A 56189-nucleotide genomic window follows, 5' to 3' on the forward strand; every position below is an offset into this window, starting at 1 on the left:
TTCCGGCTTGAGGCTGGAAGCCTCGGCCAGTTGCGGGTAGAGGATGGCCGGGCGCAGGTTACCGAACAGACCCAGCTGCGAACGGATTTTCAACAGGCCGCGTTCCGGGCGGATGGCTGGATCAATGGCGTCCCACTTCGGCCCGCCGACGGCTCCGAGCAGTACCGCATCGGCAGCCTTGGCGCGTGCCAAGGTCTCGTCAGCCAGCGGCACGCCGTAACGGTCAATTGCCGCACCGCCGAGATCATCGAAACTCAGTTCGAAGCCCAGGTTGTACTTGTCGTTGGCCAGGTTCAGCACCTTGACCGCCTCGGCCATGATTTCCGGGCCAATACCGTCGCCGGGGAGAATCAGAATCTGTTTGGACATGTTTTTCTCAACTCATTAAATCGGCGAGTGACGGATGCACTCGCCCACTGATTATTTGATTGCGCCGAACAGCCAAGGGCTGCGCTGCTGATAGGTGGTTTCAAAGGCCTTGATCGCATCGCTGTCCTGCAAGGTCAGACCGATATCGTCCAGACCATTGAGCAGGCAATGCTTGCGGAAGGCATCAACCTCAAAGCTGTACTGCACACCATCGGGACGGGTCACGGTCTGCGCGGCTAGGTCGACGGTCAGCTGATAACCGACAGTGGCTTCTGCCTGCTGGAACAGCGCATCAACCTCTTCTTCCTTGAGGATGATCGGCAGCAGGCCGTTCTTGAAGCTGTTGTTGAAGAAGATATCGGCAAAGCTCGGAGCGATGATCGTACGGAAGCCGTACTCTTCCAGCGCCCAAGGCGCGTGTTCGCGGCTCGAACCACAACCAAAGTTCTCCCGCGCAAGCAGCACGCTGGCGCCCTGGTAGCGCGGGAAGTTCAGCACGAATTCCTGGTTAACCGGGCGTTTGGAATTGTCCTGATTCGGCTGACCGACATCGTGATAGCGCCACTCATCGAACAGGTTCGGGCCGAAGCCAGTGCGCTTGATCGACTTCAAGAACTGCTTGGGGATGATCTGGTCGGTGTCGACGTTGGCACGATCAAGCGGTGCAACCAGGCCGGTGTGTTGGGTAAAAGCTTTCATCGTCAGCTCCTTAGGCCTGGATCAATTCGCGCACATCGATAAAGCGGCCGGTCACCGCAGCAGCGGCAGCCATTGCCGGGCTGACCAGGTGGGTACGACCACCCGCGCCCTGACGGCCTTCGAAGTTGCGGTTGGAGGTCGATGCGCAATGCTCGCCACTGCCAAGTTTGTCCGGGTTCATCCCCAGGCACATGGAACAACCTGGCTCACGCCATTCAAAACCGGCCTCGATAAAGATGTGGTGCAAACCTTCTTGTTCCGCCTGCGCCTTGACCAGACCCGAACCAGGCACCACCAGCGCCTGCTTGATGGTGCTGGCAACCTTGCGCCCCTTGGCTACTTCAGCGGCAGCACGCAGGTCTTCGATGCGTGAGTTGGTGCACGAGCCGATAAACACGCGGTCCAGCTGGATATCGGTAATCGGCTGATTGGCCGACAGGCCCATGTACTTCAGGGCGCGGATGATCGAGTCCTTCTTCACCGGGTCGCTTTCAGCGGCCGGGTCCGGCACGTTCTGGTCCACAGCCAGAACCATTTCAGGGGAAGTACCCCAGCTGACTTGCGGCTTGATGTCTTCAGCTTTCAGTTCGACCACGGTATCGAACACTGCATCAGCATCGGAAACCAGGTCCTGCCACTGCGCCACAGCCTTGTCCCAATCCGAGCCCTTGGGCGCGAACGGACGATCCTTGACGTAGGCGATGGTCTTTTCATCCACCGCCACCAGACCGACGCGGGCACCCGCTTCGATGGACATGTTGCAGATGGTCATGCGCCCTTCCAGCGACAGGTCGCGGATTGCGCTGCCAGCGAACTCCAGGGCATGACCATTGCCACCAGCGGTGCCGATCTTGCCGATCACGGCCAGCACGATGTCCTTGGCGGTGACGCCGAACGGCAGCTTGCCTTCGACGCGCACCTGCATGTTCTTCATCTTCTTGGCAACCAGGCACTGGGTGGCGAGCACATGCTCGACCTCGGAGGTGCCGATGCCGTGGGCCAGCGCACCGAAGGCGCCATGGGTGGAGGTGTGCGAGTCGCCACAAACGACGGTCATGCCCGGCAAGGTCGCGCCCTGCTCCGGACCCACCACGTGAACGATGCCCTGACGCACGTCGTTCATCTTGAATTCGAGGATGCCGAAGTCATCGCAGTTCTCGTCCAGGGTCTGTACCTGGATACGCGACACTTCATCAGCGATGGCCTCAAGGCCGCCTTGACGTTCAGCCTTGGTGGTCGGCACGTTATGGTCCGGGGTGGCTATGTTGGCGTCGATGCGCCACGGTTTGCGGCTGGCCAGACGCAAGCCCTCAAAGGCCTGCGGCGAGGTCACTTCGTGGAGGATGTGGCGGTCGATGTAGATCAGCGACGAACCATCGTCGCGACGCTTCACCTCGTGCATGTCCCAGAGCTTGTCGTACAGCGTTTTGCCGGCCATCAGCGATTCCCTCATCAACTTGTTTCTATGCCTGGGCAAATAGCCCTTTGGCTTATGGGGCCATCCTATGGCTCCGAACGAAATTACTCAAATTCATATTTTTTATTCAAAGGATTCCAAATCGGAATACGAGTACGGCATGCTGATCGCAATCCACCCCACTCGCCGCCAGGACCTGCCACATGGATCTCGCCACCCTGAATGCCTTTATTGCCATTGCCGAGCTGGGCAGCTTCTCGGAAGCGGCAGAGCGCCTGTTTCTGACCCAGCCAGCGGTGAGCAAACGTATCGCCAGCCTGGAGCAACAGCTCAATGTACGCCTGTTCGACCGCCTGGGCCGCGAGGTGAGCCTGACCGAGGCCGGCCGCGCCCTGCTGCCACGGGCCTATCAGATTCTTAATGTGCTCGATGATACGCGCCGCGCTCTGACCAACCTGAACGGCGAGATCAGCGGTCGCCTGACCCTGGCCACCAGTCACCATATCGGCCTGCACCGCTTGCCTGCACTGCTGCGCGCCTTTACCCGTGCCTACCCGCAGGTGGCATTGGATATCCAGTTCCTTGATTCAGAAGTGGCCTATGAAGAAGTGCTACATGGCCGCGCCGAGCTGGCGGTGATCACCCTCGCCCCGGAAACCCGCGAGCCCGTGCATGCCGTAGCAGTGTGGGACGACCCACTGGATTTCGTCGCTGCCCCCGAGCATCCGCTGGCGCGCAATGGTGCCGTCAGCCTGGCGGATGTGGCCCATCACCCGGCGGTTTTCCCCGGCGGCAACACCTTTACCCACCACATTGTGCGGCGCCTGTTCGAGGCGCAGGGGCTGACGCCGAATATCGCCATGAGCACCAACTACCTGGAAACCATCAAGATGATGGTTTCCATCGGCCTGGCCTGGAGCGTACTGCCGCGCACCATGCTCGATGACCAGGTTGCGCGCCTGCCGTTGCCCGGCATCCAGCTGACGCGCCAGCTGGGCTATATCAGCCATACCGAACGCACCCTGTCGAATGCTGCGCGAGCCTTTATGAACCTGCTGGATGCCCAGCGTGACGGTCTTGCACAGGCAAGCGAGTAAAGGCTAACGTGGGCTCATAACGATAAGAAAGGTTTCTGCATGACTCAGCCCAGTTGCTCAGCCAACGGCCACGAAACCCGCGCACGTAAAGGAAGAGTGGATCGTGGCCAAATCCAGTGATCGCCGTCCGCCACTGCCGTTTATCCCGGCACTGGATCCTGCCGAATTCGAAAGCACCTGGAACGATGCCCCACGTCTGTTGCGTGCGCTCAATGGCGCCAAACTCGGCACCTGGTACTGGGACATTGAAAGCGGCCGGGTCAGTTGGTCACGCGGTGCCCAGGCACTTTTCGGCCTTGATCCCAAACAGCCGCTGCAAAAGCGCATCGACTATATCGAGCTGATCCCGGAAGAAGACCGTCCGGAAATCATTCGACTGTTCGAACAACTGCTCGCCGGCACCCCAAGCACCCGCGCCTTCCGCCACCGTATCCGCTGGCCAGATGGCAGCCTGCACTGGCTGGAAATCAGCGGCAGCCTGCAGCAGGACGCCGACGGCAAACATCGGGTCATCGGGGTCATCCGCGATATCAGCAACCAGCAGGCCCGCGAGCAGGCCCTGCGTAGCAGCGAAGAAAAATTCGCCCAGGCCTTCAATTACAGCCCCGATGCGGTGGTAATCACCGACAAAGCCAGCGGTCGCTTTATCGAAGTCAACGCCGGCTTCGAACGTCAGTTCGGCTGGACCGTTGAACAGACCCTGGGCCGCACCTCACTGGAAATGGGTGTCTGGGCCTGCCTGGAAGATCGCCAACGGATGATGACGGCGATCAGCAACAACAGCCTCAATGGCCTGGAAGTGCCGCTCTACCACCGCGATGGCAGCATCCGCCGAAACCAGTTGTTCGGCGGCGAAATCATGCTGGAGGGCAAGCTCTGCCTGGTTCTGTCGCTGCGTGACATTACCCAGCAACGCCAGCAGGAACAGGCGTTGCACGACAGCCAGGAGCGTCTGGACCTGGCATTGGACTCCGCCGACCTCGGCACCTGGGACTGGCACATCCCCAGCAATATGCTGTTCGGCTCGGCCCGCGCCTCCAAACTGCACGGTTTGAAAGAGGAACCCTTCCACGACGATTTCCGCAAGTTCTTCAGCTGTGTACCGCTGGCTGACCGCCACGCCATGCGTAAGCATTACCAGACCCTGGCGCAGGGCATCACCGAGGATTATCAGGTCACCTACCGGGCGATCTACGCCAATCAGGAAGTGCACTACCTGGAAAGCACCGCCAAGCTCTACCGCGACGCCCAGGGCCAGCCTGAACGCATGGCCGGCATCCTCATCGACATCAGCGAGCGGGTGCGCCGCGAGCAACGCCTGGCCGCCTCGGAAGCCAAATTCGCCAGCCTGTTCCAGGCCAGCCCAGACCCTGTCGCCCTGACTACCCTGCCCGACGGCTTTGCCCTGGAAATCAACTCCAGCTTCAGCCAGACCTTCGGCTGGCAACCAGAGGAAGTGGTCGGCCGCAAGATGACCGACCTCAACCTGTGGGCCGATCTGAGCCAGCGCACCGCGCTTTACCACAAGCTGCAGCACGACCAGAGCCTGGACAACGAGGTAGCCGACTTTCTCGACAAGCAGGGCCATGTCATCACCTGCGTGGTGTCCTCACGGCCGATCATGCTCAACAACCAGAGCTGCATCCTCACCACTTTCCGCGATATCAGCGAGCGGCAAAAAGCCCAGGCAGAGCTGCAGGCCAGCCAGGAGAAATTTGCCCTGGCATTCCACTCCAGCCCCGACGCCATCACCATTACCGAACGCGACACTGGCCGCTATATCGAAGTCAACGAAGGATTCAGCCGCCTGACGGGCTACAAACCCGAAGAAGTGATCGGCCGCAGCGCCATGGAGCTCAACGTCTGGGCTGACCTGGCCGAGCGCGATCTGATGGTGGAGAAGCTCAAACGCGACGGCCATGTCTACCACATGGAAATGCACGGCAAACACCGTGACGGCATGGTCAAACTGGTCGAAGTGTCGGTCGAGTCGATCGAGCTGAACAACACCGCCTGCCTGCTGCTGACCGCCCGCGACATCAGCGAGCTGAAAAGCGCTCAAGCCCAGGTGCAGCACCTGGCCTACCACGACTCACTGACTAACCTGCCCAATCGTGCCTTACTTCTCGACCGCCTGACCCAGCAGATTGCCTTGCTCAAGCGTCATGAACTGCGCGGCGCCCTGCTGTTTATCGACCTTGATCACTTCAAGCACATCAATGATTCCCTCGGCCACCCGGTCGGCGATGCAGTGCTCAAACTGGTGACCGCGCGCCTGGAGTCCAGCGTGCGCCAGGAGGACACCGTGGCGCGCCTGGGCGGCGACGAGTTCGTCGTGCTGATTTCCGGCCTGGAGGGCAAACGCTCGACGGTGGTCAGCCAGATACGCATGGTGGCGGAAAAACTGCGCCACCTGCTGGCCGAACCCATGCTGCTCGACGGTCACCAGCTGCAGGTCACCCCGAGCATCGGCATCGCCCTGATCCCCGATCATGGCGACACCCCGTCCGACCTGCTCAAGCGCGCCGATATCGCCCTGTATCGAGCCAAGGATTCGGGGCGCAACTGCATCCAGCTGTTTCGCAACACCATGCAAAAAGCCGCCAGTGAGCGTCTGCGCCTGGAAAACGACCTGCGCCTGGCCCAGGCCCGTGGCGAATTCGAACTGCATTTTCAGCCGCAGGTGGATGCACGTAACAATCAGGTCATCGGGGCTGAGGCGCTGCTGCGCTGGATGCACCCGACTCTGGGCGCACAGTCACCGGCGCTGTTTATTCATATACTCGAAGAAAGTGGGCTGATCCTCGAAGTCGGCGGCTGGGTGCTTGCTGAAGCCTGCCATGCCTGCGCCCAACTGCTGCGTCAGGGCCTGGTCGATGCGTCGCAATTCAGCCTGTGCGTAAACATCAGCCCGCGGCAGTTCCGTCAGCATGATTTTGTCGAGCGGGTGGAAAGCAGCCTGACCAGCAGCCAGCTGCCCGCCAATATGCTCAAGCTGGAAATCACCGAAGGCATCGTGATCCAGAACATCGACGACACGGTCGCCAAGATGAACCGCCTCAAACGCCTGGGCGTGAGCTTTGCCATGGACGACTTCGGCACCGGCTACAGTTCGCTGACCTACCTCAAACGCTTGCCGGTGGATGTGCTGAAGATTGATCAGTCATTCGTGCGCGACGCCACCCAGGACGCCAACGATGCCGAAATCATCCGTGCCATCGTCGCCATGGCGCGCAGCCTGGGGCTGGACATGATTGCCGAAGGGGTCGAACAACCGGATCAGCTGGAGTTTCTCCAACAACAAGGCTGCCACCACTACCAGGGCTACCTGTTCAGCAAACCGGTGCCGCTGGAACAGTTCAGCCAACTGCTCCTCGGTACGCCGAGCCCCCGTTGAAACAACAAGGGCACCCGAAGGTGCCCTTGTTGTTCACATACAGCGCACTTAGCTCTGCAATACGCGGCCGGCACCAATCGGGATGCGCTTGGCCTTGGCCTCTTCCGGCACGATGCGCACCAGGTCGATGTTCAGCAGGCCGTTGACCAGGCTGGCGGCCTTGACCTCGATATGATCAGCCAGACGGAACGACAGCTTGAAGGCACGCTGGGCGATGCCCTGGTACAGGTAAGTGACGTTCTCGGCGCTGGTATCACGTTTGCCACCAGTAACAGTCAGTACGCCGCGCTCGACCTGCAATTCAAGGTCGTCTTCCTGGAAGCCCGCCGCCGCGACTACGATGCGGTATTGGTCGTCGGCATATTTCTCGACGTTGTAGGGTGGGTAGCTGCTACCCGACTCATTGCGCATGGCCGACTCGAACAGGTCATTGAAACGGTCAAAGCCAACGGACTGACGGAACAGTGGGGTCATAGAAAATGCGGTGCTCATAATTTAAATCTCCTGAAATTCAGCGAGTGATACAGGACCCGACTTCGGCATCCTGCATGACTGAAAATGTGGTTACTCAACTGGATTTCAAGCCTCTGCAAAAATTTCTTACAGGGAGCAATTCGATGAGCAAGGTCATGCTGATCACCGGTGCCAGCCGCGGCATTGGCGCTGCCACCGCCAAGCTGGCGGCGGCTCAGGGCTATGCACTGTGCCTGAACTATCACCGGCAACAGGCAGCGGCTGAGGCGCTGGCGAACGAGATCACCCAGGCCGGCGGCCAAGCCATCGCCGTGCAGGCTGATGTCGCCGACGAAGGCCAGGTGCTGCAACTGTTCGCCCAGCTTGACCGGCACTTTGGCCGCCTCGATGTACTGGTCAACAACGCCGGCATACTGGAGCCACAGATGCGCCTGGAACAGATGGAGCTGGCGCGTTGGCAGCGGGTATTTGCCGCCAATGTGTTTGGCAGCTTTCTCTGCTGTCGCGAGGCGATCACGCGCATGTCGACACGCCAGGGCGGTAGCGGCGGTGCCATCGTCAACCTGTCCTCGGTGGCTGCCAAACTCGGCGCACCAGGTGAATACATCGACTATGCGGCGGCCAAGGGCGCCATCGATAGCATGACCCTGGGTCTGGCCAAGGAAGTGGCGGCCGATGGCATTCGCGTCAATGCGGTACGTCCCGGGGTGATCGAAACCGAGATTCACGCCAGCGGTGGTGAGCCGGATCGGGTCGCGCGGGTCAGCCAGAGTGTACCCATGGGGCGCGGCGGCCTGGCTAGCGAAGTGGCCGAAGCCGTACTCTGGCTGGCCAGCGAGCAGGCGTCATACACCAGTGGCGCGCTGCTGGATGTGAGCGGCGGGCGCTGAGAACCTATTTACAATCTGCTGCGCGTCGGCCCTGCTGCGTTAAAAACAGGCTCGGAATGTCATGTACAACAGTACATTCCGCTTCCTCACCGTTTTGACCAGCCGAAGGCTGTTACTACGTAGCGCCTTGCATGACTCTCGCTCGCGAGATCGTAAATAGGTTCTGGGGGAAACGCTCAGGCGCTGGCCTGTTCGACGCGCCCGGAGTCGGCAAACTCGATACCGAGCAGAGCATCGATACGCAGACAGTCGCTTTCTCGGCGCAGCAGGTTGAACAGCTCGGTCGCTTCCGGGTAGCTGCGCGTCAGCATCGCCAGCCACTGCTTGAACCGACCCGGCGCGTAGCGTGGCGACATCTTGCGCCGCGCCTGCAGCCAGAAATCCGCCAGCAGCGGCTGTAGCTCAGCCCAACTCATGGCCACCACCTCCTGCCCGGCCCTGGCCGCCGCAATCTGCCGGGCCAGGTCCGGGCGCGCCACCAGGCCACGGCCGAGCATGATGTCCTCCACCCCGCTGACCTCGCGACAGCGCCGCCAGTCATCCAGGGTCCAGATCTCACCATTGGCAAATACCGGCACCTTGACCGCGTCCTGCACCCGCGCCACCCACTCCCAATGCGCCGGCGGCTTGTAACCTTCGACCTTGGTTCGCGCGTGCACCACGATCTGCGCCGCGCCGCCCTCGGCCAGTGCCTCGGCGCATTCCAGGGCGTAATCCTTGTGATCAAAACCCAGGCGCATTTTCGCCGTCACCGGAATACTTGCCGGCACCGCACCGCGCACTTCACGGACAATCGCATGCAGCAACTCGGGCTCTTTGAGCAATACCGCACCGCCACGGGACTTGTTCACCGTCTTGGCCGGGCAGCCGAAGTTGAGGTCAATCACCGGTGCGCCGAGGGTGCAGGCAAAGGCGGCGTTATCCGCCAGGCAGGCCGGATCGGAGCCGAGAAACTGCACGCGCAGCGGCGTGCCGGTGGCTGTTTGCGCGCCGCTGAACAACTCAGGCGCGAGCTTCTCGTAGCTGCTGACGGGCAAGACCCGCTCGGTGACCCGGATAAACTCCGTCACGCACCAATCGATGCCGCCCACCTGAGTGAGCAAATCGCGAAGGATTTCGTCGACCAACCCCTCCATCGGGGCCAGGGCGATTTGCATAGGCAGTCTCTTGAAAATGCGGTACTGAACTTCGGCTAAAAGTCGCAGGTAGAAAAACGCCGCGTAGTGTACGCGGCGTGAGGGTGAAACGCTCAGGCATTAGCCCAACGGCGCGTCACAGTTCCATGGGAAAAGGCGGCTGCAAAGCAGCGCCATACCCCTCAACAAACTCCGGCGGCATGCGCTTGGGCTTGCCGCTGGACAGCTCGATGCAGACAAAAGTGGTTTTCGCCCGCAACAGGGTCACGCCGTCTTCCGGGCGAATCAGCTGGAAGCGCCGGTCCATCTTCAGGCGCTGATCGGACTCGACGATCCAGGTGGCCATCTGCAACTGCTGGTCTTCATAAGCACTGGCCAGGTAGTCGATCTCATGGCGCAGCACCGCCATGGCGCGGTCGAGGCGGCGATACTCGGCCAGATCCAGGCCGAGAAACTGCGAATGGCGCCAGGCGCAGCGCTCCAGCCAACTGACGTAGACCGCGTTGTTGGCGTGGCCAAGACCGTCGATGTCCTCGGCCGTCACCTGAATATCGATGACAAAGGGATTGCTCAGCTCCCAACTCATGCCGGTTGCTCCAGGCTACCGGCCAGGGCGCGGGCTTCGGCCGCCAGTTGGGTGATCTGATCCCAGGCGCGGGCGCGCACCAGGTTGCTTGGCGCGATCCAGGTGCCGCCCACGCAGGCCACGTTGGGCAGGCGCAAAAAGCTCAGCAGGTTATCCGGGGTTACCCCACCGGTCGGGCAGAAGCGAATACCGGTGAATGGCCCCTTGAAGCTCTTGAGCATCTTGATGCTGGTCGCACCGTTGGCCGGGAACAACTTGAGCGAGCGATAGCCGTACTCCAGCGCCAGCAGCACTTCCGAGGGCGTCATCACCCCCGGCAAATACGGCAAGCCGGAGTCTTCTGCCGCCGCCGCCAGGCGTTCGGTGCAGCCAGGGCTGACAGCGAACTGCGCGCCAGCATCGCGGGCCTCCAGAAACTGCTCGGCATGGATCAGCGTACCGGCGCCAATCAGCAGGTCCGGTAACTCCTTGCGCATTGCGGCCAGCGCATCCAGCGCGCGTGGCGTACGCAGGGTGACTTCCAGCACGCTGATGCCGCCGGCGTGCAGGGCACGGGCCAGGTCCAGCGCCAGGCTGATGTCTTCGATCACCAGCACCGGCAACACCGGGCGGGCCTGTTGCAGCACCATATCCATCGTCAGGCTCATGCCTTGCTCCCCGCTCTCAAGATTCAATCATCGCGTTCAGTCTTCAAACAGACTGCTGGCGCCCTGCTCTGCCGAGCCCACCAGGCGGCGCTGGGCGGCGAACAGTTCCAGACCATACCCCAATTCCAGCTCAGCACTGGCAGATGCCAATGGCCGTGCGGCCAGTTGCTGCTCACTCAGTTCCACCTGCAGCAGACCATTTTGCGCATCCAGCAACAGCCAGTCGCCATCCTGTAAACGCGCAAGGGGGCCGCCGGCAGCGGCTTCTGGAACCACATGCAAGGCACTGAGAACCTGACCGGAAGCACCGGACATGCGCCCATCCGTGATCAGTGCCACCCGTTGACCGGCCTGCTGCAAATTGGCCAGCAAGGGCATCAGTTTATGCAGCTCGGGCATGCCATTGGCTTGTGGGCCTTGGAAGCGCACCACCAGCACCAGGTCACCTTGCAACTCACCAGCGCTATAGGCAGCCTGCACGGCCGCTTCCGAATCGAAGATGCGCGCCTGGGCGCGGATGCGCCAGAAAGCCGGATCCACCGCTGAGGTTTTCACAATCGCGCGCCCCAGGTTGCCCGCCAGCAGCACCAGCCCACCTTCTGCGGCAAACGGCTCACCTACGTGCCGGACAATATCAGGTGCCGGGCTCTGCACCGGCAGGTCGCGCCAGACCAGGCGCTCGCCCTCCAGCCAGGGTTCGCGGGTGTAGGCCTGCAGGCCATGCCCGGCAGCCGTGGCCACATCGTCATGCAGCAAACCAGCGCCGAGCAGTTCACGCAGCAGCCAGGCTGGCCCGCCTGCGGCCTGAAACTGGTTCACGTCTGCTGCGCCATTCGGATAAACCCGCGCCAGCAGCGGCACCACCTTGGACAACGCGGCGAAATCATCCCAACTCAGTTCATAGCCCGCCGCTCGAGCGATGGCCGGCAGGTGCAAGGTGTGATTGGTCGAGCCGCCACTGGCGAGCAAGGCCACTACCGCGTTGATCAGCGCCCGCGCATCAATCTGCTTACCGACCGGCAGATAACGCTCGCCCTGGCGGCTGTTGTGCGCCACCAGGCGCGCCGCCTCATCAGTCATGGCATCGCGCAGCGGCGTATAGGGGTGGATAAAGGCGCTGCCCGGCACGTGCAGGCCCATCGCCTCCATCAGCAATTGATTGGTGTTGGCAGTGCCGTAAAAGGTGCAGGTGCCGGCCTGGTGATAAGCAGCCAACTCGGCGGCCAGCAGCTCATCACGGCTGGCTTCGCCACGGGCGTAACGCTGGCGGACGGCGGCTTTTTCCTTGTTCGGCAGGCCCGACTGCATGGGCCCGGCCGGCACGAACACCGCCGGCAGGTGGCCGAAATGCAACGCGCCGATCAACAGGCCGGGGACGATCTTGTCGCACACGCCCAGGTACAGCGCGCCATCAAAAATACCGTGGGTCAGGCCGATTGCTGCGGCCTGGGCAATCAGATCACGAGAGAACAGCGACAGCTGCATGCCCGCCTCGCCCTGGGTGATGCCATCGCACATGGCCGGCACCCCGGCGGCAAACTGCGAGGTCGCGCCGGCCTTGGCCAGAGCCACTTTCAGGCGCTCGGGATAGTCCCTGAGCGGCGCGTGGGCCGAGAGCAGATCGTTGTAACTGGAAATGATCGCCACATGCGGTGAGCCACCCTGCTTGATGATCAGCCGCGCATCCTCAGGCTGCGCCGCCAGGGCATGGGCCAGGTTGGAGCAGCCCAGCGCCTGATGCGCGGTGCGCGCGGCCGCCTGTGCCAAGCGTTGCAGATAGCGTTCGCGGCGTTTGGCCGAACGCTGCTCCAGCGCGGCGGTCACCTGCTCAACAACTGGGTGCAACATGACGGGGTCCTTTCTCGGCGAGGTACTGGCTTGCAGTGTAACGGCTTAACGCCCGCTTTCGCCCATGCACGTAGCAACCCGGACGTTCAGGGCGCCCAATAGATGTTCACGGGTAATGGGCTGCGCTGCAGCCAGGCATACAGCGGTAACTCACGAGCCGCTGGCTGGTCGCTCAGCACCGACTCAATCAATTCTCGCTTGCGCGCCCCAAAAGCCAACAGCCCCAGCCATTGGCCGCGCTGCAACATGGCCAGATTCAGTGACAGTCGCCGGCGGGGCTCTTGCGGCGCCAGGGCCGGCAAGGCAGCGGGCAGCGCCTGCGGATCGAGCGCATCCGCTAGGCCAGGCATACCGGGAAACAGCGAAGCGATATGACCGTCCTCCCCCATACCCAGCAACACTGCGCTAAACGGCGGCCATTGCGCCAACCGCTCGCCCCAACTTAATGCTGATTGATCCAGGGTCGCACCCTGACGCGGATCCAGGCAGTTGGCCTGCGGCAAGCCCTGATGCAGCAACTGCCAATTGCTCTCGGCGGCCTGCGCCGGTACCCAGCGCTCGTCGCTGGGGCTAAGGTCAAGGCGCGCACTCTCCAACTGCTGCGCCAGTAACGGCAACAAGGCTTGCGGGCTGCTACCGCCCGGCAAAATCAAGGCGGCACGCGCCTGCTGCGTCAACGTGGCTTGAATCTGAACCACGAGATCAGCAGCCAGCGCCTTCAGACAGTCGTCACGCTGGGCATGGTCATGCAGCAAATTCTGGTTCATGTGCAACCCCGGCTACGCTATCGGTATGTCATCAGGCCGCGCAATAATGCACCTTTGTCGCGACTGCCAACATACTTGCCATGGAATGCCTGTTTTGACTGCGATACTGCGCCTCTTTCTTCTGCTGTTGCTGCCGGCACTCGGACAAGCCGCCAGCCTGCCTCTACAGGCCAGCGATGCGCCGCTACTGCCCGGACCGGTCATGTACGTCTGGGCAGACCCTGAAGGACAGGCCGACATCCATCACGTGCGCCAACTTCCTGAGTCCGCCTGGCAACCCGTGACCCGCCGCGACGCCAGCTTCGGCTACAGCAAGCATGCGTACTGGCTGCGCTTCAGCCTGCACAACCCGGCTGACGCACCCATCAGCTGGATTCTGCTGATCGGCAACCCACTGCTCGACAGCCTGGAAGCTTATGGCCTGGATAACGAGCGGATCTATCAGGCCGGCGATCAACACCCCTTCAATCAGCGCTGGGTCGAGCATCGTCAATTGGTGCTGCCCGTGAACCTGGCGGGCGGCGAAGCGCGGGAGCTGATCCTGCGCATGCAGACCGACGGCTCGGCCAACCTCAGCGCCAGCCTGATGAGCGCCGAGGCCTTCAACCATCACGAACAGCGCATGTTGCTGTTGCAAGGACTGTTCTTTGGCGCGCTGTTGGTGATGATGATCTACAACCTGTCGATCTTCATCATCACCCGCGACCGTAACTACCTGTGGTACAGCCTGTTTGTCGCCAGTTTCAGCCTGTATCAGTTCATTCAGTTGGGGTTTGCCCTGCAGTGGTTGTGGCCGAACTCATTGAACTGGCACCAGTTGAGTTTCCCGTTCAGCTCGGCGCTGGCAACCCTGTTCGGCATTCTGTTCACCTACGGCGTACTTGATCTCAAGGCCAAGCACCCCGCCTACACCTGGATCAGCCGCCTGCTGATCGGTTGCAGCCTGCTGGTGATGCTGCTGGCTCTGGCCGCGCCTTACCTCGTGGCACTGCTCGGCAGCTTTATCCTGCTGCTGGCCTGTGCAATCTTCGGCTGCATCTTCACCATTCTGCGTTGGCGCGATGGCTATCCACCGGCCAAGCTGTTTGCCCTTGGCTGGTCGACATTGATCATCGCCAGCCTGTTCAGCGTGCTCAGCGGCACCGGCCTGATCGCCAACTCCCTGCTCACCCTGCACGCCCAGCAGATCGGCAGCCTGCTGGAACTGGTGATTTTCTCGATAGCCCTCGGCACGCGCATTCGCCTGGCGCAGATCGAACAGCAGATTGCTCAGGCCCGTTTGTTTGCCAACGAGCATCAACTGCGCATGGAGCAAGCCAAGAGTCTTGAGCTGCAACGGCAGATCAACGAGGGGCTGGAAAACCGCGTGCAGGAACGCACCGCCTCCCTGCAACAAGCCCTGGAGGAGCTGTCCAGCGCCAACCAGCGCCTGGCCGAACTGAGCCGGCACGACAACCTGACCGGCCTGTTCAACCGCCAGGTACTCAACGAGGAACTGGAGCGCATGCTCGCGCAAGCACGCCGCAGCCAGCAGCCGATTGCCATGCTGATGATGGATCTGGATCACTTCAAAAAGGTCAACGACGCCTACGGTCACCTGGTCGGTGATGCCTGCCTGCAGCACGCGGCCCAGCGCATGCGGCAGCGCATGCGCAGTAACGACCTGCTGGTACGCTTCGGCGGCGAGGAATTTGCTGCCGTACTCTGCGACACCGATCAAGCCGGCGCCATGGACCTCGCCGAGCAGCTGCGCACAGACCTGGCAGAACATCCCTGCCTGCACCGGGACTTGCGCATCGAGCTAAGCCTGAGCATTGGCGTCTATGCGCTGATTCCGGATGCCAGCAGCAACCGCGAGCAATTGCTGCGGCATGCCGATCAGGCACTGTATCGAGCCAAAGCCGCTGGTCGTAACCGGGTGGAGGCTTACGACGCCAACGCTCTGGACGGCTGCTGAGGCAAGGATTCCAGCAGTTCCAGCACGGCCTGCAACAGGCGGGGATCAGCCAACAAACGCTGATGCCCACCGTTGTCCAGGCGCAGTAAACGGCTGTCGAACCAGTTCTGATGCAGCGCTTCAGCCTCGCTGAATGGCACCATCGGGTCGTCCGTGGCATGCACCACCAGCCCGGGAATATCTAACTGGTAGCAGGCGCTATCTAGCTGCCCAGCGGGGATACCGGCATTCTCTTCGACCAGCCTCACGAAATGTTCGCGCGCCTGACGTGGCAAGCCCATATAGCGTGAGAACCGCCCCAGCATGCTGAGAATCCGACTCGGCGCGGAAATGCTGATCAACGCCTCAGTCCGCAGGCCCAGTTGCGTAGCCAGCAAGGCACTCGCGCCGCCCATCGAATGGCCAATCACCGCCTTCAGCGGCGGCAACTCACTGGCTGCCTCAAGCAAAGCCCTGGCGAACATCACCACATTGGCTTCACGCCCCGGTGAGCGGCCATGGGCTGGCGCATCCAGCGCCACCACACCATAACCGGCCTTGACCAGCACTTTGATCAACTCGGCAAATTGCGTCGGCCGACCTTCCCAGCCATGCATCAGCAACACCGCCGGGCCACTGCCCCAACGCAGCGCCGACAAACCGAAGCGCAGGGTGATGCGCTCGGCATGCTCCAGCAGCGGCAACTCCCAGGCCCGCGGTGGCAGACGGCGCGGCGTCATAAAGGCTCGACGCCAGGTGCTCGCCAGGGCATGAGGTGCCAGCAAACCAACGGACGCATTGAAACCACGCACCCAACTCATGTTGTTCATTGCCTTGCTCCTCAGACGATGGCCGATTTGGCAGCACGTAGAACGCGATCAGACAACTCCCCCGGCCCCAGCGCCCGTGCCAGCGCCAGCCCTCCTACCATCAAAGCAATATCGGCCAACGCCTTGTTGGCATCCTCGGGACCGCCTGCCAGCTGTGCACTCATCAGTTCCAGGTGCTCGGCCAGTGCCGTGCGAAAACTCTCCGGCAGGCGCGTCAACTCACCCAACGAGCTGGGTAATGGGCAGCCCTGGTCGCTGGCGTCGCGATGCTTGCGCGATAAGTAGAAGGCTGCCAGCAACGCGCGGCGTTCCTCGGCCGGCAACTGGCTGTCCATCTGTTTGATCAGCTCGCGACGCTGGCAGAGCATCTGCTGGAACACCTCCAGCATCAGCGCGTCCTTGCTATCGAAGTGCGCGTAGAACCCTCCCACCGTCAGCCCGGCAGCACCCATCACGTCCCCGACACTGGGTTCCGCTGGGCCGCGCTGCAACAAGGCGGCACCGGCCGCAGCAAGAATCCGTTCACGGGTCTGAGCTTTCTTGTCGTTCATCTTCACCCCCTAATATTACGATTGAAATATTATGCTCGTAATAATTCTCTGCAAGCGCCAATCACGACCACCGGTCGGCTGCATTCGGAGCAGGAAGAAATTTCGGACTGAAAAACAAAAGGGCCATTCCATAGGAATGACCCTCCAAAATCCCGCAGAGCGGGTAAAAATGGCGTCCCCTAGGGGACTCGAACCCCTGTTACCGCCGTGAAAGGGCGGTGTCCTAGGCCACTAGACGAAGGGGACGAAACCTTCGAAGAACAAGGCCAGCACTAAGCTGGCCTGTCGTGGAATTGGTGGAGCTAGACGGGATCGAACCGTCGACCTCTTGCATGCCATGCAAGCGCTCTCCCAGCTGAGCTATAGCCCCGGATTTAACGTCTCTCGACACACAATGCCGAAGCACTGTGGCTGGAAATAGTGGCGTCCCCTAGGGGACTCGAACCCCTGTTACCGCCGTGAAAGGGCGGTGTCCTAGGCCACTAGACGAAGGGGACGCAGATACCCTTCAAAACTCAGCCAGCTCAGTGAGCCAACTGTGGCAAGCCTTTCGGCTTTGAGATTGGTGGAGCTAGACGGGATCGAACCGTCGACCTCTTGCATGCCATGCAAGCGCTCTCCCAGCTGAGCTATAGCCCCATCTCAAGGACGGGGCGCATGTTAAGAGCGCGCCCCCTACCTGTCAACAAGATTTTTCCGTATTTCTGCATTCTTTATGCTGACAGAACAATCACTTACCCAATTTAGACCCGGCACATCAGTGCCGGGCCGGGCGCGTGAACCGCTTAGCCGATGCTCGCCAGCAGCTTTTCCCACTCTTTGTTTTCTTTCTTCGACACACCCCCGAGCAGTTCGATGGCCTGACGCAGACGGAAACGGGTCAGGTCCGGGCCGAGGATTTCCATGGCATCCAATACCGATACCGAACTCGCTTGACCAGTTACCGCGGCAAACATCAGCGGCATGGCATCGCGCAGTTTCAGTTCAAGGTGCTCGACCACGGCCTGGATGCAGGCGGTGATCTTGTCTTTCTCCCACTGACGCAGCGCCTCGAGCTTCCACAGGATCAACTGCATCACCTGACGCACCTGATCGGCAGAGAGCTTCTTGTGCTCGAACAGCTTGGCATCCAGAACCAGGCCACCGGCAAAGAAAAAGCTGGCCAACGGCGCGATCTGGCTGAAGGTTTCCACCCGCCCCTGCACATGCGGAGCAATCTGCATCAGGTAGTTGCTGTTGAACGCCCACTTCTGCGCGCCAGCGGCAAACTCTTCGACACTCAACTCACGCATCCACTGGCCGTTGAGCCAGGACAACTTCTCCAGGTCGAAGATCGGCCCGCCGAGGGAAACCCGGTTGATATCGAAATGCTCGACCATCTCATCGAGGCTGAACTTCTCGCGCTCGTCCGGCATCGACCAGCCCATGCGACCGAGGTAGTTGAGCATCGCCTGCGGCAGGAAGCCCATGCGCTCGTAGAAGGTGATCGAGGTCGGGTTCTTACGCTTAGAGAGCTTGCTCTTGTCCGGATTACGCAGCAGCGGCATATAGCACAGCTGCGGTTTTTCCCAGCCGAAATACTCGTACAGCAGGATCAGCTTGGGCGCCGACGGCAGCCATTCTTCGCCGCGCAGCACGTGGGTGATGCCCATCAGGTGATCGTCAACCACGTTGGCCAGGAAGTAGGTCGGCAGGCCATCGGTCTTCATCAGCACCTGCATGTCCATACGATCCCAGGGGATCTCGACCTCACCACGTAGCATGTCCGGCACCACGCAGACGCCTTCGCTCGGCACCTTCATGCGCACGACATTCGGCTCGCCAGCGGCCAGGCGCTGTTGCACCTCATCAGCAGATAGGTGCATGCAGTGGCCGTCGTAACGTGGCGTCTGCTTGGCTTCCATCTGCTCGGCGCGCACCTTATCCAGGCGCTCGGCGCTGCAGAAACAGTGGAAGGCATGGCCTTTCTCCACCAGCTCGGCACTGTATTTCTGGTAGATGTGGCCGCGCTCGCTCTGCCGGTACGGGCCATGCGGGCCGCCGACATCCGGCCCTTCGCTCCACTCGATGCCGAGCCAACGCAGGGCGTCATAGATCTGCTGTTCCGACTCACGGGTGGAGCGCAGCTGATCCGTGTCTTCGATACGCAGGATGAACTCGCCACCGTGCTGACGGGCAAAACACAGGTTGAACAGGGCGATATAGGCAGTGCCTACGTGCGGATCACCAGTGGGCGACGGCGCAATACGGGTGCGAACGGTGGTCATGGAAAGTCTCGAAGAGTTGCAGTGAACGCGGATTAAGGCGGCGATGTTAACAGGCCTGCCAGGGGCGGCTCCAGCAGCCGACCCGCGGATAGCGGCAGACTGCGAATCAGAAAATCGAGAAAGGTTTTCACCTTCATGGCCTGAAAGCGTCGAGACGGGTAGACCGCATACAGCTCGCCAGCCAACAGCCGGGCCTCGGGGAGCAGTGCCACCAACTGCCCGGCCTGCACCGCCGCTTCGCAGATCATGATCGGCAGGCCGGCAATCCCGGCACCCGCCATGGCCACTTCGCGGGCAAAGGTGATGTTGTTGCACGACAGCACACCCTGGCAGGCAATGTGCTCGCCCTCCAGCGGCCAGTAACGCGTCGAATCATTCGGCAGCAACACCGCGCGGTGCCCGGCCAGCTCGGCAACTGTCTGCGGCGTGCCGTGCCGGGCCAGATAGTCCGGGCTGGCATACAAGCGCCGACTGGTTTCATAGACCTTGCGCGCAATCAGGGTGGAGTCCTGCGGCTGGCCGACCAGAATGGCGATGTCCACGCCCTCCTCGACCGGATCGACGCGCCGCGAGGTCAGCTCCACCTCCGCCGTGATCTGCGGGTACTGACGCATAAAGTCGCCCAGCACCCGACCGAGAAACAGCTGGCCAAATTCAATTGGCGCCGTGATGCGCAACAGGCCCGCAGGCGCCAACTGCAATTGCATCACCGCCTGCTCGGCCTCGGCGAAGTCGAGCATGATCTGTCGGCAACGCTCGTAATAAGCCTGCCCCACTTCGGTCAAGCGCAACTTGCGCGTGGTGCGATTGATCAGGCGCACACCCAGGCGCTCTTCAAGCAGGGCAATGCGTCGACTGACTGTCGACTTCTGCATGCCCAGCCCCTGAGCCGCCTGGGTAAAACTGTGGCACTCGACCACGCGAGTGAAGATCAGCGCATCATCCAGCCCCATTATTGTTCCCTATAAGCAACAAAGTTTCTGAAGTCTAGCGACTACAGGCGAGAAAGGAACACTGTTAAATTCACTTACAATTTTTGCCCGACCTTCGAGCACCTGCCATGCCTGCCCAACTGCAACGCCGCCTGTTTATCTTTCTGGCCCTCCTCGCCCTGATCGTCGCCAGCCTGTTCGGCCACTGGTGGCTGGTCGGCCGCCACCTCGAAAGCACCGACAATGCCTACGTGCAGGGTGAAATCACCCGTGTTTCGAGCCAGCTCGGCGCGCGCATCGAGCAGGTTTTGGTGCAGGACAACCAGCACGTCGAACAGGGTGAACTGCTGCTGGTGCTGGAAAGCGCCGACTTCCAACTGGCCAAGCAGCGTGCCGAAGCGACCCTGGCCACCCGTGAAGCCGAACTCAGCCAAGCACGCAGCACTCTGGATCAGCAGGCCAGCCTGATTGCCGCTAGCCAGGCCGACGTTTCAGCCAGCCAGGCCACCCTGGGGCGTACGCAGATCGACCTCTCGCGCGCACAAACCCTGCGCAAACCCGGCTTCGTCTCCGAAGAACGCGTCACCACCCTGGCCGCCGACAGCCGCATCGCCCGCTCGCAAGTGAGCAAAGCGCAAGCCGACCTGCAGGCACAGCGCCAGCAGGTCAACACCTTGCACGCCGAAATCAAACGCCTGGAAGCACAGATCAGCAGCGCACGCACCGACCTCGCTCAGGCTGAGCTGAATATCGCCCGCACCGAAATCCGCGCGCCGATCAGCGGCTTTGTCGGCCAGCGCGCAGCGCGCCACGGTCAGTACGTGCAGACCGGTGCCTACCTGCTGTCGCTGGTGCCGGATCAGGACATCTGGATCCAGGCCAACTTCAAGGAAACCCAGATCGGTCAGATGCGCCCTGGGCAGACAGCAGAGTTGACCTTCGACAGCTTCCCCGACACGCCGATCGAAGGCCGGGTCGACAGCCTGTTTGCCGCCTCCGGCGCGCAGTTCAGCCTGCTACCGCCAGACAACGCCACAGGCAACTTCACCAAGGTGGTGCAACGCATCCCGGTGAAGCTCACCTTTGCCGCCGACAACCCACTCAAAGGCCTGATCCGTCCGGGCATGTCGGTCGAGGTCAAGGTCGACCTGCAGTCCGAGCCGCACCATGGCAGCTGATGCCCTGATCCGCCCGACCGGCGAGCCGAGCCGGCGCGACTGGATCGCGGTGATGAGTGTGATGCTCGGCGCCTTTATGGCCGTGCTGGACATCCAGATCACCAACTCATCGCTGAAAGACATCCAGGGCGCGTTGTCGGCCACCCTGGAAGAAGGTTCGTGGATTTCCACCTCCTACCTGGTGGCGGAAATCATCATGATTCCGCTCACCGCCTGGCTGGTCCAGCTGCTCTCGGCACGTCGCCTGGCGGTGTGGGTATCACTGGGGTTTCTCGCCTCCTCGCTGCTGTGCTCCATGGCCTGGAGTCTGGAGAGCATGATTGTGTTTCGCGCCATGCAGGGCTTCACCGGCGGCGCGCTGATTCCCCTGGCGTTCACCCTGACCCTGATCAAGCTGCCGGAACACCACCGCGCCAAGGGCATGGCGCTGTTCGCCCTGACCGCTACCTTCGCCCCGTCGATTGGCCCGACCCTGGGCGGTTGGCTGACGGAAAACTTTGGCTGGGAATACATCTTCTATATCAACGTGCCGCCCGGTCTGCTGATGATCGCCGGGCTGATGTATGGCCTGGAGAAAAAGCCCGCTGACTGGCAGCTGCTGAAAAACACCGATTACGCCGGCATCGTCACCCTCGGCATGGGCCTGGGCTGCCTGCAAGTGTTTCTCGAAGAAGGCCACCGCAAGGACTGGCTGGAATCCAGCCTGATCAGCGGGCTGGGTACCGTGGCCGCGATCAGCCTGGTGCTGTTCGTCATCCTGCAAATCTCGCGACCCAACCCGCTGATCAACCTCGGCGTGCTGCGCGAACGCAACTTCGGCCTGTCGAGTATTTCCAGCATCGGCCTGGGCATGGGGCTGTATGGCTCGATCTATGTGCTACCGCTGTACCTGGCGCAGATCCAGGGCTACAACGCCCTGCAAATCGGCGAAGTGATCATGTGGATGGGCGTGCCGCAGCTGTTTCTGATTCCGCTGGTGCCGCTGCTGATGAAGAAAATCTCGCCGAAGTGGCTGTGCGCCCTGGGCTTTGGCCTGTTCGGCGGCGCCAGCTTTCTCTCCGGGGTGCTCAATCCGGACTTCGCTGGCGAGCAGTTCAACCACATCCAGATTCTGCGTGCACTCGGCCAGCCATTGGTGATGGTGACCATCTCACTGATCGCCACCGCCTACACCCTGCCGCAGGATGCCGGTTCGGCGTCGAGCCTGTTCAACATCCTGCGCAACCTTGGCGGAGCCATCGGCATCGCCCTGCTTGCCACCCTCCTCGACAGCCGCGCCAAGGTGTATTTCGACTACCTGCGCGAGTCGCTGGTGCCGAGCAACCCGCAGGTCGCCGAACGCCTGGCGCTGCTGACGGAGAAGCTCGGCAGTGAACAGGCAGCCCTGGCCAAGCTCAGCGAAATCACCCATCAACAGGCGGCGATCATGGCCTACAATGACGCCTTCCACTGCATCGGCATCGCCCTTGGCATCAGCATGCTGGCGGTGCTACTGACGCGCAAACTGCCTGCCGGCGCCACCGGCGGCGCGGCGCATTAAAGCCTGCGACCGCACCCCAAGCCTAACTATTTGCGCCGCCTGGCGGCGCATCCTGTATTCAGGTTGTTCATGCCCACGAGTTCTTCCCCCGCCCGCAGCCTGCTGCTGATCATCGCCTTTGCCACTATCTATATCGGCTGGGGCACCACCTACCTGGCCAACCACTTTCTCTTGCTGGAAGTACCGCCGTTCGTCATCGGCAGCCTGCGCTTCTCGATTGCCGGTCTGCTGGCGCTGGCCTGGGTGCTGCTCAGCGGGCAACTGCGCATACAGCGCAGCGACTGGGGCGGCGTGCTGATCGGCAGCCTGGCGTTGATTGCAGTCGGCCAGGGCGCATTGATTTACGCCAACCAGTACCTGCCCACCGGCATGCTGGCGATGCTCTACACCACCCTGCCGCTGTGGAGCGTGGCGCTGGAATGGCTGCTTGGTGAGCGCCCGCCACTGTGGGTGATGTGCGGTCTGGCCCTGGCCTGCGGCGGCATCGTGCTGCTGATGAACAACGGCCTGGACCACAGCGCCTCCATCGAACAGTGGTTCGCCGGTTTGCTGGTGGTATTCGCCACGCTACTTTGGGCGGGCGGCGCCTGGCTGATGCGTCAGCGCCCAGCCTTTCGCTCCAGCTGGCTGGGGCTGAGCCTGCAAATGCTGATCGGTGCGTTGCTGCTGGCGCTGTTCGGCCTGTGGCACGGCGATTGGCAGGCACTCGACTTACGCGCGATGAGCGCTAATGCCTGGCTATGGCTGGCGTATCTGGTACTGCCGGTCAGCCTCGGCGTATACCCGGCGTATTTCTGGCTGCTGCGCGAGGTCAGGCCGAGCCTGGTATCGACCTTCGCCTTCGTCAATCCGGTGGTGGCGCTGCTGCTGGGCTATCTGCTGCTGGATGAACGCCTCAGTCTGCTGGCGATGCTGGCCTGCGGCATTACTCTGAGCGGCGTGGTGTTGATCATCTTTGGCCGCCGCTGATAAACCGTAGGAGCCAGCTTGCTGGCGATCATTGGATCAAGAGCATCGCCAGCAAGTTGGCTCCTACAAGTTGTTCACTTCGTCATCCGACGACACTCAATCAAACCTGCAACAGCCGCTCACGCAGCTTCTGGATTTCATCACGCAGCTGCGCCGCCGCCTCGAACTCCAGGTCGCGAGCCAAGGCGTACATCTTCTCTTCCAGCTGACGAATACGTTTGGTGATCTCGCTCGGCGAGCGCAGCTCGTTCTCGTAGCGCGCACTTTCTTCGGCGGCCTGGGCCATGCCTTTGCGCTTCTTGCTGCGCGCGCCGGGCACGACTGCGCCTTCGAGAATGTCCTGAACATCCTTGAATACACCTTTGGGCACGATGCCATTGGCTTCGTTAAAGGCGATCTGCTTGTTGCGCCGCCGCTCGGTTTCACCGATGGCGCGCTCCATCGAGCCGGTCATGCGGTCGGCATACAGAATCGCCTTACCGTTGAGGTTGCGCGCCGCACGGCCAATGGTCTGGATCAGCGAACGCTCGCTGCGCAGGAAGCCTTCCTTGTCCGCATCGAGAATCGCCACCAGCGACACTTCCGGCATATCCAGGCCTTCGCGCAGCAGGTTGATGCCGACCAGCACGTCGAATGCACCGATGCGCAGGTCGCGAATGATCTCGACCCGTTCCACTGTGTCGATATCCGAGTGCAGGTAGCGCACCTTGACGCCATGATCGCCCAGGTAATCGGTGAGGTCCTCAGCCATGCGCTTGGTCAGCGTGGTGACCAGCACGCGCTCTTCGATGGCCACGCGTTTGTGGATTTCCGAAAGCAGGTCATCGACTTGGGTCAGCGCCGGACGCACCTCAATCTGCGGGTCAACCAGACCCGTCGGCCGCACCACCTGCTCGATCACCCGCCCAGCATGCTCGGCCTCGTAAGGCCCGGGTGTGGCAGACACAAAGATGGTCTGCGGGCTGGCCGCTTCCCATTCCTCGAAACGCATCGGCCGGTTGTCCAACGCCGATGGCAGGCGGAAGCCATACTCGACCAGGGTTTCCTTGCGCGAACGGTCACCTTTGTACATCGCGCCAACCTGCGGTACCGAGACGTGGGACTCGTCGATCACCAGCAGCGCTTCGTCCGGCAGGTAGTCGTACAGGGTGGGTGGCGGCGCGCCGGCCGGACGGCCGGAGAGGTAGCGCGAGTAGTTCTCGATGCCGTTGCAATAGCCCAGCTCGAGGATCATCTCCAGGTCAAAGCGCGTGCGCTGCTCCAGGCGCTGCGCTTCCACCAGCTTGTTCGCCCCGCGCAGGTAGTCCAGACGCTGTTGCAACTCGACCTTGATGTGCTCAACCGCCTCCAGCAGGGTTTCGCGCGGGGTGACGTAGTGACTCTTGGGGTAGAAGGTGAAGCGCGGCAGCTTCTGGATCACCTCACCGGTCAACGGATCAAAGGCGCTGATGCTCTCCACCTCGTCGTCGAACAGCTCGATGCGAATGGCTTCGAGGTCCGACTCCGCCGGAAAAACGTCGATCACATCACCACGCACACGGAAGGTGGCGCGGGCGAAGTCCATATCGTTGCGCGTGTACTGCAACTCGGCCAGCCGGCGCAGCAGTGCGCGTTGATCCATCTTGTCGCCCCGGTCGAGGTGCAGGACCATTTTCAGGTACTCCTCGGGGCTGCCCAAGCCGTAAATCGAGGACACGGTGCAGACCACGATGACGTCCTTGCGCTCGATCAGCGCCTTGGTCGCCGACAGGCGCATCTGCTCGATATGGTCGTTGATCGAGGCATCCTTCTCGATAAAGGTGTCCGACGACGGTACGTAGGCTTCCGGCTGGTAGTAGTCGTAGTAGGAGACGAAATACTCCACCGCGTTGTTCGGGAAGAAGCTCTTGAATTCGCCATACAGCTGCGCGGCGAGGGTCTTGTTCGGCGCCAGCACCAGCGTCGGGCGCTGCACCTTGGCAATCACGTTGGCGATGGAAAAGGTCTTGCCCGAGCCAGTCACGCCCAGCAGGGTCTGGTGCGAGAGACCGGCTTCCAGCCCCTCGACCATCTGCCGAATCGCCTCGGGTTGATCGCCGGCCGGCTGGAAACGGGTGACCAATTGAAACTCGGACATGACAAACCTCGACAAGCGGGTGTGACGCGGCCTGAAAGCCTACGTCAAAACCGGTGAAAAGCGTGTGCCTGCTGTCGCAGCACAGGTTATGCGCCGGTATACTACCGGCCCACTTACGCAACCCCTAGCAGGGTGTTGCCTGATACTCAACTTCTCCTCTGCGAGCTGCCGCATCCATGAGTCTGTTCTCCGCCGTCGAAATGGCTCCGCGCGACCCCATCCTGGGCCTCAATGAAGCATTCAACGCCGACACCCGCGCGACCAAGGTCAACCTGGGCGTTGGCGTTTACTACAACGAGGAAGGCCGCATTCCCCTGCTGCGCGCCGTAGCCGAAGCCGAGAAAGCCCGGATTGAAGCCCACGCTCCGCGTGGTTACCTGCCCATTGAAGGCATTGCCGCCTATGACAGCGCTGTGCAGAAACTGTTGCTGGGTGCCGACTCCGAGCTGGTTGCCGCTGGCCGAGTGATCACCACTCAAGCCGTCGGTGGCACCGGCGCACTGAAAACCGGCGCGGACTTCCTCAAGCGCCTGCTGCCCGACACCGTGGTCGCCATCAGCGACCCAAGCTGGGAAAACCACCGCGCGCTGTTCGAGTCCGCCGGTTTCCCGGTACAGAACTACCGCTATTACGACGCAGCCAGCCACGGGGTTAACCGTGCCGGCATGCTCGAAGACCTGAAAAATCTGCCTGCACGCTCGGTTGTCGTGCTGCACGCCTGCTGCCATAACCCGACCGGTGTCGACCTGTCGCTGGACGACTGGAAAGCCGTGTTGGAGGTATTGCGCGAGCGTGAGCACGTGCCGTTCCTCGACATCGCCTACCAGGGCTTTGGCGACGGTATCGAGCAGGATGCCTTTGCCGTGCGCCTGTTCGCTCAAGCGGGCATCCCGTTCTTCGTTTCCAGCTCGTTCTCCAAGTCCTTCTCGCTGTACGGCGAGCGCGTCGGCGCGCTGTCCATCGTCACCGGCAGCCAGGAAGAAGCCGGTCGCGTGCTGTCGCAAGCCAAGCGCGTGATCCGCACCAACTACTCCAACCCACCGACCCACGGTGCCACTGTGGTCGCCAGCGTGCTTAACAGCCCTGAACTGCGCGCCCTGTGGGAAGAAGAGCTGGCCGGCATGCGCGAGCGTATTCGCGGCATGCGCATGGCCATGGTCGAGCAGCTGGCGGCACTGAACTGCAAACGCGATTTCGGCTTTGTCGCCCAGCAGCGCGGCATGTTCTCCTACTCGGGCCTTACCGCCGAGCAGGTTGAGCGACTGAAAACCGAGTTCGGCATCTACGCCGTCAGCACCGGCCGCATCTGCGTGGCCGCGCTGAACCAGCGCAACCTGCCCGCTGTTACCCAGGCCATCGCTGCGGTTCTATGACTCACTGGGGAAGTCGATCAGGTATTGACTTCCCCTTTCTAATCAGTAGGATACGCGCCGTTGTTCCGCGATAGCTCAGTCGGTAGAGCAAATGACTGTTAATCATTGGGTCCCTGGTTCGAGTCCAGGTCGCGGAGCCAAATTCAAAAGCCTCGGTTAATACCGGGGCTTTTTTGTATCTGCGGACTCTCACCAGGGACTGCGTCCCAGGTTATTCGCTTCGCTCTCCCCTGCGGGGCCGCGCTAAAGCGCGTTCAGCTGCGCTGTCGAGTCCAGGTCGCGGAGCCAAATTCAAAAGCCTCGGTTAATACCGGGGCTTTTTTGTATCTGCGGACTCTCACCAGGGACTGCGTCCCAGGTTACTCGCTTCGCTCTCCCCCTGCGGGGCCGCGCTAAAGCGCGTTCAGCTGCGCTGTCGAGTCCAGGTCGCGGAGCCAAATTCAAAAGCCCAGCCTAGTGCTGGGCTTTTTATTACCCGCACCAGGTAAATCGATAAAAACTATCAAAGCAATTCAAATGCAACATTTTCCCAATAGATATTGAGCCACTACGCTGCATCTCAATGAAGAACAATTCTCACTCGAGGTGGGCCATGCTCAAGACACTGACATTTACCCTGATGCACTTCTGCATCGCCTTCGGTGTGACCTACGCACTGACCGGCAGCGTTGCCGCCAGCGGGCTGGTGGCCGCCATTGAGCCGCTGTGCAATTCGGTGGGTTTCTACTTTCACGAGAAAGTCTGGCAGCGGTTCGAGGGACACTCCGCACAAGCCCCCAAGCAGCCCAAACACGCCTGGTTGCATCACCAGGCATAAGCGCCGCAGATGGATGCCAATGGCATTGTCTGAACGATAAAAACAGCCAGCCGGGAAACCGTGCAATCCGCTACTATGCGCGCCTCCGTCACCATACGCGCACGTATCATGCCCGCCACTTCCCGCTTTCCCGCTGCTCCCTATGCACTGGCCTTTCTACTCGGTCTGCTGGCCCTCTGTGGGCTCTGGTTCGGCATTGGCCAACCGGTTGAACTGGCGGACGCCGCCACGCCAACGCACAAGCTGCAATGTGCCTCTTACACGCCGTTCGACAAGGACCAATCACCCTTCGATCAGCCCATGCAGTTGCGTCCCGAGCGCATGGAAGCGGATCTGGCTCTGCTGGCCGAGCGCTTCGAGTGTCTGCGCACCTACTCGGTGACGGGCCTTGAGGAACTGCCGAATATCGCTCGCAAACACGGCCTGAAGTTGATTGCCGGTGCCTGGGTCAGCCGTAGTCCGGCCGACACTGCCGTTGAAATTGCCGGGCTGGTAAAGATGGCCAACGCCCATCCTGATGTCATCCAGTCAGTCATCGTCGGCAACGAGGCCCTGCTGCGCAAGGAAGTCACGGCCGCGCAACTGGTAGCGCTGATCGAGCAGGTCAAGGCGCAGATCCAGCAGCCGGTGACCTATGCCGATGTCTGGGAGTTCTGGCTCAAGCACCCCGAAGTTGCGCCCGCAGTGGACTTCATCACCATCCACCTGCTGCCCTACTGGGAAGACAACCCGGCCGGTATTGAAACGGCATTGCATGAAGTCGCCGAGGTGCGCCAGACCTTCGGCAATGCCTATGCACCCAAGGACATCCTGATCGGTGAAACCGGCTGGCCCAGCGAAGGGCGTCAACGCGAGACCGCCGTACCCAGCCTGGTCAACCAGGCCAAATTCATCCGTGGTTTTGTCGCCATGGCCGAGCAGAATGGTTGGCACTACAACCTGATCGAAGCCTTCGATCAGCCCTGGAAGCGCATCAGCGAAGGTGCCGTAGGCGGTTATTGGGGGCTGTATGACACCGACCGCCAGGACAAGTCGATCCTCGCAGGAGCAGTTTCCAACCTGCCGCATTGGCCGGTCTGGCTGGCCGCCAGCCTGATCCTCTTTGTTGCCACGCTGCTGTTTGCCGGCCGCCCGCAATCGGCCCGCGCCGCCCTGCTGCTGCCCCTGCTGGCCGCCCTAGGGGCTGGCTGTATCGGCTTGTTTGCAGAGCTGACGCTGGTGACCAGCCGCTATCTGGGTGAGTGGCTGTGGGGCGCGGCGCTGATCACGCTCAACCTGCTGGTACTGGCCCATGCGGCCTTGCAACTCAGCCAGACAAGCGGCTGGCGCCTGCAGTTGCGCCAGTGGCTAAGCAGCAAGGCAGCGCTGTGGCTGGTGCTGAGCGGCTTTGCCGGAGCCGTGATGATGCTGGCGCTGGTGATGGACGCGCGCTACCGCAGTTTCCCCAGCGCCGCGCTGCTGCTGCCGGCAGTGGTGTACCTGTGCCAGCCCGTCAGCGGCTACCGCCGCGAAGTAGCGTTGCTGGCCCTGCTGATCGGTGCAGGTATCGCCCCGCAGTTGTATCAGGAAACCCTCAGCAACCTGCAAGCCCTGGGCTGGGCCCTGACCAGCGCCTTGTTGGTCGCTGCACTGTGGCGCAGCCTGCGGGCCAAGGCGCAAACCGCCTGATCAAGCGGTTTTAGGCGCACGCACCAAACGCAACAACGCCAGCACCACGGCAAAAACCGCGAGGCTGGCGCTGTACAGCACCAATGCTGGCAGGCCCAGCAGCAAGGCTGGCACCGCCAGACGCTGCCCCCACACGCCAGGCAGGACAAAGGCCAACAGCGCGCAGCCCAATGCCCCCAGCGACAGTACACGGAAGTGGATCAGCCAGCCGAACAGCGCCCGCACCTCACAGCTCAGGCGCTGCGGCTCTGCCACGCACACCCCTACCCACAACTCGTTCTCCATCAATTGGTAACGCAGCAGCAGACTGGCAGTCAGACTCAGGGCAGCTGCGATCAACACGAGGGCCAGGGGCAGGTAACGCGGCATATAAAAGCTCGGGGCAAGAAAATGGCTGCGTAGGATAAGCCGCCGCGCTGCGGATAACACCCCCCTGCATCTCAGGCAAACGTGCTTGTCGCAGTAACACAGCTACCTTGCCGCAAGTCATTCACACGCGCAGGGCTGTGAATACAATGCCAATAGGCCCTAGACTCTGCCCATGCCTATCCGTCGTCTAATCCTGATCACTGCCGGCCTGCTTGCCCTGTGGATGCTCTGGGTGATCCTGCTCCCCAGCCCCGGCAACCTGCCGCCTCGCACTGCGCAGCAGAACGGCAGCTGGCGCGTGGCCGAGCACACCCTCAGCCACCTGCAAGACTTCCAGCTGGAGGCGCGGATTCTCGGCCGTGAAGACTATTACTTCGACCGCGGTGCCAAGCTCTCGCCCACCGACCTGGCACTCGGCTGGGGGCCGATGGCCAACCCCGAGGTGCTGCGTCATATCAGCATCAGCCAGCGCAACCGCTGGTACTTCTGGCGCGCCGAACAACTGCCGATCGAGCGGAGGCAGATCGAGATCAACAGCGCCAACATGCATATGATCCCGGCCACAGCAGAGGTGGCGAAAACCCTGAGCAAACTCAAACCGGGCCAACAGATTCGATTGGCCGGGCAACTGGTGCGGGTTGACGGCGACGATGGCTATCGCTGGATCAGCTCACTCAGCCGCGAAGACACCGGGGATGGTGCCTGCGAGCTGATCTGGGTCGAAAACTTACAGGTAGTGCCCTGAGCGCCAGCCATTAAACAGTGACACTTTCGCCTGAAAAACTTCAGCGCTATAACTCAACGGCACTTAACCTGGCTTGTGTGGTCAAATCGAGCCGCGTAGCCCGCAGCACTACCTAGCTCTCAAGAGATTTCGCCATGTCGCCTGTCCCTCGTCTGCTTGCCCTGCTCAGTTGCCTGGCCCTGACTGCCTCAGTCAGCGCGGCCGATATCGACGTTAATAGCTATGGCTACCCGCTGAGCAACCCGTTCGAGGCCACTCTGGCCACCACCCCGCCCGAACTGCGTCCAACACTGCCCGCCGATGCCGATATCAACCAGGCGGACTACCAGGCCAAACTGCGCCCGGAGCGCGAATTCGAGGTACCGGAGAACTTCTGGCCCGTCACCAAGATGCGCTATCGCCTGGCCAAGCAGTCAGGCGAAGCGCCGCTGATCTTTATCATTGCCGGCACCGGTGCACATTACGCCAGCGGTACCCCGGAATACCTGAAGAAGCTGTTCTACGGCGCCGGCTACCATGTGGTGCAGCTGTCATCACCCACCAGCTATGACTTCATGACAGCCGCCTCGCGCTTTGCCACCCCCGGCATTACCCGCGATGACGCTGACGATCTGTACCGCGCCATGCAGGCCGTGCGGGCACAGCATCCACGCCTGAAAGTCAGTGAATTCCACCTCACCGGCTACAGCCTGGGCGCGCTGCAGGCAGCCTTTGTCAGCGAGCTGGACGAAACCCGGCGCAGCTTCAATTTCAAGCGCGTGCTGCTGCTCAACCCGCCGGTCAATCTCTACACCTCGGTCAGCAATCTTGACCGTCTGGTACAAACCAAGGTCAAGGGCATCGACAGTAGCACCACCTTCTATGAACTGGTGCTGGGCAAGCTCACTCGCTACTTCCAGGACAAGGGCTATGTCGATATCAACGACGCCTTGCTCTATGACTTCCAGAATTCCAAGGAAAAACTCAGCGACGAGCAGATGGCCATGCTGATCGGCGCAGCGTTCCGCTTCTCCTCCGCCGATATCGCTTTCACCTCGGACCTGATCAACCGACGCGGGCTGATCACCCCGGTCAGTTACCCGATCAAGGAAGGCACCAGCCTGACGCCCTTCTTCAAGCGCGCGCTGCAATGCGACTTTGACTGCTACCTGACCGAGCAGCTCATCCCCATGTGGCGAGCCCGCTATGACGGCGGCAGCCTGGCGCAACTGATTGACCAGGTCAGCCTGTATGCCCTGACCGATTACCTGAAAAACAGCAGCAAGATTGCCGTCATGCACAACGCCGATGACGTGATTCTCGGCCCTGGCGACCTGGGCTACCTGCGCAGCACCTTTGGTGAACGGCTGACGGTCTACCCGCTGGGTGGCCATTGCGGCAACCTCAACTACCGCGTCAACAGCGACGCCATGCTGGAGTTCTTCCGTGGCTAAGCCTCTTTCCCTTGCCCTGTTCATTGGCCTGCTGCTGGGCAGCAACCTGGCCAACGCCGAACACAGCGCCGATGCCGATGGCTTCAAGCGGCCGCTGCAGCACCTGCAGTTCAACCCGGGGCTGGATCAGCGCGAATTCGAGCGCTCCACCCTCTCCGCTCTGAACGTTTATGACCCACTGGAGTCATGGAACCGCCGCGTGTATCACTTCAACTACCGCTTCGATGAGTGGGTGTTCCTGCCGATTGTCGATGGCTATCGCTATGTCACCCCCACTCTGGTGCAAAACGGCATCAGCAACTTTTTCAGCAACCTGAGTGATGTACCCAACCTGCTCAACAGCGCACTGCAGCTCAAGGGCAAGCGCACCATGCAGACCACCGCCCGCCTGCTGCTCAATACAACGATCGGCGTGGCCGGCCTGTGGGACCCGGCCACGCGCATGGGCCTGCCCAAACAGAAGGAAGACTTCGGTCAGACCCTCGGCTACTACGGCACACCGGCTGGGCCGTACCTGATCCTGCCATTGCTGGGGCCCTCGAACCTGCGTGATACCGGCGGCCTGGTGGCGGACTTTGCCGCGAAAAGCCAGATCAACTGGCTGAACGTGGCCGAGGCCAGCACCAGCCATCCGGAAATCACCCTGCTGGAAGTGGTCGATCAGCGCTCCACGGTGAACTTCCGCTACGGCCAGCTCAACTCGCCCTTCGAATACGAGAAGATTCGCTTCTTCTATCACGAGTCACGCAAGCTGCAGATTGCCGAGTAACGCCACACATAGAAAGGCCGCCGACAGTGCGAACTGCGGCGGCCTTTTATTTTGCCTGGTGCGTGACTAGTGCGCGTAACGACGATACAACCCAGGCGGCACGCCGCTGCTGTCGGTAGGCAACCAGGGCCCCTGCGGGGTGCTCGCCCAGCTCCAGCCGTCATTCCAGCGATAATAGGTGCGCTCGCGGTAATACAGGTCAGCGCTGCCAGCCACCACGTACACACCCAGTGCTGCATCCCAACGGCTCTGCACCCCAGGTGGTGGAGCAAAGCGCGGGTGATTGCTGCTGCCGCTCGGCGTGTTGACGGGCACAGTGGCCAGCGGCAGCTGCACGCAACCCGTCAGCCCAAGCAGACCGGCGAGTACGACACCCCGCAGCAACGCCCTCATGGCGCTTTGCTGTCGGCGCTGTCGATCAGCAACTGCTGCAACTCAGTGCTCTTGCTGGCCAGCGGCTGGCTGCTGCCAATCCACTCGCCGGCGGTGGCATTGCCACTGCGCGAGATCCGCGCGACCAGCTGCACCTGCTCGAAACCGGAGATTTTCAGCTGCGGCATCATCGCATCGCTGTCCGACAGACTGACTTCAGCCGGCAGGTCAGCCACGCTCAAGCGCTTGACCGCCAGCGGCATGGGCGGGCCGGAAACCGCACGGGCAAACACGAACACCGCATCGCCTGGTTGCACTTTGGCCTGCAGCGCTGGCGCCAACTCGACTCGCACCGTCAGGCCCTGGCTGGTCGCTGGCGCGGCGGCAGCGGGCTCGCCCAACTGTTCACGCGCACGCTCAATGCCGCCCTGAATGGCCTGGCGAGACGGGTCTTCAGCTGGCAACACGGCCACCAGTTGCTGCCAGTGACCGATGGCTTTCTGGAACTTGCCGCTTTCATAGGCGGCAATCCCCAGCAGCCCCAGGCTGGTGACTTCGGCCGGGTCGGCTTTCAGGGCCTCGTCGGTCAACGCCTGTAGCTGTGCAGTCCATTGCTTGTCACTGGCGAAATACAGCGCCTGAGCCCATTGCCCGAGCAGCTCCGGCTCGCGCCCGGCCACACCGACAGCGTGCTCGAAGGCCAGCGCCGCATCAGCCGCCCGCTCTTGGGCCATGTAGGTGCGCCCCAGGAAGTACCAGCTCTCGGCTGATTCGGGGTTGCTCTTGACCGCTGCTTCCAGGCGCGCGGTCATTTCCTCGATGGTCTTCGGCTGCGCGGCAAAGGTCTGCGCCCGTTCAACGTCGTCGATGGCCCCCCAGTGCAAGTACAGGCCATAACCCAACAAGGGCATCAGCAAGGCGGCGATCAAGGGAATCTTGCCACCCAGCGTACGCTGGGTCGGTTTGGCCAACGCCCCTTCGGTGTCGGCCAACAGCTCACGGGCCGCCTCATCACGGCCGCTGGCCAGTTGCTGATCATTCAACGCACCTGCTGCGTGTTGCGCCTGCAACTCTTGCAAACGCTCCTGATACAGGGTCACGTTGAGGGCCGTACGGTCTTCTTCAGCCTGCGCCTTGCGGCCACGTAGCACCGGAATCAGCAGAAACGCCAGGGCCGTAAGTAACAGCAGACCGGCGCACAACCAGAATTCAATCATCAGTCTTTCTTATCCACAGGCGTTTGATTAAGCAGAGCAGTCAGGCGCTGCTGTTCATCGGCAGACAGGCCGCTGGCGACAACACCCGGCTTGCTACGACGACGCAACAGGATGACCCCAAGCAGGACGAAACCGCCGGCCAGCAAACCCGCCGGGCCATACCACAGCAGCAAGGTGCGCGCGGTGACTGGCGGCTTGTAGAGCACGAAATCGCCATAACGGCTGACCAGAAAATCAATGATCTGCTCATTGCTCTGGCCTTCCTCCAGCATGCGATAGATTTGCGCACGCAGGTCCATGGCAATCGGCGCATCGGAGTCGGCGATGTTCTGGTTCTGACACTTGGGGCAACGCAGCTCTTCCACCAAGTTGCGGTAACGCTCGCGCTCGGCCTCAGTGGCAAATTCGTAGGTGTCGATAGCGGCCTGGGCAGTGCCCAGCAAAGCCAGGCCCAGCACCGCAGCACTCAGCAGACGCTTCATGGCTGGGCCTCATCGACAAGGGCCTGATACAGCGGGGCCAGTTGTTCGCGCCAGACACGTTCATCGATCACACCGACAAATTTGTGACGGATAATGCCGTCCTTGTCGATCAGGAAGGTCTCGGGTGCACCGTACACGCCCAGGTCCAGGCCCAGGGTGCCACGCGCATCGTTGATGTTCAGCTGATAGGGGTCGTGAAACTCCACCAGCCACTTCTGCGCGGCGGCGTTGTCATCCTTGTAGTTGACCCCGTAGATGGTCACGCCCAGTTTGGCCAGCTTGTTCAGCACCGGGTGCTCAACGCGACACGCCACGCACCAGGTGGCCCAGACGTTGACCAGCGCCGGCTTGCCCTTGAGATCAGCCTCGGTAAGCAGCTTGCCATCCTGCACCGCCGGCAGGGAGAAGGCCGGCAGTGGTTTGCCGATCAGCGCCGAGGGCAGCTCGGAAGGATCGAGAAACAGCCCACGGTAGAGAAACACCGCCACACCAAGAAAGATCAGCAGCGGTAACAGCAGCAATAAACGCTTCATGCCTGCGCCCCCGCCATGCCCAGTGCGTCACGCACGCGGGTACGTACCTTCATCCGGTAGCGCTTGTCAGCCGCCGCCAGGAAGCCACCAAAGCCCATCAGCAGCGCACCGAACCAGATCCAGCGGACGAACGGCTTGATGTGCACACGTACCGCCCAGGCACCCTCCCCCAGCGGCTCGCCCAGGGCAACGAACAGGTCACGGGTGATCCCGGCGTCGATACCGGCCTCTGTCATCACCGACTGCTGCACGGTGTACAGGCGCTTCTCAGGGTGGAGCACAGCGATCTGCTTGCCATCTTCGAAAATACGCACGGTGCCTTTGTCCGAGGTGAAGTTCGGCCCCTCGAAGTGCTCGGCACCCTCAAAGGTGAACTGATAACCACCGATCTCCACCGACTCGCCCGGCGCCATGCGCATATCGCGCTCGAAGCTGCCCATGCTGGTCAGCACGACGCCCAGGGCACACACCGCCATGCCCAGGTGGGCCATCTGCATACCCCAGTAGCTGCGGGTCAGGCTTGGCAGACCTTTGAGCAGACCTTTATGGCGGGTCTTTTCGAGAATATCGCGTACACCGGCCAGCACCACCCAGGCCGCCAACAGGCAGACACCTAGCACTGCCCAGTTGAAATCACCGACCAGGAAGGTGGCGATTAGCGCCAGCACCACGCTGCCGATCAGTACTGGGGCGAGCATGCCAAGCAGCCACTGCAGCGGCGTATCCTTCCAGCGCACGATCACCCCAACCGCAATCATCGCCATCAGCAGGCCCATCAGCGGTACGAACAAGGCATTGAAGTACGGCGGGCCCACCGACAACTTGGCGCCGGTGGTGGCATCCAGCACCAACGGGTAAAGGGTGCCGAGCAGGATCATCGCAGCGGACACCACCAGAATCAGGTTGTTGACCAGCAGCAGGGTCTCCCGCGACCACAGGGCAAAACCAACCTGGCTCTTCACCACCGGTGCACGGATGGCAAACAGCGCCAAGGAGCTGCCCACCACGATCAGCAGAAACACCAGAATAAACACGCCGCGCTCAGGATCACTGGCGAAGGCATGCACCGAGGTCAGCACCCCGGAACGGACCAGGAAGGTGCCCAGCAGACTCAAGGAGAACGCGGCAATCGCCAGCAGCACAGTCCAGCTTTTGAACACGCCGCGCTTTTCCGTCACCGCCAGGGAGTGGATCAACGCAGTGCCGACCAACCAGGGCATAAAGGAGGCGTTTTCCACCGGGTCCCAGAACCACCAGCCACCCCAGCCCAGTTCGTAGTAGGCCCACCACGAGCCCAACGCGATACCGATGCCGAGGAAGGCCCAGGCAACGATAGTCCACGGCCGCGACCAGCGCGCCCAGGCCGCATCGAGCTTGCCGCCGAGCAAGGCGGCAATGGCGAAAGCGAAGGCCACGGAGAAGCCGACATAACCCATGTAGAGCATCGGTGGGTGGATGATCAGGCCAAAGTCCTGCAACAGTGGGTTGAGGTCGCGGCCATCAGCCGGGGTATTGAACAGCAAGCGTTCAAACGGATTGGAGGTGATGATCAGAAACAGCAGAAAACCGATGCTGATGATGCCCATCACGGCCAACACGCGGGCGAGCATCTCTTCCGGCAACTGCCGCGAGAAGATCGACACGGCAAAGGTCCAACCGGCGAGGATCAGCCCCCAGAGCAGCAGCGACCCTTCGTGGGCGCCCCACACGGCACTGAACTTGTAGTACCAGGGCAGTGCGCTGTTGGAGTTGTTAGCCACATAGGCGACGGTGAAATCGTCAACCATAAAGGCGTAGGTCAGGCAGATAAAGGCGAACAGCATAAAGGCGAACTGCCCCCAGGCAGCCGGCTGCGCCAGGCTCATCCACTGACGATCACCGCGCCAGGCACCGATCAGCGGCAGCGTCGCCTGCACCAGCGCCATGCACAGCGCCAGGATCATCGCCAGATGGCCAAGTTCGGGGATCATTGTGCGTACTCCGCTGGGGACGCCTGCTTGGCCGCTTTGGCCGCGTCGTGCTGCTGTTTCATGCCGCTTTTTTCCAGCGCCTGCATGACTTCAGGTGGCATGTAATTCTCATCGTGCTTGGCCAGCACTTCATCGGCAATCAGCACGCCATTAGCGTCGAGCTTGCCCATGGCGACAATGCCCTGCCCTTCACGAAACAGGTCCGGGAGGATGCCGCTGTAGCGGATGGTCACGCTCTTGGCACCATCGGTAACGACGAAATCGGTGTCCAGGGAGTCGCTGGAGCGCTTTACCGAACCCTCCTCGACCAAGCCACCGGCACGGATGCGGGTATCTTGCGGGGCTTCGCCGTTGGCGATCTGAGTCGGCGTGTAGAACAGGTTGATGTTCTGCTGCAACGCACTCAGGGCCAGGGCCACAGCGATGCCGACACCGGCGATGATGGCCAGGACGATATACAGGCGTTTTTTACGCACGGGGTTCACTTCGACTCCTCCCGGCGCAAACGACGCGCCTCGTCTTGCAGATAACGGCGACGTGCCAGGATTGGCAGCGCCACATTCAGCGCCAGCACAGCCAGGCTGATGGCATAACAGGACCAGACATAAGGCCCATGGGTGCCCATGGCGATAAAGTCGCTAAAACTGGCAAAACTCATTGGCCTTTCTCCACCAGCGCCTTGACCTCGGCTTTGGCCCAACTGCTGCGCGCCTCGCGCTTAAGCACTTCCAGACGCATGCGCATCAGCAGCACGGCACCAAAGAAGCAGTAGAAGCCCAGCACCATGATCAGCAGCGGCATCCACATCTCGAACGGCATGGCCGGCTTGGCCACCACACTGAAGGTCGCCGGCTGGTGCAAGGTGTTCCACCACTCCACCGAGTATTTGATGATCGGGATGTTCACCACACCGACGATGGCCAATACCGCACAGGCCTTGGCCGCGCTGTCACGGTTGGTGATGGCATTGCCCAGGGCGATCACCCCGAAGTACAGGAACAGCAGAATCAGCATCGAAGTCAGGCGGGCATCCCAGACCCAGTAGGTGCCCCAGGTTGGTTTGCCCCACACCGCGCCGGTTACCAGGGCGATCACCGTCATCCAGGCACCAATCGGTGCAGCCTGCTGCAGGGCGACATCGGCCAGCTTCATCTTCCACACCAGGCCGACAATGCCGGCCACCGCCAGCATCACGTAGATCGACTGAGCAAGAAACGCCGCGGGCACATGGATGTAAATGATGCGAAAGCTGTTGCCCTGCTGGTAATCCGGCGGCGCAAAAGCCAGCCCCCAGACCAAGCCGACCACCAGCAGCACAGCGGCGGCCAGGGCCAACCAGGGCAACCAGCGGCTGCTGATTTCATAAAACCATTTGGGCGAGCCGAGTTTGTGAAACCACGTCCAGTTCATCAGGTTACTCATCAATGCTAGGGCTGGTCAGGGCGCAGGCAGGCACCCAGCTCAACCGGCCATTCAGGCTTATTGTCTACTCAGCGACACTGATCGTCAGACCAGCGGCGATGGCAAAAGGTGTCAAGGTCACCGCCAATGCGGTGAGGCTGGCCAACCACAACAGGTGGCCGACCGCCGGCAATCCTTGCAGGCTGGCTTGTAACGCACCGCTGCCGAGAATCAGCACCGGGATGTACAACGGCAAAATCAGCAACGCGAGCAACAGGCCACCGCGTTTGAGACCCACGGTCAGCGCAGCCCCAACCGCACCGAGCAGGCTCAGCACTGGTGTACCGAGCAGCAGCGAGATCAGCAGCACCGGCAGGCAGCGCCCCGGCAAACCCAGCATCAATGCCAGAACTGGTGCCAACAGCACCAGCGCCAGCCCCGAGAAAAGCCAGTGTGCCAGCACCTTGGCCAGAACCAGAAGAGCCAGGGGGTGCGGCGAAAGGACCCACTGCTCCAGCGAGCCGTCTTCGAAATCACTGCGAAACAGCCCGTCCAGCGAGAGCAGCACGGCCAATAGCGCTGCCACCCACACCAGGCCAGGCGAAAGGCTTTGTAACAACTGCGTCTGTGGGCCCACAGCCAATGGAAACAACGCAATCACAATGGCAAAGAACACTAATGGATTGGCCAACTCGGCCGGGCGGCGAAACAACAGGCGCGCCTCACGGGCCAGCAGCAGGGTAAAAACATTGCTCATGGCGTGCGTTGTCCCAGGTCAAGCTCACGGTAGCCGGCCGGTTTGACCGTCAGTTCGTGGTGCGTGGTCAACACCACCAGACCGCCCTGCTGACAATGGGTAGCCAGGTGGCTTTCCAGCTGCGCCACCGCAGCTTTATCCAGCGCAGTAAACGGCTCATCCAGCACCCAAAGTGACGGGCCCGGCAGATACAGACGGGCCAGCGCCACGCGGCGTTGCTGCCCGGCGGACAGGGTATGACAGGGCACATCCTCGAAACCGCGTAGCCCCACCGCCGCCAGCGCCTGCCAGATGGCCTCACGTTCGACCGGCTGATGCAGGGCGCAGAGCCAGGTCAAGTTTTCCTCGGCAGTGAGCAAGCCCTTGATGCCGGCGGCATGGCCAATCCACAACAGGTTACGTGCCAGCTCGGCACGCTGCGCCGCCAACAGCTGGCCATTCAGGCGAATCTCACCGGCAGTCGGCTGCATCAGCCCAGCCAACAGGCGCAACAGACTGGTCTTGCCGCTGCCGTTGGGACCAACCACCTGCAGCATCTCACCGGGAACCAGACGCAGCTCCAGGCGCTCGAAGAGCATGCGCCAATCCCGCTCACAAGCGAGCGCAACGGCTTCAAGAAGAGGGCTGGTCAAGGCATTGGCACCTAAGATGGATGGCAAAAGCTGTTCAAGTCAGCAGAGTCTTGGCCGCTATACTGACGCAAGTGGAATGCGCAGCCGAACCAGACGGGGCGCGATTATACATGCCCAGCTCCGCCTGCCGCAGCGGGCATTTTCGACAGGGTGTAACCCGCCAATGAGCGAAATCAGCAGCCCGCGGCCCCTGCCGCCAGCGCCCCCCAGCAGCCGCCCCAATGCCGTAGCGGCCGATCTGGCGGTAAAACTGCTGCAACCCATGCAAGGCTTGCTGGCCAGCGGTGAAACCGCCAAGGCCGAGGTGATCGCCCTCAAGGAAGTGGCGCAGAGCTTTCAGATGCTGCTCAAACTGACCCTGGAAAATGGTCGCCAAAACACCCTGGAAGCCAGTAGCCCACGACCGATTGCCCAGGGCACATCACTGGCGGTGACGGCCCTGTCGGAAACTCGCCTGGCTCTGTCCGTCCTGATGGGCACCGACAAGCCCCTGACCAGCCTGGACCTGGAGCAGCTGCCAGTTGGCACCCTGCTGCAGGGCAAGGTGATAGCACGCGAGCAGTTATTGCAAAGCCGCTCGCAGCAGGTGGTTTACAAAGTGCTGGTCAACCTGCTCAACACACCTCTGGCCGGCAGCAAACTGTCCCTGGAAACCCCACTGGCCCTACCCCTAGGCAGCCTGCTCAGCGCCCAGGTACAGGGCAGCCAGGCGTTGAACTTTCTACCGCTGAGCGGACGCCTCGATCAGCTCGCCCTGAGCCAGCAACTGGGCATGCAAGGTAGTCGTCAGGGCTCTCTGGAAGGCCTGTTCAACGCTCTGCAGAGCCTGCGCGGCAATGCCGAGATGAGTGAAGGCCTGCGTACCAGCATTGATAAGCTCTTCGGCGCACTGCCCGACGCCACCCAGCTGAGTACCGCCAAGGGCCTGGCGGCTGCCCTGGAGAACAGTGGCATCCTGCTGGAAAGCAAATTACTCGGTGGCCAGGGCCAGGCATTGCCGACCGACCTCAAGGCCAATCTGCTGCGCCTGATTACCCAGTTGCTGCCCAATCTGCCTGCGGGCACTCCGCTGACCGCTGCCAATGCCAGCCTGGCACAGGCAATGCCGGCATTGGCTCGCGATCTGCTGGGTAGCCTGGGCAAAGCCAGTAACCGTCAACAGGCACTGAGCTTTCCCCTGCCCTCACGTCTGCTCCAGGCCATGGACGGTGAAGCCGATCTGGAAGCCCTGCTGAAACTTGCCGCCGCCGCCATTTCACGCTTGCAGACCCACCAACTCTCCAGCCTCGCGCAGAGCCAGGTCGGCCCGGACGGTAACCTGCTCACCACCTGGCAACTGGAGCTGCCCATGCGCAACCAACAGGAGTTAGTGCCCTTGCAGGTCAAGATCCAGCGCGATGAGGGCAACCCGCAAGGCAAGCCCGAGAAAAAGGAACCGCTGTGGAAGGTGGAACTGGCTTTTGATCTGGACCCACTGGGCCCTTTGCAGGTGCAGGCGCAACTGGCCCACGGCCGATTGTCCAGCCAGCTGTGGGCTGAGCGCGGCAGCACCGTGAACCTGATCGATGCGGAACTGGAAAACCTGCGCCAACGCCTTAGCGATGCTGGCCTGCAAGTCGGTGAGTTGGCCTGCCACCAGGGCATGCCACCGCGCGGCCCGCGCACCACTCTGGAACAACGCTGGGTAGACGAAACCGCATGAAGAAAAGCGCCCCCCGCCAAGCCATCGCCCTGACCTATGACGGCCAGAGCGCACCCGTACTCAGCGCCAAAGGCGACGACGAACTGGCCGAAGCCATTCTGGCCATTGCCCGCGAATATGAAGTGCCGATCTATGAGAATGCCGAACTGGTGCGCCTGCTGGCACGCCTGGAGCTGGGCGATGCCATCCCCGAACAGCTATATCGCTGCATCGCGGAAATCATTGCCTTTGCCTGGTACCTGAAGGGCAAAGCGCCGGCCGGCAGTGAGCGTGATACCGATATCACGCCGCCGCTGCGCCTATTGGAGGGACCTGCAGCATCTTGAAGGTTGTTAAGGAATCAGGAGCGCTGCAACTTGGCTTGTTGCATCTTGCTGATCAGCTCAGCTTCGGCCTTGCTCAGACCGCAAGATTGAGTGAGATCATCCACGCTGGCACCCATGCCAGCCAGACGGGCGGCCTGGGTGAATGACAGGCTGCTGGGGTCACGCTGCTCGATCTGATTGAGCTTGTCCGGTAGCGGTGCGACCACCCGGCGCAACTCATGCAACTCTTCACCCATCTGCACGCTACCGGTCAGATAGGCGTCCAGTCGCCGGCTGAGCTCCTTGAGCCGCCGATCACGCACCGCATCACGCTCGCCCTGCAGTTTGATGGCATCACGCAGCTGCCGGGTCAGCCAGATGCAAGCGCCTACCAGCCCCAGACAGACCAAGGCCAGCGCGATCAGCAGCACGTCGAGCATGGCTTAGATGCTCTCCAGCTCGGACCACTCTTCTTCGCTCATCATCTTGTCCAGCTCAACCAGAATCAGCAGCTCGCCGTTCTTGTTGCAGACGCCCTGGATAAACTTGGCGGATTCGTCATTGCCCACGTTCGGCGCGGTTTCCACTTCCGATTGGCGCAGGTAAACCACCTCGGCCACGCTGTCGACCAGAATCCCGATCACCTGCTTGTCGGCCTCGATGATTACGATGCGCGTGTTATCCGTGACCTCACTGGAGTCGAGACCAAAGCGCTGACGGGTATCGATCACGGTGACCACATTACCGCGCAGGTTGATGATGCCCAGCACATAGCTCGGAGCACCCGGCACAGGGGCAATCTCGGTATAACGCAGGACTTCCTGAACCTGCATCACATTGATGCCATAGGTTTCGTTGTCCAGGCGGAAAGTCACCCACTGCAGAATCGGATCTTCAGAACCTTGTGCAGAACTCTTCTTCATGTCCCTAGCCTCGTCATGAACCGCTCGCGGCGGCGATCGCGGGTGTATATCCCGCTGTCATTACTATAGTTGCAAAGCTGCGCTCATCGCACCGCCTGGCGTTATTCAATGTACCCGGTTGGTTGCCATACGCTTGGCCGCACCACTGGCAATCAATTCGGCCAGAGACGCGATATCCAGCAAGGCGCACATATGTTCGATCACCGTCCCCGCCAGCCATGGGCGCTGAGTACGCTGACTGCGCCACTTCACTTCATTGGGGTCCAGGCGAATCGAGCGGCTGACCTGATGCACTGCAAGCCCCCACTCATAGCCCTGCACGGAAATTACATACTGCAGGCCTTCACGAAAATCATCGCGGTAACGATCCGGCATCACCCAGCGAGCGGTATCCAGTACCTTCAAGTTGCCTGCCTGGCACGGCAGTATGCCGAGAAACCAGTCTGGCTGGCCAAATAATGGCGTGAGCTCCTGGCCTTGCAGAGGATAGATCGAGCCCAGGCATACCAGAGGAACCGCCAGGGTTAACCCGGCCACATCGAACAACAGGCACTCGAATGGCCCTTCGGCCCACTCAGGCCGTCCCTGCTGCACCAACTCAGGCACCACCAAGGCATCAGGTGCGGCCTGCGCGGCTTCACTCACCGGGTTTTCAGCCACTACGACTGGCACCGGCTCTGGCGTCTCAACCGCAGGTAAAGGCATTTCTATGGTCGGCAACACCAGCGGGCGTGGTGCCAGCTCAATCACCGGTTTGGCGACAGGTACCTGCGCAATGATGCGGGCATCACGCACCTGCTCTTCCAGCACAGCGGCCTCGAACTCATCCAGGCTAATGCTATCGGCGCTGAAATCATCTGCCTCAAGACTATCGGCCAACTCACTCGCAGCATCCTGCAGCAAGCCGTCCAGGTAGGACTGCAAGGCCAGTTGCGGACGTGTTGCGGTGGCAAGGGGACGACTCATGAACACAACCCAAAATAACGATCTGTACAGACTATCGGCCGCTCTAGCGACAGACTTGAGCCAACCACTTCAGCATAGCTTTTCATCTCAGGCGACCTGCGCCGCGATCTGCTGCGACAGCAAGTGCTTGAGCAGCGCACGATAGGCAATCACACCACGGCTGTTGTTATCAAATTGCGAAGGCGTGAGCCCTGCCCGGCTGGCATCACGCAAGCGCGTATCCACCGGAATGTAAGCTGGCCACAGATGATCCGGATAACTATTACGCAGCACCCGCAGTGTGCCCATGGAGGCCTGGGTACGGCGGTCAAACAGGGTCGGCACAATGGTGTAAGGTAAAGCCTGCTGGCGCGAACGGTTGATCATCGCCAGGGTATTGACCATCCGCTCCAGGCCTTTGACGGCAAGGAACTCGGTCTGTACCGGAATCACCAGCTGCTGACTGGCGGCCAGGGCATTGACCATCAACACACCCAACAAGGGTGGACTGTCGATCACCGCATGGTCGAAATCCTGCCAGAGCTGCGCCAGGCTCTTGGCAATCACCAGCCCCAGACCACTCTGCCCAGGCGACTGACGCTCGAGGGTGGCCAGCGCCGTACTCGACGGCAGCAGGGAAATACGTTCATGGCTGGTGGGCAACAGCAGTTGCTGCGGCAAACCACGCGGCACACTGCCCTGATGCTGAAATAGGTCAAAGCAACTGTGTTCCAGGCTATCCGGATCGTGTCCAAAATAGCTGGTCATGGATCCATGGGGGTCGAGGTCGACCACCACCACACGCTTACCGGCATCGGCCAACAGGCCTGCCAGGGCGATTGATGTGGTGGTCTTGCCGACTCCACCTTTTTGATTGGCTACTGCCCAGACTCTCATCGTTATCATCCTCCCGGTACAGCTATAGCCTGACCGAGAACGGGGTCACCCTTATGGGGCCGGCGACGGGGGATTGACGGCTCCCGCTTGCGGGGCCGGCGCTGCTGGGGCTGGTGCAGGTTGCGTGCCAGCCCGTTGCAAGGCCGCATCGGGTTTGGCATTGGCGCTGCCAACACCACTCACACTGCGGCGCACATCAAGATTGCGCGATATCACCAGTACCACCCGACGGTTACGTCCGCGGCCTTCTGCAGTGCTATTGTCCGCCACTGGTTGAAATTCGCCATAGCCAACAGCAGCCAGTCGGCTGGGATTGACCCCATCCATGGTCAGCATACGCACGATACTGGCCGCCCGCGCGGTAGACAGCTCCCAGTTGGTCGGGAACTGCGCCGTCTGAATCGGCAGGTTATCGGTAAAGCCTTCCACATGAATCGGGTTTTCATAAGGTGCCAGAATTTTGGCGACCTTTTCGATAATGTCGAACGCGGCATTATTGGGGATCGCATCGCCACTGGTGAACAGCAAGCTGGAGCTGAGCTCGATCTCGATCCACAACTCGTTGCCACTGACCTTGAGCTGCTCGGACTGAATCAGGTCGCCAAAGGCTTCGCGCACGCTGTTGGCAATGCTTTCCAGTGAGTCCGCAGCCGAGAGCGTGGTTTCCTCATCCACCAGTGAACGATCCGGCTCGGTTGTGCGCGGTCGCTCATCGCCCACCGGAATCGGCTTGATCGCTCGATCAGGCTGGTTGAATACCCCAGTCAGGCTGTCTGAAAGAATCTTGTACTTGCCTTCGTTGATCGAGGAGATCGAATACATCACCACGAAAAACGCGAACAGCAAGGTGATGAAGTCGGCATAGGAGACCAGCCAACGCTCGTGGTTTTCATGTTCTTCGTGATGACGCCTGCGGGCCATGCGCTGTCCCCATCAGTCCATAAAGCCTTGCAGCTTCAATTCGATGGAGCGCGGGTTCTCACCCTCGGCAATCGACAGGATGCCTTCAAGCAGCATTTCGCGGTAACGCGACTGTCGCTGGGCAATGGCTTTGAGTTTGTTGCCAATCGGCAATAGCAACAGGTTGGCAAAACCAACCCCGTAGATGGTCGCGACAAAGGCTACGGCAATACCACTGCCCAGCATGCTTGGGTCAGCCAGATTGCCCATCACATGGATCAGGCCCATCACCGCACCGATGATGCCGATCGTCGGAGCGTAGCCACCCATGCTCTCGAACACCTTGGCGGCCTGGATATCGCGGCCTTCCTGGGTGTACAGATCGACCTCGAGAATACTGCGAATGGCTTCAGGCTCGGCACCATCAACCAGCAGTTGCAGACCTTTGCGGGCATAGGGGTCAGCTTCGGCATCAGCCACCGCTTCCAGCCCCAGCAGGCCTTCCTTGCGCGCAGTCATACTCCAGCCCACCACGCGATTGATACCGCCGGCCAGATCAATTCGCGGCGGAAAGAATATCCAGCTGATAATCGCCAGCGCACGCTTGAATACACTCACCGGGGCCTGCAGAAACGCAGCCCCCAGCGTACCGCCTACCACGATCAGGGCAGCCGGGCCATTGAGCAGGGCTCCGGCATGACCACCTTCCAGGTAGTTGCCACCGAGGATGGCGACAAATGCCAGGATGACCCCGATAAGGCTCAGTACATCCATTAAGCGCAGGCCTCCGCCAAATGCCTGCCAATGTCATCCAGCGGGTAGATCGCATCAGCCAGGTTGGCTTTGACGATGGCCATCGGCATGCCATAAATCACGCAGCTGGCTTCGTCTTGCGCCCACACCTGGCTGCCGCCCTGCTTAAGCAGACGCGCGCCTTCACGGCCGTCCGCGCCCATGCCCGTGAGCACCACTGCCAGCACCTTGTCGCCATAGGACTTGGCCACTGAACCAAAGGTGATATCAACACAGGGTTTGTAATTCAGGCGCTCATCGCCTGGGAGAATTTTCACCACCCCACGCGCATCAATCATCATCTGTTTGCCGCCAGGAGCCAGCAATGCCAGGCCCGGACGCAGAACATCACCGTCTTCGGCTTCCTTGACGCTGATGCGACACAGTTTATCGAGGCGTTCGGCAAAGGCCTTGGTAAACGCTGCCGGCATGTGCTGAATCAATACGATCGGAGCCGGGAACGTGGCTGGCAGCTGAGTCAGGACCCGCTGCAACGCGACGGGGCCGCCGGTGGACGTGCCAATGGCAACCAGTTTGTAGGACTTACGCTTGGGCGCTGCACTGCTGGCCGCAGGGGCCGGTGTCGGCGCAACAGCTGGCCGGCTGACCGGCGTGCTGGTTGGCGCAGGACGGGCAGCCGGTTTGCTAAGGCCTGCCGCTGGCACTACTGGCGCTGCCGACGGCGGGTTAAGGCTGCGGCGGTTGCTGCGCGCAATGGTGTGGATCTTCTCGCAGAGCAGTTGTTTGACCCGCTCCGGGTTGCGTGAAATGTCCTCGAAATTCTTCGGCAGAAAATCAACCGCACCGGCCTCCAGCGCATCGAGCGTCACCCGTGCGCCTTCATGGGTCAGGGAGGAAAACATCAAGACCGGGGTCGGGCAGCGCTGCATGATGTTACGCACAGCCGTGATGCCATCCATCATCGGCATCTCGTAATCCATGGTGATCACATCGGGTTTAAGCGCCTGCGCCTGTTCGATGGCTTCACGGCCATTGGTAGCAGTGCCGATCACCTGGATATTCGGATCGGCCGACAGAATTTCCGACACACGCCGGCGGAAAAAACCGGAGTCATCAACCACCAACACCTTAACAGCCATAAACACTCCTAAACGATGCGACAGACACCTGCATCGCTAACAATCACATACGCCGTGCGTAACGTTTGAGCATGCTCGGCACGTCAAGAATCAGGGCGATGCGACCATCACCGGTAATGGTCGCGCCGGACATACCTGGAGTGCCCTGCAGCATTTTGCCCAGCGGCTTGATAACCACTTCCTCCTGACCGACCAGTTGATCGACCACGAAGCCGATACGCTGGCTGCCAACGGTAAGGATCACTACATGCCCCTCGCCTTGCTCAACATGTGCCGCACTGCCGATCAGCCAGCGTTTGAGATAAAACAGCGGCAAGGCCTTGTCGCGCACGATCACCACTTCCTGGCCGTCGACGACATTGGTGCGCGACAGGTCGAGGTGGAAGATCTCGTTGACGTTGACCAACGGGAAAGCAAACGCCTGATTGGCCAGCATCACCATCAGCGTCGGCATGATGGCCAGAGTCAGCGGCACCTTGATGACGATTTTTGACCCCTGCCCCTTGGTCGAAAACACATTGACCGTACCATTGAGCTGGGAAATCTTGGTTTTCACCACGTCCATGCCTACACCACGGCCGGACACGTCGGAAATCTCGGTCTTGGTCGAGAAACCTGGGGCAAAAATCAGGTTGTAGCATTCGAATTCGTTGAGACGATCGGCCGCGTCCTTGTCCAGCAGGCCTTTCTCCACAGCCTTGGCACGCAGCACATCGGCATCCATTCCTTTGCCGTCATCGGAAATCGACAGCAGGATATGGTCGCCCTCCTGCTCGGCAGACAGCACCACCTTGCCGCCTCGGGCTTTACCGGCAGCCTCACGCTCTTCTGGGGTTTCAATGCCGTGGTCGACAGCGTTGCGCACCAAGTGAACCAACGGATCGGCCAGTGCCTCAACCAGGTTTTTGTCGAGATCGGTTTCTTCACCGACCAGTTCCAGGTTGATTTCTTTCTTCAGGTTGCGCGCCAGGTCACGCACCAGGCGTGGGAAGCGGCCGAATACCTTTTTGATCGGCTGCATACGGGTTTTCATCACGGCGGTCTGCAGATCTGCCGTGACCACGTCCAGGTTGGATACCGCTTTGGACATAGCCTCATCGGCACTGCTGGCCCCGAGGCGTACCAAACGGTTACGCACCAGCACCAGTTCACCCACCATGTTCATGATTTCATCCAGCCGCGCGGTATCGACCCGTACAGTGGTTTCCGCCTCGCTAGGCGGTGCAACCTTGTCCGCTACCGGAGCCGCCGCAGCGGCAGGCGCCTTGGCTGGTTCGACCTTGGCAGCGGGCTTGGGTGCTGGTTTGGCGACCGCTTTGGCCGGTTCTGCCGGTTTAGCCGCAGGCGTTGGTGCGACCGGCTTAATGGCCTCGGGCTCAACAAACTTGCCTTTACCATGCAACTGATCCAGCAGGGCCTCGAACTCATCATCGGTGATGTCGTCACCCGCTGCCTCAGCAACAGGTTCAACCTTGGCAGCAGGAGCGGCTGCAACCGGCGGCGGCACGAACTGCCCTTTGCCGTGCAACTGATCAAGCAAGGACTCGAACTCATCATCGGTAATTTCGTCGCTGCTGCTGGCGGCCACCGGAGCTGCCGGTGGTGCAGTTGGCACAACCGGGGCAGCGCTCACATCGGCTACAAACTGGCCTTTACCATGCAACTGATCCAGCAACGACTCGAACTCGTCGTCGGTAATCTCGTCACTACTAGCCGCAACAGCCGCGGGGGCTGGCGTTTCATCCAGAGCACCGAGCAGTTGTTCAAATTCGCTGTCGGTAATATCACCTGCCGAGGCTTGAGCAACCGCCGGTTCGGGCTCGGGCTCAGGCTCAGGCTCAGGCTCAGCTGCCGGCACGTCGGCCTGCACCAACTCATCAGCACTGGCTGGCTCAGCCAGGCGAGCCAATGCCGCCAGCAACTCAGGCGTCGCTGGGGTCAGGTCAGTTCGCTCGCGGACCTCACTGAACATACTGTTGACGGCATCCAGTGCTTCCAGCACCACATCCATCAATGCGGAGTCGACGCGCCGCTCACCCTTGCGCAGGATGTCGAAGACGTTTTCTGCGATATGGCAGCATTCCACCAGTTCATTGAGCTGGAGAAAACCGGCACCACCTTTGACGGTATGGAAACCGCGAAAAATAGCGTTGAGCAGATTCATGTCGTCCGGGCGGCTTTCAAGCTCCACCAACTGCTCGGACAGTAGTTCAAGAATCTCGCCGGCCTCTACCAGGAAGTCCTGGAGGATTTCTTCATCGGCGCCGAAGCTCATATAGACGTGCTCCTAAAATCCCAGGCTGGAAAGCAGGTCGTCGACATCATCCTGATTCGATGCGACGTCTTCACGCTTATCGGCATGAATCTGCGGACCTTCACCACGGGAAGGCTCTTTTTGTTTTTCTTGTTCGGCACGGAGCAACTCATGGTTGTGTTCAATGCCGGCAAACTGATCCACCTGGCTGGCCATCAGCACCAGTTTCAGCAGGTTGCTTTCAACATCAGTGACCAACTGCGTGACGCGCTTGATCACCTGCCCGGTCAGATCCTGAAAGTCCTGAGCCAGCAGAATGTCGTTGAGGTGAGCAGATAGCTTGGCCCCATCGCGCTCACTACGAGCAAGGAACAACTCGACGCGCTTGGCCAGCTCACGAAAGCCGTCAGCACTCATTTCGCGGCGCATGAAACGCCCCCAATCGGCGCTCAGGCTCTGAGCCTCGTCGCTGAGATCGTTGACCAGCGGCGCACTCTGCTCGACCAGATCCATGGTGCGATTGGCCGCTTTCTCGGTCATCGTCACTACATAATTGAGCCGCTCGGTGGCATCGGTGATTTGCGACACCTCAGTGGCATGGGGCACGCGCGGATCAAGCTGAAAATTGACGATGGCGTTATGCAACTCACGGGTCAGCTTGCCAACCTCGTGATAGAGGCCACGATCACGCGCCTTGTTGAGTTCATGAATCAGCTGTACCGCTTCACCAAAATTGCCCTGTTCCAGGGTGTCGACCAGTTGGCGAGCGTTGTGTTTCAGGGTCGACTCAAGGTCGCCTTGAACGGAATCTTTATGTTCCATAGCACCCTCATGGCAGACATCAGCCGTTGACCCGCTCGAAGATCTTCTCAATCTTCTCTTTCAGCACCTGGGCAGTGAACGGCTTGACCACATAGCCATTAACCCCAGCCTGAGCTGCTTCGATGATCTGATCGCGCTTGGCCTCGGCCGTCACCATCAGCACCGGCAGGGTTTTCAGACGATCATCCGCGCGTACTGCGCGCAGCAGGTCAATCCCGGTCATGCCGGGCATGTTCCAGTCCGTTACCAGAAAATCGAAACTGCCGCTTTGCAGCATCGGCAAGGCCGTGGTGCCGTCATCGGCCTCGGCAGTGTTGGTGAACCCCAAGTCACGCAGGAGGTTCTTGATGATCCGTCGCATCGTTGAAAAGTCATCAACGATGAGGATTTTCATGTTCTTGTCCAAGTCGACCTCCGTACAGTCCCAAACGCACCCAGCAACCTGTGTACGCCTTTAATCGTGAAACCGGCCCAGGTACCAGCGAGTGCTGCAACCGTCACTTAGTGTGCGCGCCACTCGCCCAAACGGGCGCGTAAACGGGCAGCACACTGACTGTGTAGTTGGCTTACGCGTGATTCGCTAACCCCCAGTACTTCGCCGATCTCCTTAAGATTTAATTCTTCATCGTAATATAGCGCTAACACCAGGCGCTCGCGCTCCGGCAGGTTGGCGATGGCATCGGCCAAGGCTGCCTGAAAGCGTTCATCTTCCAGATCACGAGAAGGTTCGAGGTGGTTGCTGCCAGCGTCTTCACCCAGCCCACCATGCTCGCCGTCCTGCAACAGGTCGTCGAAGCTGAACAGGCGGCTGCCTAAAGTGTCGCCAAGAATGCCGTAGTAATCCTCGAGACTCAATTGGAGTTCGGCCGCAACCTCTTGATCTTTAGCATCTCGGCCCGTTCTGGCCTCAATTACTCGAATGGCATCACTGACCATGCGGCTGTTGCGGTGCACGGAACGGGGAGCCCAGTCGCCTTTACGTACCTCGTCGAGCATGGAACCACGAATGCGAATGCCAGCGAACGTCTCGAAACTGGCACCTTTGCTGGAATCGTATTTTTTTGACGCTTCAAGCAGGCCGATCATCCCGGCCTGGATCAGGTCGTCGACCTGCACATTGGCGGGCAGACGCGCCAACAGGTGATAGGCAATGCGTTTGACCAAAGGCGCATAGCGCTCGATCAACTGGTGCTGGGAGTCCTGCGCCTGTGCCTTGCTATACATACGAAGTCCAGAGGCTGCTGTCATATGGCCGTGTCCGCGATCGGTTGGTGCACCAGACGCTCAACGAAAAACTCCAGGTGACCGCGCGGATTGGCCGGTAATGGCCAGGCGTCGACTTTCTGGGCTATCGCCTTGAACGCCAACGCGCACTTCGAACGCGGGAAGGCTTCGTAAACCGCGCGCTGCTTTTGCACGGCCTTGCGCACTGACTCGTCATACGGCACCGCACCTACATATTGCAGGGCAACGTCAAGAAAACGATCAGTCACTTTAGTCAGCTTAGCAAAGAGGTTGCGGCCTTCCTGCGGGCTGTGGGCCATATTGGCCAGAACGCGAAAACGGTTCATGCCGTGGTCACGGTTAAGCAGTTTGATCAGCGCGTAAGCGTCAGTAATCGAGGTCGGCTCGTCGCAGACCACCACCAGCACTTCCTGGGCCGCGCGCACGAAACTGACCACGCCATCACCAATGCCAGCGGCGGTGTCGATGATCAGCACATCAAGATTGTCGCTGATATCACTGAAGGCCTGGATCAGCCCGGCATGCTGCATGGGCGACAGTTGCACCATGCTCTGAATGCCCGACGCCGCCGGCACGATGCGTATCCCGCCCGGCCCCTGCAACAGCACATCGCGCAGCTCACATTCGCCACTGATAACGTCTTCCAGGGTGCGTTTGGCGCTCAGGCCAAGCAGCACATCGACGTTGGCCAAGCCCAGGTCGGCGTCCATCAGCATCACCCGGCGGCCGAGATCGGCCAGGGCCAATGCCAGGTTCACCGAGACGTTGGTCTTACCGACGCCACCCTTGCCGCCGGTCACCGCAATCACCTGTACGGGATGCATACCCATGTTTTCTACACACCTTGTCTAACTTCGACTGGAGCCACTCGGCCGGCTACGCGCGGTTCAATTGCAACAACTTGGCGCTTAACTGACACGCCGTGTGGGCTGCTGATAAAGGCCGGCAAACATCTCCGCCATCGTATCCTCGCTTGGATCCTGGGTAGCCTGCAGCCCCACGGCCCGGCTGACCAGTTGATGACTGCGCGGTACCTGCAGATCATCGGGAATCCGTGGCCCATCTGCGAGATAGGCTACCGGTAGACGCTGGCTAATAGCCAGTCCTAAAACCTCACCCAGGCTGGTGGCTTCATCCGCCTTGGTCACAATACAGCCCGCCAAGCCACAGCGCTTATAACTATGGTAGGCGGCTTTCAGCACTTGGCCCTGGCTGGTAGCAGCCATTACCAGATAATTTTTTGCATTGACGCCACGGCTGGCCAGGGTTTCCAGCTGCATGCGCAGCGCCGGGTCGTTGGCGGGCAAGCCGGCGGTGTCGATCAGCACCACGCGTTTGCACGCCAGCGGCGCCAGCGCCTGGGTCAGCGACTGGCCAGGATCGACCAGGGTCACCGGGACATTGAGAATGCGCCCGAGAGTCTTGAGTTGCTCCTGGGCGCCAATGCGGTAGCTGTCCAGGCTGACCAGAGCGATGTGCTGTGCACCGTATTTAAGGACATAACGCGCAGCCAGCTTCGCCAGAGTGGTGGTCTTGCCCATACCGGCCGGACCAACCAGGGCGATCACCCCGCCTTCGTCCATCGGCTCCTGTTTCGGCGTCTTGATCGCATGCGCCAGGTGCGCCAGCAGCATGCGCCAGGCCTGACGCGGCTCGGCCACGTTGGCAACACGTTCCAGCAAGGCTTTCGACAGCTCAGCGGACAACCCCATGCGCTGCAGACGACGCCACAGATTGGCCTGTTGCGGACGACGATTCTGCAACTGCCCCCAGGCAATCGAGCCCAGCTGTACTTCAATCAGCTCACGCAGGCCGTGCAGTTCGAAGCGCATGGCATCCAGCGCACGTTGATCGGTGGCTGCAGCAACGGCAGGTGCATGCTGAGACTTGCGCATGACCGCCGCCAGGCTATCGGCAGGTAGTTCCAGTTCCGCGCCAAACAGTTGGCGATCCTTGCCGGCATCCATCTTGGCGCGGGTACTCAGCTCAGCCTGGGCGGTGGCAATCTTCGCCTGGGTCTTGCGCAGCTCGGCTTCCAGCGCGGGGTTGGGCTGGCGCGCTGGTGCAGCAGGCACCTGGTAATCCAGGGCAGCAGTCAGCTCGACACCGCCGGCGACCCGGCGATTGCCAATGATCGAGGCATCGGCACCCAGCTCATCACGCACCAGTTTCATGGCGGTGCGCATATCGGCGGCGAAAAAGCGTTTGACCTGCATGGCCTGTAACCTCGGTTAGTTCTGCCCCACCGTCGCAACGATGGTGACCTGCTTGTTATCCGGAATTTCCTGGTATGCCAGTACATGGATACTCGGAACCGCCAGCCGCGCGAATCGCGAGAGCATCGCCCGGACCGGACCGGCCACCAGCAGAATCACTGGCTTGCCGAGCATTTCCTGGCGCTGCGCCGCTTCCACCAGGGAACGCTGCAGCTTCTCGGCCATGCCCGGTTCCAGGAGGATGCCCTCCTCGGCGCCTTGACCGGCCTTCTGGATACTGTTGAGCAATATCTGTTCCAACCTGGGTTCCAGGGTGATCACAGGCAGCTCCAGCTCTAGTCCCACAATGCTTTGCACGATTGCACGGGCCAGGGCGACACGCACGGCGGCCACCATCGCGGCGGGATCTTGACTCTTCACTGCCACGTTGGCGATGGCTTCGGCAATGGTGCGGATGTCGCGCACCGGGACCTGCTCCTGCAACAGCGCTTGCAGCACCTTGAGCAGGGTCGACAGGGAAATCATGCCCGGCACCAGTTCCTCGGCCAGCTTGGGTGAGGTCTTGGCCAGCAGCTGCATCAACTGCTGCACTTCTTCATGCCCGAGCAGCTCGTGGGCGTGCTTGTGCAGCACCTGATTGAGGTGAGTGGCAACCACGGTGCTGGCGTCTACCACGGTGTAGCCGAGGGACTGCGCCTGATCGCGCTGGGTCGGGTCGATCCACACTGCTTCGAGACCAAATGCCGGGTCCTTGGCGGCGATGCCATTCAGTGGGCCGAAGACCTGGCCTGGGTTGATCGCCAACTCGCGATCCGGGTACACCTCAGCTTCGGCCACACTGACGCCCATCAGCGTCAGACGATAGGCATTGGGCTGTAAGTCGAGGTTGTCGCGGATATGCACCGAGGGCATGAGAAAACCCATTTCCTGAGAGAGCTTCTTGCGCACCCCCTTGATCCGCGCCAACAGCTGGCCACCCTGGTTACGGTCAACCAGTGGAATCAGGCGGTAGCCCACTTCCAGGCCGACCATATCCACCGGGGTGACGTCATCCCAGCCCAGCTCCTTGACCTCTTGCGCCTTCTGCGCCGGCAGCAGCTCCTGTTGACGCTGCACTTCCTTGATTTCGTTTTCCTTCACCGTGCGCTGCTTGTTGGCAATCCAGTACGCAGCACCCGCCGCCACCAGCCCCAGGCTGATAAAGGAGAAATGCGGCATACCGGGCACCAGCCCCATGGCAATCATCACCGCCGCCGTTACCGCCAATGCCCGCGGCGAGGCGAACATCTGCCGGTTGACCTGCGCGCCCATGTCTTCGGAACTGGAAACGCGGGTGACCATGATTGCCGCCGCAGTGGACAGCAGCAGCGATGGAATCTGCGCCACCAGGCCGTCACCAATAGTCAGCAAGGTGTAGATGCGGCCAGCATCGGCAAAACTCAGATTGTGCTGGAAGATACCGATGGCGATGCCGCCGATCAGGTTGATAAACAGAATCAGCAGGCCGGCAATCGCATCACCACGAACAAACTTGCTGGCACCGTCCATGGAACCGTAGAAATCCGCTTCCTGAGACACCTCACTACGGCGTTTCTTGGCTTCGCCCTGGTCGATCAACCCGGCATTCAGATCCGCGTCGATGGCCATCTGCTTACCCGGCATGGCATCCAGGGTAAAACGTGCGCTGACCTCGGAGATGCGCCCAGCACCCTTGGTCACCACCACGAAGTTGATGATCATCAGGATCGCGAACACCACGATACCGACCACGTAGTTACCGCCGATTACCACCTCGCCGAAGGCCTGGATCACCTTACCGGCAGCGTCGTGACCATCCTGGCCATTGAGCAGCACGACCCGGGTGGAAGCCACGTTAAGCGCCAGACGCAGCAGAGTCGCTGCCA

Annotated in this window: 54 protein-coding genes and 5 tRNA genes (2 of these 59 only partly in view); 16 read left to right on the plus strand and 43 right to left on the minus strand. The window is 61.0% G+C overall.

Going from position 1 to position 56189, the window contains the following annotated elements; genetic code table 11:
• The 3 genes in view from leuB to leuC are tightly spaced (at most 51 nt apart) and all read right to left on the minus strand, a layout consistent with a single transcriptional unit that may run on beyond the window.
• Window positions 1-369 carry the beginning of a 3-isopropylmalate dehydrogenase gene (leuB, locus tag IOD17_RS16460; protein ID WP_233686119.1) on the minus strand. The gene continues 714 nt to the left of window position 1, outside the view, so 369 of the gene's 1083 nt are visible here — the first part of the coding sequence; the start codon lies at window positions 367-369; its stop codon lies off the left edge, out of view.
• Window positions 370-420: 51 nt separating this feature from the next.
• Entirely contained in the window at window positions 421-1068 is a 648-nt protein-coding gene (gene leuD / locus IOD17_RS16465) for a 3-isopropylmalate dehydratase small subunit (protein WP_233686120.1), read from the minus strand.
• A 10-nt stretch (window positions 1069-1078) separates the two neighbouring features.
• Window positions 1079-2506 (minus strand): 3-isopropylmalate dehydratase large subunit, encoded by a 1428-nt coding sequence (gene leuC, locus IOD17_RS16470; RefSeq protein ID WP_233686121.1) that lies wholly within the window; start codon window positions 2504-2506, stop codon window positions 1079-1081.
• A gap of 182 nt (window positions 2507-2688) precedes the next feature.
• Here leuC and IOD17_RS16475 point away from each other — a divergent pair, with 182 nt between their 5' ends.
• A complete protein-coding gene (locus IOD17_RS16475; RefSeq protein ID WP_233686122.1) occupies window positions 2689-3582 on the plus strand; it encodes a LysR family transcriptional regulator in 894 nt (297 codons plus the stop codon).
• 103 nt (window positions 3583-3685) lie between these two features.
• Window positions 3686-6979 carry an EAL and GGDEF domain-containing protein gene (locus tag IOD17_RS16480; RefSeq protein ID WP_233686123.1) on the plus strand — a complete coding sequence of 1098 codons (3294 nt, stop codon included), beginning with the start codon at window positions 3686-3688 and terminating at the stop codon, window positions 6977-6979.
• Window positions 6980-7027: 48 nt separating this feature from the next.
• On the opposite strand, the gene IOD17_RS16485 is transcribed toward IOD17_RS16480, so the two are convergent.
• Window positions 7028-7471 (minus strand): Hsp20 family protein, encoded by a 444-nt coding sequence (locus tag IOD17_RS16485; RefSeq protein ID WP_233686124.1) that lies wholly within the window; start codon window positions 7469-7471, stop codon window positions 7028-7030.
• Window positions 7472-7596: 125 nt separating this feature from the next.
• Between IOD17_RS16485 and IOD17_RS16490 the strand changes: the two genes are divergently transcribed.
• Entirely contained in the window at window positions 7597-8343 is a 747-nt protein-coding gene (locus IOD17_RS16490) for an SDR family oxidoreductase (protein ID WP_233686125.1), read from the plus strand.
• Window positions 8344-8519: 176 nt separating this feature from the next.
• On the opposite strand, the gene IOD17_RS16495 is transcribed toward IOD17_RS16490, so the two are convergent.
• From IOD17_RS16495 to IOD17_RS16515, 5 genes are all read right to left on the minus strand, one after another.
• Window positions 8520-9500, minus strand: coding sequence for a tRNA dihydrouridine synthase (locus tag IOD17_RS16495; RefSeq protein ID WP_233686126.1), 981 nt, complete (start codon window positions 9498-9500; stop codon window positions 8520-8522).
• Window positions 9501-9615: 115 nt separating this feature from the next.
• Entirely contained in the window at window positions 9616-10065 is a 450-nt protein-coding gene (locus IOD17_RS16500) for an acyl-CoA thioesterase (RefSeq protein WP_108489074.1), read from the minus strand.
• The gene (locus tag IOD17_RS16505) at window positions 10062-10712 is read right to left on the minus strand and encodes a bifunctional 4-hydroxy-2-oxoglutarate aldolase/2-dehydro-3-deoxy-phosphogluconate aldolase (protein ID WP_233686127.1); all 651 of its coding nucleotides are present in this window, start codon (window positions 10710-10712) and stop codon (window positions 10062-10064) included. Before IOD17_RS16505 ends, IOD17_RS16500 begins: the two co-directional genes overlap by 4 nt.
• A 36-nt stretch (window positions 10713-10748) precedes the next feature.
• Entirely contained in the window at window positions 10749-12557 is a 1809-nt protein-coding gene (gene edd / locus IOD17_RS16510; RefSeq protein ID WP_233686237.1) for a phosphogluconate dehydratase, read from the minus strand.
• 89 nt (window positions 12558-12646) lie between these two features.
• Window positions 12647-13327 carry a 6-phosphogluconolactonase gene (locus tag IOD17_RS16515; RefSeq protein ID WP_233686128.1) on the minus strand — a complete coding sequence of 227 codons (681 nt, stop codon included), beginning with the start codon at window positions 13325-13327 and terminating at the stop codon, window positions 12647-12649.
• 94 nt (window positions 13328-13421) lie between these two features.
• Between IOD17_RS16515 and IOD17_RS16520 the strand changes: the two genes are divergently transcribed.
• Entirely contained in the window at window positions 13422-15284 is a 1863-nt protein-coding gene (locus tag IOD17_RS16520; protein WP_233686129.1) for a sensor domain-containing diguanylate cyclase, read from the plus strand.
• Here the strand turns inward: IOD17_RS16520 and IOD17_RS16525 are convergent.
• The 8 genes from IOD17_RS16525 to IOD17_RS16560 form a co-directional block, all read right to left on the minus strand.
• Window positions 15254-16093, minus strand: a complete 840-nt coding sequence (locus tag IOD17_RS16525; RefSeq protein WP_233686130.1) for an alpha/beta fold hydrolase — start codon at window positions 16091-16093, stop codon at window positions 15254-15256. The two genes, IOD17_RS16520 and IOD17_RS16525, sit on opposite strands and share 31 nt — an antisense overlap.
• Window positions 16094-16104: 11 nt before the next feature.
• Window positions 16105-16644 (minus strand): TetR/AcrR family transcriptional regulator, encoded by a 540-nt coding sequence (locus IOD17_RS16530; protein ID WP_233686131.1) that lies wholly within the window; start codon window positions 16642-16644, stop codon window positions 16105-16107.
• A gap of 170 nt (window positions 16645-16814) precedes the next feature.
• Window positions 16815-16890 (minus strand) — tRNA-Glu (locus tag IOD17_RS16535).
• Window positions 16891-16938: 48 nt separating this feature from the next.
• Window positions 16939-17014 (minus strand) — tRNA-Ala (locus IOD17_RS16540).
• Window positions 17015-17065: 51 nt separating this feature from the next.
• A tRNA-Glu gene (locus IOD17_RS16545) sits at window positions 17066-17141 on the minus strand.
• Window positions 17142-17207: 66 nt separating this feature from the next.
• A tRNA-Ala gene (locus tag IOD17_RS16550) sits at window positions 17208-17283 on the minus strand.
• 146 nt (window positions 17284-17429) lie between these two features.
• A complete protein-coding gene (gltX, locus tag IOD17_RS16555; RefSeq protein ID WP_233686132.1) occupies window positions 17430-18911 on the minus strand; it encodes a glutamate--tRNA ligase in 1482 nt (493 codons plus the stop codon).
• 32 nt (window positions 18912-18943) lie between these two features.
• On the minus strand, window positions 18944-19864 hold the full coding sequence (locus IOD17_RS16560; RefSeq protein WP_233686133.1) for a LysR family transcriptional regulator: 921 nt from the start codon (window positions 19862-19864) through the stop codon (window positions 18944-18946).
• Window positions 19865-19971: 107 nt separating this feature from the next.
• On the opposite strand from IOD17_RS16560, the gene IOD17_RS16565 reads away from it, so the two are divergent.
• From IOD17_RS16565 to IOD17_RS16575, 3 genes are all read left to right on the plus strand, one after another.
• Window positions 19972-21021, plus strand: a complete 1050-nt coding sequence (locus IOD17_RS16565; RefSeq protein ID WP_233686134.1) for an HlyD family secretion protein — start codon at window positions 19972-19974, stop codon at window positions 21019-21021.
• Window positions 21022-21070: 49 nt separating this feature from the next.
• Entirely contained in the window at window positions 21071-22561 is a 1491-nt protein-coding gene (locus tag IOD17_RS16570; protein ID WP_233686238.1) for an MDR family MFS transporter, read from the plus strand.
• A gap of 69 nt (window positions 22562-22630) precedes the next feature.
• Window positions 22631-23530: an EamA family transporter gene (locus tag IOD17_RS16575; RefSeq protein WP_233686135.1), complete on the plus strand. Its 900-nt coding sequence runs from the start codon at window positions 22631-22633 to the stop codon at window positions 23528-23530.
• Between the two features lie 100 nt (window positions 23531-23630).
• On the opposite strand, the gene uvrB is transcribed toward IOD17_RS16575, so the two are convergent.
• Window positions 23631-25646, minus strand: a complete 2016-nt coding sequence (gene uvrB / locus IOD17_RS16580) for an excinuclease ABC subunit UvrB (protein ID WP_233686136.1) — start codon at window positions 25644-25646, stop codon at window positions 23631-23633.
• A 176-nt stretch (window positions 25647-25822) separates the two neighbouring features.
• Here uvrB and IOD17_RS16585 point away from each other — a divergent pair, with 176 nt between their 5' ends.
• The 4 genes from IOD17_RS16585 to IOD17_RS16600 all read left to right on the plus strand — a co-directional run bounded on the left by IOD17_RS16585 (window position 25823) and on the right by IOD17_RS16600 (window position 29504).
• A complete protein-coding gene (locus IOD17_RS16585) occupies window positions 25823-27019 on the plus strand; it encodes an amino acid aminotransferase (protein WP_160015321.1) in 1197 nt (398 codons plus the stop codon).
• Between the two features lie 64 nt (window positions 27020-27083).
• Window positions 27084-27159 (plus strand) — tRNA-Asn (locus tag IOD17_RS16590).
• Between the two features lie 452 nt (window positions 27160-27611).
• The gene (locus IOD17_RS16595) at window positions 27612-27836 is read left to right on the plus strand and encodes a DUF2061 domain-containing protein (RefSeq protein ID WP_233686137.1); all 225 of its coding nucleotides are present in this window, start codon (window positions 27612-27614) and stop codon (window positions 27834-27836) included.
• 108 nt (window positions 27837-27944) lie between these two features.
• Entirely contained in the window at window positions 27945-29504 is a 1560-nt protein-coding gene (locus IOD17_RS16600; protein WP_233686138.1) for a beta (1-6) glucans synthase, read from the plus strand.
• Here IOD17_RS16600 and IOD17_RS16605 read toward each other — a convergent pair whose 3' ends face one another.
• Window positions 29505-29873: a hypothetical protein gene (locus IOD17_RS16605; protein WP_233686139.1), complete on the minus strand. Its 369-nt coding sequence runs from the start codon at window positions 29871-29873 to the stop codon at window positions 29505-29507. It lies immediately after the preceding gene.
• Between the two features lie 172 nt (window positions 29874-30045).
• Here IOD17_RS16605 and IOD17_RS16610 point away from each other — a divergent pair, with 172 nt between their 5' ends.
• From IOD17_RS16610 to IOD17_RS16620, 3 genes are all read left to right on the plus strand, one after another.
• Window positions 30046-30618, plus strand: a complete 573-nt coding sequence (locus IOD17_RS16610) for a hypothetical protein (protein ID WP_233686140.1) — start codon at window positions 30046-30048, stop codon at window positions 30616-30618.
• A gap of 134 nt (window positions 30619-30752) precedes the next feature.
• Entirely contained in the window at window positions 30753-32051 is a 1299-nt protein-coding gene (locus IOD17_RS16615) for a serine/threonine protein kinase (RefSeq protein WP_233686141.1), read from the plus strand.
• Complete coding sequence (locus IOD17_RS16620; protein WP_418904286.1) at window positions 32044-32820, plus strand: VacJ family lipoprotein; 777 nt, start codon at window positions 32044-32046, stop codon at window positions 32818-32820. Before IOD17_RS16615 ends, IOD17_RS16620 begins: the two co-directional genes overlap by 8 nt.
• A gap of 66 nt (window positions 32821-32886) precedes the next feature.
• Here IOD17_RS16620 and IOD17_RS16625 read toward each other — a convergent pair whose 3' ends face one another.
• From IOD17_RS16625 to ccmA, 10 genes are all read right to left on the minus strand, one after another.
• A complete protein-coding gene (locus IOD17_RS16625) occupies window positions 32887-33213 on the minus strand; it encodes a hypothetical protein (protein ID WP_233686142.1) in 327 nt (108 codons plus the stop codon).
• Complete coding sequence (ccmI, locus tag IOD17_RS16630; RefSeq protein ID WP_233686143.1) at window positions 33210-34409, minus strand: c-type cytochrome biogenesis protein CcmI; 1200 nt, start codon at window positions 34407-34409, stop codon at window positions 33210-33212. The genes IOD17_RS16625 and ccmI overlap by 4 nt, the downstream gene beginning before the upstream one ends.
• Window positions 34409-34891 (minus strand): cytochrome c-type biogenesis protein, encoded by a 483-nt coding sequence (locus IOD17_RS16635; protein WP_233686144.1) that lies wholly within the window; start codon window positions 34889-34891, stop codon window positions 34409-34411. Before IOD17_RS16635 ends, ccmI begins: the two co-directional genes overlap by 1 nt.
• On the minus strand, window positions 34888-35424 hold the full coding sequence (locus tag IOD17_RS16640; RefSeq protein WP_233686145.1) for a DsbE family thiol:disulfide interchange protein: 537 nt from the start codon (window positions 35422-35424) through the stop codon (window positions 34888-34890). The genes IOD17_RS16635 and IOD17_RS16640 overlap by 4 nt, the downstream gene beginning before the upstream one ends.
• Window positions 35421-37394, minus strand: a complete 1974-nt coding sequence (locus IOD17_RS16645; RefSeq protein WP_233686146.1) for a heme lyase CcmF/NrfE family subunit — start codon at window positions 37392-37394, stop codon at window positions 35421-35423. Before IOD17_RS16645 ends, IOD17_RS16640 begins: the two co-directional genes overlap by 4 nt.
• Window positions 37391-37879 carry a cytochrome c maturation protein CcmE gene (gene ccmE, locus IOD17_RS16650; protein ID WP_233686147.1) on the minus strand — a complete coding sequence of 163 codons (489 nt, stop codon included), beginning with the start codon at window positions 37877-37879 and terminating at the stop codon, window positions 37391-37393. The genes IOD17_RS16645 and ccmE overlap by 4 nt, the downstream gene beginning before the upstream one ends.
• Window positions 37876-38052, minus strand: coding sequence for a heme exporter protein CcmD (gene ccmD / locus IOD17_RS16655; protein WP_233686148.1), 177 nt, complete (start codon window positions 38050-38052; stop codon window positions 37876-37878). The genes ccmE and ccmD overlap by 4 nt, the downstream gene beginning before the upstream one ends.
• Window positions 38049-38807, minus strand: coding sequence for a heme ABC transporter permease (locus IOD17_RS16660; protein WP_233686240.1), 759 nt, complete (start codon window positions 38805-38807; stop codon window positions 38049-38051). The genes ccmD and IOD17_RS16660 overlap by 4 nt, the downstream gene beginning before the upstream one ends.
• 73 nt (window positions 38808-38880) lie before the next feature.
• Complete coding sequence (gene ccmB, locus IOD17_RS16665; protein WP_233686149.1) at window positions 38881-39552, minus strand: heme exporter protein CcmB; 672 nt, start codon at window positions 39550-39552, stop codon at window positions 38881-38883.
• Window positions 39549-40184, minus strand: coding sequence for a cytochrome c biogenesis heme-transporting ATPase CcmA (ccmA, locus tag IOD17_RS16670; protein WP_267925883.1), 636 nt, complete (start codon window positions 40182-40184; stop codon window positions 39549-39551). The genes ccmB and ccmA overlap by 4 nt, the downstream gene beginning before the upstream one ends.
• A gap of 163 nt (window positions 40185-40347) precedes the next feature.
• Here ccmA and IOD17_RS16675 point away from each other — a divergent pair, with 163 nt between their 5' ends.
• Together IOD17_RS16675 and IOD17_RS16680 are read left to right on the plus strand one after the other, a co-directional pair.
• Window positions 40348-41886, plus strand: a complete 1539-nt coding sequence (locus IOD17_RS16675; protein ID WP_233686151.1) for a flagellar hook-length control protein FliK — start codon at window positions 40348-40350, stop codon at window positions 41884-41886.
• Window positions 41883-42212, plus strand: a complete 330-nt coding sequence (locus tag IOD17_RS16680) for an EscU/YscU/HrcU family type III secretion system export apparatus switch protein (RefSeq protein WP_233686152.1) — start codon at window positions 41883-41885, stop codon at window positions 42210-42212. Before IOD17_RS16675 ends, IOD17_RS16680 begins: the two co-directional genes overlap by 4 nt.
• Window positions 42213-42226: 14 nt before the next feature.
• Here the strand turns inward: IOD17_RS16680 and IOD17_RS16685 are convergent, their stop codons facing one another.
• The 14 genes from IOD17_RS16685 to flhA all read right to left on the minus strand — a co-directional run.
• Window positions 42227-42631, minus strand: coding sequence for a DUF2802 domain-containing protein (locus IOD17_RS16685; protein WP_233686153.1), 405 nt, complete (start codon window positions 42629-42631; stop codon window positions 42227-42229).
• 3 nt (window positions 42632-42634) lie between these two features.
• Window positions 42635-43114: a chemotaxis protein CheW gene (locus IOD17_RS16690; protein ID WP_108490500.1), complete on the minus strand. Its 480-nt coding sequence runs from the start codon at window positions 43112-43114 to the stop codon at window positions 42635-42637.
• Between the two features lie 105 nt (window positions 43115-43219).
• Window positions 43220-44080 (minus strand): CheW domain-containing protein, encoded by an 861-nt coding sequence (locus IOD17_RS16695; RefSeq protein WP_233686154.1) that lies wholly within the window; start codon window positions 44078-44080, stop codon window positions 43220-43222.
• 87 nt (window positions 44081-44167) lie between these two features.
• A complete protein-coding gene (locus IOD17_RS16700) occupies window positions 44168-44956 on the minus strand; it encodes a ParA family protein (protein WP_233686155.1) in 789 nt (262 codons plus the stop codon).
• Between the two features lie 51 nt (window positions 44957-45007).
• Window positions 45008-45877 carry a flagellar motor protein MotD gene (motD, locus tag IOD17_RS16705; RefSeq protein ID WP_233686156.1) on the minus strand — a complete coding sequence of 290 codons (870 nt, stop codon included), beginning with the start codon at window positions 45875-45877 and terminating at the stop codon, window positions 45008-45010.
• A gap of 12 nt (window positions 45878-45889) precedes the next feature.
• Window positions 45890-46630, minus strand: coding sequence for a flagellar motor protein (locus IOD17_RS16710; RefSeq protein ID WP_233686157.1), 741 nt, complete (start codon window positions 46628-46630; stop codon window positions 45890-45892).
• Window positions 46630-47748 (minus strand): protein-glutamate methylesterase/protein-glutamine glutaminase, encoded by a 1119-nt coding sequence (locus tag IOD17_RS16715; RefSeq protein WP_233686158.1) that lies wholly within the window; start codon window positions 47746-47748, stop codon window positions 46630-46632. Before IOD17_RS16715 ends, IOD17_RS16710 begins: the two co-directional genes overlap by 1 nt.
• A gap of 43 nt (window positions 47749-47791) precedes the next feature.
• On the minus strand, window positions 47792-50023 hold the full coding sequence (locus IOD17_RS16720; protein ID WP_233686159.1) for a chemotaxis protein CheA: 2232 nt from the start codon (window positions 50021-50023) through the stop codon (window positions 47792-47794).
• Window positions 50024-50035: 12 nt separating this feature from the next.
• On the minus strand, window positions 50036-50824 hold the full coding sequence (locus tag IOD17_RS16725) for a protein phosphatase CheZ (RefSeq protein WP_233686160.1): 789 nt from the start codon (window positions 50822-50824) through the stop codon (window positions 50036-50038).
• A gap of 19 nt (window positions 50825-50843) precedes the next feature.
• Window positions 50844-51218 (minus strand): chemotaxis response regulator CheY, encoded by a 375-nt coding sequence (locus tag IOD17_RS16730; protein WP_177480012.1) that lies wholly within the window; start codon window positions 51216-51218, stop codon window positions 50844-50846.
• A 107-nt stretch (window positions 51219-51325) separates the two neighbouring features.
• The gene (gene fliA, locus IOD17_RS16735; RefSeq protein ID WP_233686161.1) at window positions 51326-52072 is read right to left on the minus strand and encodes an RNA polymerase sigma factor FliA; all 747 of its coding nucleotides are present in this window, start codon (window positions 52070-52072) and stop codon (window positions 51326-51328) included.
• On the minus strand, window positions 52069-52899 hold the full coding sequence (gene fleN / locus IOD17_RS16740; RefSeq protein WP_233686162.1) for a flagellar synthesis regulator FleN: 831 nt from the start codon (window positions 52897-52899) through the stop codon (window positions 52069-52071). Before fleN ends, fliA begins: the two co-directional genes overlap by 4 nt.
• 78 nt (window positions 52900-52977) lie before the next feature.
• Complete coding sequence (gene flhF, locus IOD17_RS16745) at window positions 52978-54285, minus strand: flagellar biosynthesis protein FlhF (protein WP_233686163.1); 1308 nt, start codon at window positions 54283-54285, stop codon at window positions 52978-52980.
• A gap of 15 nt (window positions 54286-54300) precedes the next feature.
• On the minus strand, window positions 54301-56189 hold the 3' portion of the coding sequence (flhA, locus tag IOD17_RS16750) for a flagellar biosynthesis protein FlhA (RefSeq protein ID WP_233686241.1). It continues 235 nt past the right edge of the window; only the last 1889 of its 2124 coding nucleotides appear in the window; the start codon falls outside the window, past its right edge — the gene reads right to left on this strand; its stop codon occupies window positions 54301-54303.

This window comes from Pseudomonas anguilliseptica (assembly GCF_021375795.1).
GTDB lineage: Bacteria > Pseudomonadota > Gammaproteobacteria > Pseudomonadales > Pseudomonadaceae > Aquipseudomonas > Aquipseudomonas anguilliseptica_A.

What these genes read in the sequence shown, in the direction of transcription:
- IOD17_RS16680 (WP_233686152.1), top strand. Translation starts at nt 41,883, where the DNA reads ATGAAGAAAAGCGCCCCCCGCCAAGCCATCGCCCTGACCTATGACGGC.
- IOD17_RS16485 (WP_233686124.1), bottom strand. Translation starts at nt 7,471, where the DNA reads ATGAGCACCGCATTTTCTATGACCCCACTGTTCCGTCAGTCCGTTGGC.
- IOD17_RS16725 (WP_233686160.1), bottom strand. Translation starts at nt 50,824, where the DNA reads ATGGAACATAAAGATTCCGTTCAAGGCGACCTTGAGTCGACCCTGAAA.
- IOD17_RS16625 (WP_233686142.1), bottom strand. Translation starts at nt 33,213, where the DNA reads ATGAGGGCGTTGCTGCGGGGTGTCGTACTCGCCGGTCTGCTTGGGCTG.
- IOD17_RS16525 (WP_233686130.1), bottom strand. Translation starts at nt 16,093, where the DNA reads ATGAACAACATGAGTTGGGTGCGTGGTTTCAATGCGTCCGTTGGTTTG.
- IOD17_RS16600 (WP_233686138.1), top strand. Translation starts at nt 27,945, where the DNA reads ATGCCCGCCACTTCCCGCTTTCCCGCTGCTCCCTATGCACTGGCCTTT.
- IOD17_RS16560 (WP_233686133.1), bottom strand. Translation starts at nt 19,864, where the DNA reads ATGGGGCTGGATGATGCGCTGATCTTCACTCGCGTGGTCGAGTGCCAC.
- ccmI (WP_233686143.1), bottom strand. Translation starts at nt 34,409, where the DNA reads ATGATTGAATTCTGGTTGTGCGCCGGTCTGCTGTTACTTACGGCCCTG.
- IOD17_RS16710 (WP_233686157.1), bottom strand. Translation starts at nt 46,630, where the DNA reads ATGGATGTACTGAGCCTTATCGGGGTCATCCTGGCATTTGTCGCCATC.
- ccmD (WP_233686148.1), bottom strand. Translation starts at nt 38,052, where the DNA reads ATGAGTTTTGCCAGTTTTAGCGACTTTATCGCCATGGGCACCCATGGG.
- IOD17_RS16500 (WP_108489074.1), bottom strand. Translation starts at nt 10,065, where the DNA reads ATGAGTTGGGAGCTGAGCAATCCCTTTGTCATCGATATTCAGGTGACG.
- leuD (WP_233686120.1), bottom strand. Translation starts at nt 1,068, where the DNA reads ATGAAAGCTTTTACCCAACACACCGGCCTGGTTGCACCGCTTGATCGT.
- motD (WP_233686156.1), bottom strand. Translation starts at nt 45,877, where the DNA reads ATGGCCCGCAGGCGTCATCACGAAGAACATGAAAACCACGAGCGTTGG.
- IOD17_RS16575 (WP_233686135.1), top strand. Translation starts at nt 22,631, where the DNA reads ATGCCCACGAGTTCTTCCCCCGCCCGCAGCCTGCTGCTGATCATCGCC.
- IOD17_RS16720 (WP_233686159.1), bottom strand. Translation starts at nt 50,023, where the DNA reads ATGAGCTTCGGCGCCGATGAAGAAATCCTCCAGGACTTCCTGGTAGAG.
- IOD17_RS16585 (WP_160015321.1), top strand. Translation starts at nt 25,823, where the DNA reads ATGAGTCTGTTCTCCGCCGTCGAAATGGCTCCGCGCGACCCCATCCTG.
- IOD17_RS16695 (WP_233686154.1), bottom strand. Translation starts at nt 44,080, where the DNA reads ATGAGTCGTCCCCTTGCCACCGCAACACGTCCGCAACTGGCCTTGCAG.
- IOD17_RS16635 (WP_233686144.1), bottom strand. Translation starts at nt 34,891, where the DNA reads ATGAAGCGTCTGCTGAGTGCTGCGGTGCTGGGCCTGGCTTTGCTGGGC.
- IOD17_RS16515 (WP_233686128.1), bottom strand. Translation starts at nt 13,327, where the DNA reads ATGAACCAGAATTTGCTGCATGACCATGCCCAGCGTGACGACTGTCTG.
- IOD17_RS16565 (WP_233686134.1), top strand. Translation starts at nt 19,972, where the DNA reads ATGCCTGCCCAACTGCAACGCCGCCTGTTTATCTTTCTGGCCCTCCTC.
- IOD17_RS16700 (WP_233686155.1), bottom strand. Translation starts at nt 44,956, where the DNA reads ATGAGAGTCTGGGCAGTAGCCAATCAAAAAGGTGGAGTCGGCAAGACC.
- uvrB (WP_233686136.1), bottom strand. Translation starts at nt 25,646, where the DNA reads ATGTCCGAGTTTCAATTGGTCACCCGTTTCCAGCCGGCCGGCGATCAA.
- IOD17_RS16605 (WP_233686139.1), bottom strand. Translation starts at nt 29,873, where the DNA reads ATGCCGCGTTACCTGCCCCTGGCCCTCGTGTTGATCGCAGCTGCCCTG.
- IOD17_RS16645 (WP_233686146.1), bottom strand. Translation starts at nt 37,394, where the DNA reads ATGATCCCCGAACTTGGCCATCTGGCGATGATCCTGGCGCTGTGCATG.
- IOD17_RS16530 (WP_233686131.1), bottom strand. Translation starts at nt 16,644, where the DNA reads ATGAACGACAAGAAAGCTCAGACCCGTGAACGGATTCTTGCTGCGGCC.
- IOD17_RS16490 (WP_233686125.1), top strand. Translation starts at nt 7,597, where the DNA reads ATGAGCAAGGTCATGCTGATCACCGGTGCCAGCCGCGGCATTGGCGCT.
- IOD17_RS16615 (WP_233686141.1), top strand. Translation starts at nt 30,753, where the DNA reads ATGTCGCCTGTCCCTCGTCTGCTTGCCCTGCTCAGTTGCCTGGCCCTG.
- IOD17_RS16505 (WP_233686127.1), bottom strand. Translation starts at nt 10,712, where the DNA reads ATGAGCCTGACGATGGATATGGTGCTGCAACAGGCCCGCCCGGTGTTG.
- ccmB (WP_233686149.1), bottom strand. Translation starts at nt 39,552, where the DNA reads ATGAGCAATGTTTTTACCCTGCTGCTGGCCCGTGAGGCGCGCCTGTTG.
- fleN (WP_233686162.1), bottom strand. Translation starts at nt 52,899, where the DNA reads ATGGGTATGCATCCCGTACAGGTGATTGCGGTGACCGGCGGCAAGGGT.
- IOD17_RS16475 (WP_233686122.1), top strand. Translation starts at nt 2,689, where the DNA reads ATGGATCTCGCCACCCTGAATGCCTTTATTGCCATTGCCGAGCTGGGC.
- IOD17_RS16715 (WP_233686158.1), bottom strand. Translation starts at nt 47,748, where the DNA reads ATGGCTGTTAAGGTGTTGGTGGTTGATGACTCCGGTTTTTTCCGCCGG.
- flhF (WP_233686163.1), bottom strand. Translation starts at nt 54,285, where the DNA reads ATGCAGGTCAAACGCTTTTTCGCCGCCGATATGCGCACCGCCATGAAA.
- leuC (WP_233686121.1), bottom strand. Translation starts at nt 2,506, where the DNA reads ATGGCCGGCAAAACGCTGTACGACAAGCTCTGGGACATGCACGAGGTG.
- IOD17_RS16675 (WP_233686151.1), top strand. Translation starts at nt 40,348, where the DNA reads ATGAGCGAAATCAGCAGCCCGCGGCCCCTGCCGCCAGCGCCCCCCAGC.
- fliA (WP_233686161.1), bottom strand. Translation starts at nt 52,072, where the DNA reads ATGACAGCAGCCTCTGGACTTCGTATGTATAGCAAGGCACAGGCGCAG.
- IOD17_RS16685 (WP_233686153.1), bottom strand. Translation starts at nt 42,631, where the DNA reads ATGCTCGACGTGCTGCTGATCGCGCTGGCCTTGGTCTGTCTGGGGCTG.
- IOD17_RS16610 (WP_233686140.1), top strand. Translation starts at nt 30,046, where the DNA reads ATGCCTATCCGTCGTCTAATCCTGATCACTGCCGGCCTGCTTGCCCTG.
- IOD17_RS16640 (WP_233686145.1), bottom strand. Translation starts at nt 35,424, where the DNA reads ATGAAGCGTTTATTGCTGCTGTTACCGCTGCTGATCTTTCTTGGTGTG.
- IOD17_RS16595 (WP_233686137.1), top strand. Translation starts at nt 27,612, where the DNA reads ATGCTCAAGACACTGACATTTACCCTGATGCACTTCTGCATCGCCTTC.
- gltX (WP_233686132.1), bottom strand. Translation starts at nt 18,911, where the DNA reads ATGACCACCGTTCGCACCCGTATTGCGCCGTCGCCCACTGGTGATCCG.
- IOD17_RS16730 (WP_177480012.1), bottom strand. Translation starts at nt 51,218, where the DNA reads ATGAAAATCCTCATCGTTGATGACTTTTCAACGATGCGACGGATCATC.
- IOD17_RS16690 (WP_108490500.1), bottom strand. Translation starts at nt 43,114, where the DNA reads ATGAAGAAGAGTTCTGCACAAGGTTCTGAAGATCCGATTCTGCAGTGG.
- IOD17_RS16495 (WP_233686126.1), bottom strand. Translation starts at nt 9,500, where the DNA reads ATGCAAATCGCCCTGGCCCCGATGGAGGGGTTGGTCGACGAAATCCTT.